The sequence below is a fragment of the Inquilinus ginsengisoli genome, assembly GCF_031453975.1.
Taxonomy (GTDB): domain Bacteria; phylum Pseudomonadota; class Alphaproteobacteria; order DSM-16000; family Inquilinaceae; genus Inquilinus; species Inquilinus ginsengisoli_A.
The window spans coordinates 1-50,379 of sequence record NZ_JAVDPW010000022.1 but is presented as its reverse complement, the minus strand read 5'-3'; the positions used below and the strand labels follow the sequence as shown (position 1 = coordinate 50,379).

Annotated in this window: 48 protein-coding genes, 1 tRNA gene and 1 pseudogene; 31 read left to right on the top strand and 19 right to left on the bottom strand. The window is 66.0% G+C overall.

Annotation, left to right across the window (positions count from 1 at the left end):
- Positions 1-489: 489 nt before the first annotated feature.
- The 5 genes from E9232_RS35590 (at position 490) to E9232_RS35570 (ending at position 7,949) form a co-directional block, all read left to right on the top strand.
- The gene (locus tag E9232_RS35590) at positions 490-4,062 is read left to right on the top strand and encodes a hypothetical protein (protein ID WP_309802222.1); all 3,573 of its coding nucleotides are present in this window, start codon (positions 490-492) and stop codon (positions 4,060-4,062) included.
- Positions 4,063-4,097: 35 nt separating this feature from the next.
- On the top strand, positions 4,098-5,294 hold the full coding sequence (locus E9232_RS35585; protein WP_309802221.1) for a hypothetical protein: 1,197 nt from the start codon (positions 4,098-4,100) through the stop codon (positions 5,292-5,294).
- Positions 5,295-5,613: 319 nt separating this feature from the next.
- On the top strand, positions 5,614-6,984 hold the full coding sequence (locus tag E9232_RS35580) for a glutamine synthetase family protein (protein WP_309802220.1): 1,371 nt from the start codon (positions 5,614-5,616) through the stop codon (positions 6,982-6,984).
- An 82-nt stretch (positions 6,985-7,066) separates the two neighbouring features.
- Positions 7,067-7,306 carry a DUF2630 family protein gene (locus E9232_RS35575; protein ID WP_309802218.1) on the top strand — a complete coding sequence of 80 codons (240 nt, stop codon included), beginning with the start codon at positions 7,067-7,069 and terminating at the stop codon, positions 7,304-7,306.
- Between the two features lie 106 nt (positions 7,307-7,412).
- Positions 7,413-7,949: a DUF3455 domain-containing protein gene (locus E9232_RS35570; protein ID WP_309802216.1), complete on the top strand. Its 537-nt coding sequence runs from the start codon at positions 7,413-7,415 to the stop codon at positions 7,947-7,949.
- 137 nt (positions 7,950-8,086) lie between these two features.
- Here E9232_RS35570 and E9232_RS35565 read toward each other — a convergent pair whose 3' ends face one another.
- Positions 8,087-8,737, bottom strand: a complete 651-nt coding sequence (locus tag E9232_RS35565) for a TerC family protein (protein WP_309802215.1) — start codon at positions 8,735-8,737, stop codon at positions 8,087-8,089.
- Between the two features lie 246 nt (positions 8,738-8,983).
- On the opposite strand from E9232_RS35565, the gene E9232_RS35560 reads away from it, so the two are divergent.
- Together E9232_RS35560 and E9232_RS35555 are read left to right on the top strand one after the other, a co-directional pair.
- Positions 8,984-9,439, top strand: coding sequence for a very short patch repair endonuclease (locus tag E9232_RS35560; protein WP_309802214.1), 456 nt, complete (start codon positions 8,984-8,986; stop codon positions 9,437-9,439).
- Complete coding sequence (locus tag E9232_RS35555) at positions 9,436-10,638, top strand: DNA cytosine methyltransferase (protein WP_309802213.1); 1,203 nt, start codon at positions 9,436-9,438, stop codon at positions 10,636-10,638. The genes E9232_RS35560 and E9232_RS35555 overlap by 4 nt, the downstream gene beginning before the upstream one ends.
- 3 nt (positions 10,639-10,641) lie before the next feature.
- Here E9232_RS35555 and E9232_RS35550 read toward each other — a convergent pair whose 3' ends face one another.
- Genes E9232_RS35550 through E9232_RS35540 form a run of 3 tightly spaced genes read right to left on the bottom strand, consistent with a single transcriptional unit; the run spans position 10,642 to position 13,507 of the window.
- Positions 10,642-11,853 carry a hypothetical protein gene (locus E9232_RS35550; protein WP_309802212.1) on the bottom strand — a complete coding sequence of 404 codons (1,212 nt, stop codon included), beginning with the start codon at positions 11,851-11,853 and terminating at the stop codon, positions 10,642-10,644.
- Positions 11,854-11,855: 2 nt separating this feature from the next.
- Positions 11,856-12,857, bottom strand: coding sequence for a DUF262 domain-containing protein (locus E9232_RS35545; protein ID WP_309802211.1), 1,002 nt, complete (start codon positions 12,855-12,857; stop codon positions 11,856-11,858).
- The gene (locus E9232_RS35540; protein ID WP_309802210.1) at positions 12,854-13,507 is read right to left on the bottom strand and encodes a hypothetical protein; all 654 of its coding nucleotides are present in this window, start codon (positions 13,505-13,507) and stop codon (positions 12,854-12,856) included. The genes E9232_RS35545 and E9232_RS35540 overlap by 4 nt, the downstream gene beginning before the upstream one ends.
- 268 nt (positions 13,508-13,775) lie before the next feature.
- Between E9232_RS35540 and E9232_RS35535 the strand changes: the two genes are divergently transcribed.
- Positions 13,776-14,435: a hypothetical protein gene (locus E9232_RS35535; RefSeq protein WP_309802209.1), complete on the top strand. Its 660-nt coding sequence runs from the start codon at positions 13,776-13,778 to the stop codon at positions 14,433-14,435.
- 204 nt (positions 14,436-14,639) lie between these two features.
- Here the strand turns inward: E9232_RS35535 and E9232_RS35530 are convergent, their stop codons facing one another.
- Entirely contained in the window at positions 14,640-15,203 is a 564-nt protein-coding gene (locus E9232_RS35530) for a cupin domain-containing protein (RefSeq protein ID WP_374710709.1), read from the bottom strand.
- A gap of 234 nt (positions 15,204-15,437) precedes the next feature.
- Between E9232_RS35530 and aptA the strand changes: the two genes are divergently transcribed.
- Positions 15,438-16,796, top strand: a complete 1,359-nt coding sequence (gene aptA, locus E9232_RS35525) for an omega-aminotransferase AptA (protein ID WP_309802208.1) — start codon at positions 15,438-15,440, stop codon at positions 16,794-16,796.
- A 26-nt stretch (positions 16,797-16,822) separates the two neighbouring features.
- Entirely contained in the window at positions 16,823-17,743 is a 921-nt protein-coding gene (gene gcvA, locus E9232_RS35520; protein WP_309802205.1) for a transcriptional regulator GcvA, read from the top strand.
- Here the strand turns inward: gcvA (E9232_RS35520) and E9232_RS35515 are convergent.
- Complete coding sequence (locus E9232_RS35515) at positions 17,740-17,922, bottom strand: hypothetical protein (RefSeq protein ID WP_309802203.1); 183 nt, start codon at positions 17,920-17,922, stop codon at positions 17,740-17,742. The genes gcvA (E9232_RS35520) and E9232_RS35515 overlap by 4 nt on opposite strands.
- 148 nt (positions 17,923-18,070) lie before the next feature.
- Here E9232_RS35515 and gcvA (E9232_RS35510) point away from each other — a divergent pair, with 148 nt between their 5' ends.
- Positions 18,071-19,000, top strand: coding sequence for a transcriptional regulator GcvA (gene gcvA, locus E9232_RS35510; protein WP_309802201.1), 930 nt, complete (start codon positions 18,071-18,073; stop codon positions 18,998-19,000).
- 145 nt (positions 19,001-19,145) lie between these two features.
- On the opposite strand, the gene aguB is transcribed toward gcvA (E9232_RS35510), so the two are convergent.
- From aguB to E9232_RS35495, 3 genes are read right to left on the bottom strand one after another with little or no spacing between them, the layout of a single operon-like run.
- A complete protein-coding gene (gene aguB / locus E9232_RS35505) occupies positions 19,146-20,024 on the bottom strand; it encodes an N-carbamoylputrescine amidase (protein WP_309802200.1) in 879 nt (292 codons plus the stop codon).
- A gap of 6 nt (positions 20,025-20,030) precedes the next feature.
- Positions 20,031-21,023 carry an aldo/keto reductase gene (locus E9232_RS35500; RefSeq protein ID WP_309802198.1) on the bottom strand — a complete coding sequence of 331 codons (993 nt, stop codon included), beginning with the start codon at positions 21,021-21,023 and terminating at the stop codon, positions 20,031-20,033.
- A gap of 12 nt (positions 21,024-21,035) precedes the next feature.
- Complete coding sequence (locus tag E9232_RS35495; RefSeq protein ID WP_309802196.1) at positions 21,036-21,272, bottom strand: DUF1289 domain-containing protein; 237 nt, start codon at positions 21,270-21,272, stop codon at positions 21,036-21,038.
- A 155-nt stretch (positions 21,273-21,427) separates the two neighbouring features.
- Between E9232_RS35495 and E9232_RS35490 the strand changes: the two genes are divergently transcribed.
- The gene (locus tag E9232_RS35490; RefSeq protein ID WP_309802195.1) at positions 21,428-23,023 is read left to right on the top strand and encodes a trimethylamine methyltransferase family protein; all 1,596 of its coding nucleotides are present in this window, start codon (positions 21,428-21,430) and stop codon (positions 23,021-23,023) included.
- A gap of 185 nt (positions 23,024-23,208) precedes the next feature.
- Positions 23,209-23,760: a single-stranded DNA-binding protein gene (gene ssb / locus E9232_RS35485; RefSeq protein WP_309802193.1), complete on the top strand. Its 552-nt coding sequence runs from the start codon at positions 23,209-23,211 to the stop codon at positions 23,758-23,760.
- Between the two features lie 97 nt (positions 23,761-23,857).
- On the opposite strand, the gene E9232_RS35480 is transcribed toward ssb, so the two are convergent.
- The 3 genes from E9232_RS35480 to E9232_RS35470 are packed head-to-tail and all read right to left on the bottom strand — an operon-like array spanning position 23,858 to position 26,987.
- Positions 23,858-24,595 carry a ThuA domain-containing protein gene (locus E9232_RS35480; RefSeq protein ID WP_309802191.1) on the bottom strand — a complete coding sequence of 246 codons (738 nt, stop codon included), beginning with the start codon at positions 24,593-24,595 and terminating at the stop codon, positions 23,858-23,860.
- 40 nt (positions 24,596-24,635) lie between these two features.
- Entirely contained in the window at positions 24,636-25,670 is a 1,035-nt protein-coding gene (locus tag E9232_RS35475) for a Gfo/Idh/MocA family protein (RefSeq protein ID WP_309802190.1), read from the bottom strand.
- A gap of 36 nt (positions 25,671-25,706) precedes the next feature.
- On the bottom strand, positions 25,707-26,987 hold the full coding sequence (locus E9232_RS35470) for an ABC transporter substrate-binding protein (protein ID WP_309802189.1): 1,281 nt from the start codon (positions 26,985-26,987) through the stop codon (positions 25,707-25,709).
- A gap of 675 nt (positions 26,988-27,662) precedes the next feature.
- On the opposite strand from E9232_RS35470, the gene cpaB reads away from it, so the two are divergent.
- The 13 genes from cpaB to curA all read left to right on the top strand — a co-directional run bounded on the left by cpaB (position 27,663) and on the right by curA (position 39,691).
- Positions 27,663-28,574, top strand: coding sequence for a Flp pilus assembly protein CpaB (cpaB, locus tag E9232_RS35465; RefSeq protein WP_309802188.1), 912 nt, complete (start codon positions 27,663-27,665; stop codon positions 28,572-28,574).
- Positions 28,571-29,935 carry a type II and III secretion system protein family protein gene (locus tag E9232_RS35460; protein WP_309802187.1) on the top strand — a complete coding sequence of 455 codons (1,365 nt, stop codon included), beginning with the start codon at positions 28,571-28,573 and terminating at the stop codon, positions 29,933-29,935. The genes cpaB and E9232_RS35460 overlap by 4 nt, the downstream gene beginning before the upstream one ends.
- A gap of 6 nt (positions 29,936-29,941) precedes the next feature.
- The gene (locus E9232_RS35455) at positions 29,942-31,123 is read left to right on the top strand and encodes a CpaE/TadZ family protein (protein ID WP_309802186.1); all 1,182 of its coding nucleotides are present in this window, start codon (positions 29,942-29,944) and stop codon (positions 31,121-31,123) included.
- 13 nt (positions 31,124-31,136) lie between these two features.
- Positions 31,137-32,468: a TadA family conjugal transfer-associated ATPase gene (locus E9232_RS35450; RefSeq protein WP_309802185.1), complete on the top strand. Its 1,332-nt coding sequence runs from the start codon at positions 31,137-31,139 to the stop codon at positions 32,466-32,468.
- Positions 32,465-33,394 carry a type II secretion system F family protein gene (locus E9232_RS35445; protein WP_309802184.1) on the top strand — a complete coding sequence of 310 codons (930 nt, stop codon included), beginning with the start codon at positions 32,465-32,467 and terminating at the stop codon, positions 33,392-33,394. The genes E9232_RS35450 and E9232_RS35445 overlap by 4 nt, the downstream gene beginning before the upstream one ends.
- Before the next feature lie 3 nt (positions 33,395-33,397).
- Positions 33,398-34,327 (top strand): type II secretion system F family protein, encoded by a 930-nt coding sequence (locus E9232_RS35440; RefSeq protein ID WP_309802183.1) that lies wholly within the window; start codon positions 33,398-33,400, stop codon positions 34,325-34,327.
- Positions 34,328-34,342: 15 nt separating this feature from the next.
- Positions 34,343-35,104: a tetratricopeptide repeat protein gene (locus tag E9232_RS35435; RefSeq protein ID WP_309802182.1), complete on the top strand. Its 762-nt coding sequence runs from the start codon at positions 34,343-34,345 to the stop codon at positions 35,102-35,104.
- Entirely contained in the window at positions 35,101-35,451 is a 351-nt protein-coding gene (locus tag E9232_RS35430; RefSeq protein WP_309802181.1) for a hypothetical protein, read from the top strand. The genes E9232_RS35435 and E9232_RS35430 overlap by 4 nt, the downstream gene beginning before the upstream one ends.
- Positions 35,448-37,301, top strand: coding sequence for a pilus assembly protein TadG-related protein (locus tag E9232_RS35425; RefSeq protein WP_309802180.1), 1,854 nt, complete (start codon positions 35,448-35,450; stop codon positions 37,299-37,301). Before E9232_RS35430 ends, E9232_RS35425 begins: the two co-directional genes overlap by 4 nt.
- A 70-nt stretch (positions 37,302-37,371) precedes the next feature.
- Complete coding sequence (locus tag E9232_RS35420; RefSeq protein WP_309802179.1) at positions 37,372-37,545, top strand: Flp family type IVb pilin; 174 nt, start codon at positions 37,372-37,374, stop codon at positions 37,543-37,545.
- Between the two features lie 26 nt (positions 37,546-37,571).
- Positions 37,572-38,078, top strand: coding sequence for a TadE family protein (locus E9232_RS35415; RefSeq protein WP_309802224.1), 507 nt, complete (start codon positions 37,572-37,574; stop codon positions 38,076-38,078).
- A complete protein-coding gene (locus tag E9232_RS35410; protein ID WP_309802178.1) occupies positions 38,078-38,560 on the top strand; it encodes a prepilin peptidase in 483 nt (160 codons plus the stop codon). The genes E9232_RS35415 and E9232_RS35410 overlap by 1 nt, the downstream gene beginning before the upstream one ends.
- 108 nt (positions 38,561-38,668) lie before the next feature.
- A complete protein-coding gene (gene curA / locus E9232_RS35405; protein ID WP_309802176.1) occupies positions 38,669-39,691 on the top strand; it encodes an NADPH-dependent curcumin/dihydrocurcumin reductase in 1,023 nt (340 codons plus the stop codon).
- A 7-nt stretch (positions 39,692-39,698) separates the two neighbouring features.
- Here the strand turns inward: curA and E9232_RS35400 are convergent, their stop codons facing one another.
- Complete coding sequence (locus E9232_RS35400; protein ID WP_309802175.1) at positions 39,699-39,887, bottom strand: hypothetical protein; 189 nt, start codon at positions 39,885-39,887, stop codon at positions 39,699-39,701.
- Positions 39,887-40,075, bottom strand: a complete 189-nt coding sequence (locus tag E9232_RS35395) for a hypothetical protein (RefSeq protein WP_309802174.1) — start codon at positions 40,073-40,075, stop codon at positions 39,887-39,889. Before E9232_RS35395 ends, E9232_RS35400 begins: the two co-directional genes overlap by 1 nt.
- Before the next feature lie 330 nt (positions 40,076-40,405).
- On the opposite strand from E9232_RS35395, the gene E9232_RS35390 reads away from it, so the two are divergent.
- The 4 genes from E9232_RS35390 to E9232_RS35375 all read left to right on the top strand — a co-directional run bounded on the left by E9232_RS35390 (position 40,406) and on the right by E9232_RS35375 (position 45,456).
- A complete protein-coding gene (locus tag E9232_RS35390) occupies positions 40,406-41,794 on the top strand; it encodes an MATE family efflux transporter (RefSeq protein ID WP_309802173.1) in 1,389 nt (462 codons plus the stop codon).
- A gap of 181 nt (positions 41,795-41,975) precedes the next feature.
- Positions 41,976-44,747 carry a DNA gyrase subunit A gene (gene gyrA, locus E9232_RS35385; RefSeq protein WP_309802172.1) on the top strand — a complete coding sequence of 924 codons (2,772 nt, stop codon included), beginning with the start codon at positions 41,976-41,978 and terminating at the stop codon, positions 44,745-44,747.
- 14 nt (positions 44,748-44,761) lie between these two features.
- Positions 44,762-45,277, top strand: a complete 516-nt coding sequence (coaD, locus tag E9232_RS35380) for a pantetheine-phosphate adenylyltransferase (protein ID WP_309802171.1) — start codon at positions 44,762-44,764, stop codon at positions 45,275-45,277.
- Positions 45,278-45,380: 103 nt separating this feature from the next.
- A tRNA-Lys gene (locus E9232_RS35375) sits at positions 45,381-45,456 on the top strand.
- 134 nt (positions 45,457-45,590) lie between these two features.
- On the opposite strand, the pseudogene E9232_RS35895 reads toward E9232_RS35375, so the two are convergent.
- The 5 genes and pseudogenes from E9232_RS35895 to E9232_RS35355 all read right to left on the bottom strand — a co-directional run.
- Positions 45,591-46,151, bottom strand: a pseudogene (locus tag E9232_RS35895) (tyrosine-type recombinase/integrase); the annotation flags it as partial.
- 419 nt (positions 46,152-46,570) lie between these two features.
- Entirely contained in the window at positions 46,571-46,822 is a 252-nt protein-coding gene (locus tag E9232_RS35370) for a hypothetical protein (protein WP_309802169.1), read from the bottom strand.
- Positions 46,823-47,014: 192 nt separating this feature from the next.
- Positions 47,015-47,221 (bottom strand): helix-turn-helix transcriptional regulator, encoded by a 207-nt coding sequence (locus E9232_RS35365; RefSeq protein WP_309802223.1) that lies wholly within the window; start codon positions 47,219-47,221, stop codon positions 47,015-47,017.
- Between the two features lie 408 nt (positions 47,222-47,629).
- The gene (locus E9232_RS35360) at positions 47,630-48,184 is read right to left on the bottom strand and encodes a carboxymuconolactone decarboxylase family protein (protein ID WP_309802167.1); all 555 of its coding nucleotides are present in this window, start codon (positions 48,182-48,184) and stop codon (positions 47,630-47,632) included.
- A gap of 211 nt (positions 48,185-48,395) precedes the next feature.
- Complete coding sequence (locus E9232_RS35355; RefSeq protein ID WP_309802165.1) at positions 48,396-49,298, bottom strand: LysR family transcriptional regulator; 903 nt, start codon at positions 49,296-49,298, stop codon at positions 48,396-48,398.
- 482 nt (positions 49,299-49,780) lie between these two features.
- On the opposite strand from E9232_RS35355, the gene E9232_RS35350 reads away from it, so the two are divergent.
- A complete protein-coding gene (locus E9232_RS35350) occupies positions 49,781-50,149 on the top strand; it encodes a response regulator (RefSeq protein WP_309802163.1) in 369 nt (122 codons plus the stop codon).
- Positions 50,150-50,379 lie beyond the last annotated feature (230 nt).

The following is a 50,379-nucleotide window of genomic DNA, read 5'->3' as shown; positions in this document are numbered from 1 at the left end:
AAGCGCTCGACCAGATCCTGCCAGTCCGCGTCATTCGTCAGATCGTGAGACATCCCAAGCTTGAATCACGATCCCGCCTTCTCCGGAATCCCCTACCTTAGCGCCTATGCGGTCAAGCCGGGCAATGACATTAAGAATTGAACTCAAGATCTATCGGCGGCGCCTCATCGAATACTCATGGGTCAAGCCCGAGAACGGCAAGGCTCAGCTTTGTCGAATTGTATGGTGTTTTAACTAAATCTACTGGTTTCGGGATGTAGGCGAAGTCCGGGTCTCGATGTCGAGCCAGATTCTGAATCTGGCACCATCGAAACCTGGAAACTGGACCTACCGGGTTATGCGAATCTGCGCATAATGGCGGCATTGCATCGTCGTTATTCCAATCAATTCGATCGATTTCGAGAACCGTAGAAATTTCCCGCCAGTGGCGCGCCGATGGTTTCTGCGGGCGAAGCGTCTTGGCCGAACCGGATGACAGAAAGGCCCATCATGAGCATGTTCAGCAGCGCGCTGCGTGGCAGCACGTCCCGCGTCGCATCCGCCCGCATGGCGTCCACCACGCCCGCCTCCGGGCCGGCGACCTTGAACCAGACCCAGGCGATGAACCAAGACTACCAGCAGGTGATGCAGCCGCCGGTGTCGAACCTGATGGGCAACGCCTTCTTCACCGTCCAGCGCCATCCACGGCGGGCCAAGGTGACCGAGCTGGTCACCGTCAGCACCGACAACGGCCTGATCTGGTTCCACCCCGACGCCGCATCCGGCTCGGGCTGGGCGCATGAGGTCAGCGAGGTCTTCCATGCGCCGCAGCAGAATGGCGGGCCGGCGGTGCCCAACGCGCTGCTGCCCTTCTACCAGCGCAACACGCTGTTCGTGTTCGCGGAATACGACAACGCCCCAGGAACGGGGGCCGCCACCTCGCAGCTGCTGGGCATGCAGCGGACGGAGAAGAACGGCTGGGAACAGGCATCGGTCGCCGTCCCGCTGCTCAACACCATCGACCAGATGGCCCAGGCCGACCTGTATTTCGGCCAGGACGGCCAGGGCTATCTCTACGGCGTCAGCTATGCCGACCAGCTGGACACCTATGGAGAATTCCTCATCGTCGGGTTCGCGCCTTTCCAGCGCGGCCAGCCGGGCAACGACCAGCTGACCGCGCTCTACCAGGAAACGCCGACGGCCCCGACCAGCTACAAGCTGCTGCCCGGCGCCAAGGCCGGCGAGTTCGTGATCCTGCGCCTGCAGGGGTCGGTCGCCACCTTCCAGGCGGGGACGCTGCAGGATGGCAACATCAACCTCACCGGCAGCCCCAGCAGCCAGGATCTCGGCGTCGGTGACCTGGCCGCCGACACGGTGGTGCCGATTCCGCTGGGCAGCGACGGCACGCCCAGCTTCCTGCTGCTGGCGGCGGACCAGGGGCTGTACCTCGTCAGCGGCAACGGCCTGAACGGCGGCGCCGCGGCCACGGCCACCCCGATCACCGGCGGCACCAACCAGCCGGGCGCGTTGCTCTCGGTCACCGGCGGCGCCCAGGCGGATGGCAGCGGCTTCACCGCCTTCGCGCTCGACGTCGCGGCGAATTCGCTGTGGACGCTGACCCAGCCGGCGGCCGGCGGCGACTATGCCTGGGTGCCGATGGGCAATACGGGCATCGCCATCGCCGCGCCGACCTTCATGGATGGCGGGCCCGAGCTGTTCCTGTGCGACCCCAAGACGGTCGTCTCGCACATCACCCAGCGCGCCGCCACCGGCTCCTGGTTCACCCTGCCGATCGCGACGCCGTCGCCGTCGACCCAGCCGATCAGCGAGACCTCCAGCTTCACCCAGCAATTCGCGCTGAAATCCGCGGCGGGTGTGCCGATGGGGGGCGAAATCCTGAGCGTCTATGCCGAGCCGGCCCAGGTGCTGGTGGTCGGCGGCATCGCCTACAACGCCTCACCGAACCAGCCGGCGATCGTCCGAACCGATGTCACGGGCAACCTGGTGATCGCCTCCGCTGCCACCAGCCTGGCCTCGCCGGTGCTGACGGTGACCGGCGCCGCGTTGGACAGCAGCGTGCCGCCGCCGCAATATCGCGGCGACACCCAGTTGCACCAGCGGATTGCCGCGCAGGGCGGCTTCTCCTACAGCGGCCAGGACCTGATCACCGGCGGCGTGCTGCCGCCCAGCGCGTCTTCGTCGGATGCCGACAGCCTGGCCACCAACCTGCAGCAGGTCAGCGGCGTCGCGGTCAACATGGCGGCCAGTGGCACCGGCGACAGCGCCCGGCCGCCGACCGCCTTCACCATGGCCATCGCGGGCAAGCGCCTGCACAGCCGCGCCATCACGGCCGACGAGTTCGCCGCCATCGCCGGGGCCAGGGCTGCCGACTCCGTGTTCGGCGACGCCTGGGGCGACTTCGCCCATTTCTGCAAGCAGGCCTGGGACGACATCGAGAGCATCGCCATCCAGATATACGAGACCACGGCCAACATCGCCGTCAAGATCTACGATGAAACCAAGAGCTTCGTCCTCACCACCATCGACGACATCCGCGATGCGCTCGAGGTGATGCTGCAATGGTGCGCGAAGATCTGGGATGACATCGTCAACGTCATCGAGAAGTTCATCGAATTCATCAAGCTGCTGTTCGATTGGGGCAACATCCTCAACACCAAGACCGTGCTGCGCTATACGATCGAGCAGCTGTTCGTGGACATGCAGGACAGCACGAGCGGCGCCCAGACCTGGATCGGCGGCCAGATCAATCTGCTCACCAACAACATCGACAAGGCCTTCGAGCAGCTGGAGAGCGTGTTCGAGCCCGGCATGACCTTCGCCAGCGCCGGGCAAAACCCGACCTCGGCGGCGATGCAGCAGCAGAGCCAGGCCAACGCCGTCCAGAACAACTACGTCATGTCGAAGTCCGTGGTGCCGATGCCGCAGTTGAACCCGCCCGTGACCACCGGCGGCTACGACCCAGAGACGGCATGGCAGCAGGGCGTCCTTGGAGCTTTCGAATCGGCGTTCGCCGGCTCCGAAGCCGATGTCGAGGCTGCCTGGGACCAGATCAGCCAGTTCATGGATGACATCAATTCGGTGTCGGGCTTCCTGGATTTCGTGATCGCGTCGTTCCTCACCGTCTGCCAGGCCACCATCGACATCATCCTGCAGTTCATCGACGCGGTGATCGACAGCATGCTCGACCTGATGGCCGGCGCGGCCACGTGCCTCAACGCCTATCTCGAGCGGAAGATCGACATCCCGGTGATCTCGGCCCTCTACAAGCTGATCTCCGGCGGCGACACGCTGACGATGCTGGACCTGATCTGCCTGATCGTCGCCGTTCCCACGACCATCGCCTACGAGATCCTGCACGACGCGCCGCCCTTCACCTCGGCCCAGGTCACCGCGATCACCAGCAGCCCGATCCCCTGGCCGTGGAGCGGGGATTTCCAGGGCCAGACCGCCGGCCCGTTCGCGGTCCTGGCCCTGGCGCCGGCAGCCTACCAGGGGCTGCTTGAGGTCCTCGCCGCGGTGTCCAACGGCGTCTACACCGCCTGCGACGTGATCTGCGACCTCGCCAACATCGGCGCACAGACCAATGATGGGGACACCGGCGACCTGGTGGAGGCCGCGAGCGCCCTGGGGATCGGCTTCAACCTGCTTGCGGCGATCGCCGGCGCGCCCTGGTACGCGCCGGCGCCTTCGGGGTCGCCGGCGGCCGGGTATGAGCTAGGGACCTTCGCCGCCGGCCTGCTGCCGATCATCGCCGACACGATCTTCTTCACCTACCGCAAGAAGCTGTCGCGCATGCAGTTCCGGGGCGGCCCCTGGATCTCGATGGGGCTCGGCGCCATCCAGACCGGGATGGGCATCGTCACGGCCGTCGAGATGGCCAAGAACGCCGGGGACTACCAGTACTCGCTGGCCGACGAGCTGGCCGGCCCTCTGTCCGGGCTGTCCAACCTGGGCAAGCCGTTCGTTTTCCTGGGCGACCTCGGCGGCGTCTGCGTGGTGGCCCTCGATCTGGCCGGCGACATCGGCACCATCATCACCGACGTCGCCGCAGGCACGAAGTGATCTCGACCCAGGATTTTCAGAAGGAGACATTGATCATGGCATCGCATTCGCGTCGCGCCGAGATCTGCGCCACCGCCCTGTTCGGCCTCCTGGCCGCCGCGCCCGGGGCCTGGGCCCAGGCCCAGAGCAGCACCACCAACAACGTCCCGGCCGGGATGGTCGCCTACTACACCGCGCCGGGGAACCCGACCACCCTGGACTGCCCGGCGGACTGGACGCAGTACCAGGACGGGCAGGGGCGGCTGATCCTCGGAACCACCGTGGCCGGCGAGGTCGGCACCAAGAGCAACGCGGCCCAGCCCACCGCAGACGGCCAAGTGCCGACGCACCAGCACCCCTTCACCGCCACCTGGAACCTGAACAAGCAGAAATCGGTCGGCGGGTCCGGCCAATACAAGCCCTTCGCCAGCTCGGGCGGCCAGTCCGGCGGCGGGACATCGGGTTGGGGGGACAGCGGCTACGGCTTCATCCAGTTCCTGGTCTGCTCCTCGACGACGTCCACCGGCGACGAGGTGCCGGTCAACACCATCGGCTACTTCACCACCCAGACCTGCCCCGCCAACTGGTCGCCGCAGACGACCCTGAACGGCTACTTCCCGCTGCCGGTCGCGCCCAACGGGCCGGTCAGCTCGACCTACAACGCGCCCGGCTGGCATGTCGGGTCGTTCCCGACCCACACCCACCCCAACGCCGCGGTCGCCAGCTTCGCCGTGCAGAAGCTCGGCGTCCAGTACAGCGGCATCGCCAGCGGTGCCAAGGCGTCGACCGATTCGGTGCCGGTCAGCGCGCAGCTGCAGGCCAACACCACCGACGTGCTGCCCGCGGTCGCCCTGCTGGTGTGCCAGAAGACGCAAGGATCGGGGACCGGCTCCGGCGTTCCCTCGGGGATCAGCCTGTTCTACTCCCAGGCCAACAGCTGCCCGGTAAGCACCTGGGGGCCGGCGGTCGGCGCGCCGGGCTACCTGATCCTAGGCATCTCCGGCAGCACCTCGACGGGCGCCGGCTCATTCAGCCAGGGCCTGCCCATCGGGTCGCCGCTAACGCCCGGCGGCACCAACCCCGGCCACACCCATCCGATCAGCATCACCGCCGACCTCGGCGAGAACACGACCGGCGGGACGTCGGGCACGGTCTATTACGGCATGGGCGGGAACTACACCGCGACCGGCACGACCTCGTCGGCGACCATCGCCGTGCCCTATGTCGCCCTGCTGCTGTGCCAGGCCGGCTGACCGGGTGACCTCGCGGGCGGGGCCGCTCTTTACAATCCGGTGACTCCCCCCGCACACTTCGGGGCATGACGGGCGCGGCCGGAACCGGTGCGCGCCGACGTCGGCAAGGGCCGGGCGCTGCGGGATCCCCGACGGGGCGGACGCGGCGCGACCGGCCGGAGGGGATAAGCCTTGGCCTGCATCCGCGCGATCGTCGTGACCCGCCGTCGGGAGCGGGTTGCCGAGCCATGGTGACCTCTCCGGCGGGCCTCTGCCCGCGGCGACCATGGCGGCGCGGGCGGGGCGGGGCCGCTCCCCCGATCTGCGCATTGGGGACGCCATGCATGATGGACAGCTGATCGACACCGACCTCGCGACCGAGGTCGAGCATTTCCTGCGGAACCACCCCGAGACCGAGGAGGTCGACGCCTTCATCGTCGACGTCAACGGCAACGCGCTGGGCAAGCGCCTGCCGGCCTCGCATCTCCGCAGCCTCGCCCGCGGCGGGGTGCAGTTCTCGGCCTGCTCGCCGATCCTCGACTGCCGCGGCCTGGGCCACGACCCGGAAGGGCTGGGCGGCGCCGATGGCGACCCCGACGGCACCGCCATGCCGGTGCCCGGCACCCTGGTCCCGGTGCCCTGGGCCCGCCGCCCGACCGCCCAGGTGCTGTGCGCCATGGGCGAGGCCGGCAGCGGCGCGCCCCTGTGGTTCGACCCCCGCGCCATCCTGGCCGAAGTGGTGGCCCGCTGCCGCGCCGACGGGCTGTTCCCGGTGGTGGCCTGCGAGCTGGAGTTCTACCTGCTGGACTCCGCCCGCACGCCCGAGGGCGGCATCGTCCCGGCGGCGCTGCCGCGCACCGGCCAGCCGCCGCGGGTGGCCGCCAACCTGCAGCTGGCGGCGGTGGAGGAGCATGCCGGGTTCCTGGGCCGAATCACCGCCGCGGCCGAGGCCCAGCGCCTGAAGCTGGCCGGCGCCGTGGCCGAATACGGGCTGGGCCAGTTCGAGGTCAACCTGTCGCACCTGGCCGACCCGGTGGCGGCGGCCGACCAGGCGGCGCTGCTGCGGCGGCTGGTCAAGGGCGTCGCCCGCGCCCAGGGGCAGGAGGCGACCTTCATGTCCAAGCCCTTCGCCGACCAGCCGGGCAACGGCTTCCACATCCATGTCAGCCTGGTCGACGCCCAGGGGCGCAACCGCTTCGGCCGCGACGGCGGCGAGGCGCTGCTGCGCAACGCGATCGCGGGCATGCAGGCGCTGATGCTGGATTCGGTCGGCATCCTGGCGCCGAACTTCAACGCCCATCGCCGCTATCTCGGCCTGTTCGTGCCGACCTCGCGCGCCTGGGGGGCCAACAACCGCAGCGTCGCCTTCCGCATCCCGGTGGGCGGCGGCGAGGCGCGGCGGGTGGAGCACCGCGTGGCCGGGGCCGAGGCCAGCCCGCATCTGGTGATGGCGGCGGTGCTGGCGGCGGTGCATCACGGCGTCACCCGCGGGCTGGAGCCGACGGCCCCCGCCACCGGCGACGCCGGCCGCCGGCGGGACCCCCACTTCCCCGACGGCATCCTGGCGGCGCTGGCCCGGCTGGAGCGCTCGCGCCTCTTGGCGGAGTACATGCCCAGGCGCTTCCTGGCCGCCTACGCCGCCTCGAAGCGCGGCGAATACGCCGACTTGATCGGCCAGGTCTTCGCCCGGGAGTACGACTTCTACTTGTAGGGCTGCGCCAAGACGCGGCTTCCCGGATGGGTGGGACGCGCTATCCTCTCTCGGGAACGCGACCCACCGGAAGGACACCCCGATGACGACGGATCAGACGGTTCTCAACCGTATCGAGAAGCTGGTGGCGGAGGAGGAGGCGCTGTACGCCCATGGCGACCCCTCCATCGCCGACCGCCAGCGGCTGGGCACGATCAATGTCGAGCTCGACCGCTGCTGGGACCTGCTGCGCCAGCGCCGCGCCCGCCGCGAATTCGGCGACGACCCGGCCGACGCCTCGATCCGGCCGGCCAGCGTGGTCGAGGGCTACAAGGACGAGTGAGCCCGGCGGACTGCGGCCGCCGGTCGCGGCAACCGGCGGCGGACAGCCTCCGAACCGATGGCACCACCGCGCCGCTGACAGGCGCGGCGGCACCAAGGAGACGACGATGATCGGACGGAGAGGCGCCGCGGCAGCGGCCGCCCTGGTGCTGCTGGCCTGGGGCGGGACGGCCGCGGCGGACACGATCCCCGCGGCGCTGCAGCCCCCGGGCGCGCGGCTGCTGTTCACCGCCGAGGCCAGCGGCGTGCAGATCTACCGGAGCGTGGCGGAGGCCGGCGGCCCGCCCCATTGGGTGCTGGAGGCGCCGCTGGCCCGGCTGACCGGCGACACCGTCTCGCTCTACCACTATGCCGGCCCGTCCTGGGAGGCGGCGGACGGCAGCAAGGTGGCGCGCGACCCGGCGGTGCCGGTGGTCTCGGTGCTGGCGCCGGACGCGGCCGATGACATCCCCTGGCTGCTGGTGACGGTGGCGGCGGACCCGGCGCCCGGGGCCAAGGTTCCAGGCACCCTGGGCGCGGTGGCCTATGTCCAGCGCCTCGCGACCCATGGCGGCGCGGCGCCGTCGGCCCCGCCGCTGCGCCCCGACACGAGGGTGGGCGTGCCCTACACCGCCACCTACGCCTTCCTCGCCAAGGCGCAGTAAGCGTCGGACCGGCCTCCTCCGTCATTGCGAGGAGGCGAGGCCGACGAAGCAATCCATGGCGCCGCACGAGCGGCCCGATGGATTGCTTCCCCCGGCGCAAGGCCGGGGTCGCAATGACGGAGAGGGAAGCGGCCGGGTCAGCCCGCCGGCGCGATCACCGGCTTGGCGTGGGTCCAAATTTCTTGGCCCCCATCCCACATCATCACCACGGCGACGTAGAGGATGATGGCGAGGCCGACATAGGCGATCCAGCGGTGGCGGTGCAGCAGCCGGGCGACGAAGTTGGCGGCCAGGCCCATCAGCGCCACCGACAGGGTCAGGCCGATGACCAGCACCATCAAATGCTCGCGCGCGGTGCCGGCCACGGCCAGCACGTTGTCGAGCGACATCGACACGTCGGCCAGCACGATCTGGGTGACGGCCTGGCGGAAGGTCTTCGGCGGGGTGGGGCCGGGCTCGGTGTCGCTGTCCCGGGCCAGGGCGGCGGCCTCGGCGGCGTGGTCGGCGCGCAGCTCGCGCCACAGCTTCCAGCACACCCACAGCAGCAGGATGCCGCCGGCGAACAGCAGGCCGACGATCTGCAGCAGCTGGGTGGTGAAGATGGCGAAGACGATGCGCAGGCCGGTGGCGGCCATGATGCCGTACAGGATGGCGCGGCGGCGCTGGGCGGCCTCCAGCCCGGCGGCGGCCATGCCGACCACGATGGCGTTGTCTCCGGCCAGGGCCACGTCGATGATGACGACCTGGACGAGGGCGGTCAGCTCCGCGAGCGAGACCCAGTCGGGCATGGCGCGATCCGGTGTGGCGAAGGGCAGGTCGTGATGTAGCGCAAGGGGAAGGGATAGGGAACCCGGAGAGGGGCAGGGACCGGCGTTTGGGGCCGCGACCCGCAGGGGCGCGGCCTGTAGGAGGGTTGAAACCGAGATTGGCTGATTGGGTAGCGGTCAGATTGCAGTTTCACTCACCCTCCAAGGAGTGCTATCGCGACCGTCCTCAGCTATACTGACTGAGTCCATTCGATTGTGGTGTCTGGAATGCTCCAGAAGAGAGGCGCAGCAAGCTTGGATGAGGCAGCCGGAGGCACTAAGAGCAACCTGATGGCCCGGGTTCGCTCGAAGGATACGGCTCCCGAATTGGCGGTCCGCCGTGAGCTTTATCGTCGAGGATTCAGGTATCGTCTACACCGACGGGACTTGCCGGGACGCCCAGATATGGTTCTCCCGAGGCACCGATTGGCGATGTTCATCCATGGTTGCTTCTGGCATGGATGCCCAGCCTGCGATCGCGGGATGCGTCGTCCAAAGTCGAACGTAGATTTCTGGGAAGCCAAACTGGCGGAAAACCGAGCGCGAGACGCGCGAAACATCGCGGCTCTTGAGGAACTTGGTTGGAGAGTGGCGGTTATCTGGGAATGCGTGATTCGTAGTGAGACCCGACTTGCTGAAGCCATCGATGGCCTCCCCCTTGATGCGAGAATTTATGCGCCATGACGCTTGAATCTGAATCAGTCGAGTCATGGACGGTCGCCGACTTCTTCAGTTGTGGCGGTGGAACTTCCGCTGGTTTTTCCCGTCGCCCAGATTTCCGTATTATCGGTGCCGTTGATCTTGAGCTGGCGAAGCCGTCCGGAGGGAAGGGCGCTTCCGATTGCAATGAAACTTACGCGGCTAATCATGGTATTTCTCCGCTTAATAGAGACATGATGACACTCGAGCCGGAGGAATTTGCTAAATCTTCGGGGACTAGACCTGGTGATCTGAACGTGATGATCTCTTGCGCACCTTGTACCCATTTATCTCGCGCAAACCCGAGCAATCATCTCATAGATAAAATCGAGAATACTCTCATTGATCGAAGCGGTGAGTTCGCGATTTGGCTTAAGCCTGAAATATTTTTTATGGAAAACGCACGCGAATTAATAATGGGAAACTATAAACATCATCATGCGAAGCTAGTTCAGTCGCTAGAAAATGTCGCTTATGATGTTAAGAGTGATATTCATTTCTTACATCGTTTTGGATTGCCTCAAGTGCGCGAGCGCGCGCTCGTAGTTGCCTCGCGAATTGGAAAGGCAAAGACTCTGGAGGACCTCTGGGAGGGTTGGACGATCCGCCCCGAGGCAGTCACGGTTCGCGTGGCGCTAGCCCGGCTTGCGGAATGGAAAGCTGAACATCCAAGTGATCCAGATGGCGACGTCTTCCCAGGGATGACGCCAGAAGTAGCTAAGCGTATTGCCGCAACTCCCAAGGATGGCGGTGGATGGATTGACGTTGCTCGCAATACGAAAACGCGGAAGTTACTGACCAAGGACTGCCTGCGCCGATGGAAGGAAGGGAATTTCGGATCCCATCCGGATGTTTATGGCCGGATGGCTTGGGACAAGCCAGCACCGACGATTAAACGAGAATGCGCGCATGTGGGAAACGGTCGCTATACGCATCCAACTGAAGATCGCCTGATGACTGTGCGAGAGATGGCAACGTTACAGGGATTTCCTTTTGATTATAAATTCCCTGCAAAGTCCGTGGCGAACAGATATAGACATATCGGTGACGCCGTCCCTCCGGTGATTGCTTACCAAATGTCGGCGCTCGCGAAGTGGATAAAGACGGGTGTTCGGCCAGAGCCGGTAGACTGGGTCATGCCAAATACTTGCTTACGCGTTGAGGATATCGTCCGCGTAAATTGAGTATTATAGGCCGCACCACTCTCTTAGCCTGCGCTTAAGCCAAGCCCAGTGCTCTGGATGGCGCTGGCGTCCGCCATCCCATCCCCAAGCGTGATGCAGATTGAAGACGTCGGCCATACGGCCCATCTCGCGCGACTGCATCGGGGCCCGCGTATTCCTCCTCCCACTCTTGCCGGCGCCTCCGGTCAATAGATCGTTAGTCAAAATTGCCATCATAAGGAAACGATCGGTCTGCCGTTCAGACCGATTCTCGCGAGTGCTGAGGGCCATCCTCTCATGCAGGTTGTGCACATCGGTGGCGGCTTTCACTTCTCCGACAGCGAATTCGACGATGCGTTGGGACCGTCGCGCAGCGTCGGATCGTACTTCCGAATAAGCACTCCAAGCCTCCTGTGCCGTTCGGAACGGTTCGGTGAGTGACTGAACGATTGCGACGTCTGGATCTGACGCAAAGATCACTGCTCGGTGATTCGATAACAGGATGCATTTAAGTGGGCGCTCATTGCTTTCCGGCGCGATACCATGTCGACGTAGGAACATATCGACCGAAACAGGATCGCGCTGTCCCGGTGGCGGTAGGCCACCAAGTTGGTCGAGCAGCATGCCATCAGACACTTCCAGAAGGGCATCCATAACGGCGATTGCACCGCCTACAGCGCCCACGTCACCGCCGGCGTTTTGCGAGGCGCCGTGGATCCTAAGATGCTTATGATAGTCACCAAACAGAATCGTATTTATGCCTTCCTCACGTGACCAGGCCAGCCATGCGTTTAGATGGGGGACCTCATTGCGTCGGCGAGCACTCGCTTCCGAATCTCTGAATTTGGCGGCTGAAAGAGCAGGGAATAGTGCCCGGCGCTGTTTGTCGGAAAGGCAGGTCTGCGCTAGAAAGTCAGCTACTATACCGCGCGACACCGGGTCCATCGCGATGTCAATGTGAAGCCAGTCTTTACCTGGGTTTGCGCTGCTCGCCACCTGTTCTCGTGCAAGACCAGACTGGGCCAGTTTTTCTACATCATCCCAGTCTGGTGCTATCGACATGTACATCGCTGCCTGCTCACCGAGCGAGGATGGCAGGACAACTGGCGAGGCTGTCATTGCTCGAGCAATGTAGCGCAATCTAACTTTTGAGAATCCCTCGATAAAGTTCCGAACTTCCTCGGGAGACTGGGCACATCGTTCGAGCTGCGCATTGAATTCGGCGAGCGTCGGCATCGTCAAGCCGCCAAGATCACTTTGCGAATGACCTTCCCGCGGTTCACGCGGCTACTCCGATCGTTTGTGGCCTGTACCGTAGTTTTGAAATAAGTCTGAAGGTCTTCATCGCCGGAAGGCTGAGCCATCTCTTTTTCCACCTGCTCATAAAAATTTTCAATCGCCGGGCCGACGCTTTTTGCGTCAAGCGGGTGCTTCTCCTTGTTCAGAAGTCGATCTATCTCCACAAAGAGTACAAGAAGGTCCGTTTTCTTCCATGCTCGTGAGCGCGGTGGGAATGTGCAGCTCTTGATGAAATCTCTTGCTGATAAGAATCGATTTCGGATCTCTTGGTCTTCGGGAAAATCATCATTATAGCGATCCAAAAAGGGTTCTAGTTCTTCATTTCTGTGAAAATAAGTAGAAAGCATACTTATAATTATGGTTAAGCTATATATAACGTCGTTCATGCGACGAATTTCCCGAGCGCTGAATATTTTATGCGTATCAAAAAAGCCGTCCTGAGAAATATCGTCAGCACATTGCTTTAGCGGCCCTCGGTAACGAGCGTTGTGGATTTCCATAGCGTTGAGAGAATAGGAAGTTGAATTAATCCGCCTGAATACTTCTCGAATCTCATCCGTACTAATGATGCCGAGGTTGCGAACAGCTACCTCGTAATTCATGAATTCCGTCTGCTCGGTGGGAGTCAGGTTCCGATAGGGACGGATCTCTGGAGGTAAGCGCAACGCGGCAGACGCTGTGAAATATTGATGCAAGGTCGTGATTCGCTGCTGGCCATCTACCAGAATCTCAGTCCCTGCGGCCGTTTCCAGATTTACTTCTCCAACAGCGATGTATATTTCGGGGAATGGATAGCCTTGCAGGACAGTGTCGAGGAATGCAATCTTGTCCTTGTTTGACCAGACGAGCTTGCGCTGGAAGTCAGGCTGCGGGATCAACTCTCCGCTCTGAAGGCTGCTGAGCAATGCGCGAACGCGCCTATTCTCTGCTGAGGTTTTCATGGCGTTAGATGCACTCTCGCCTTGCATTCGTTGATCGCGATGGTTTGGTAGGCTTCCAAAAAATATTCTTCTCGATAGAGGCCGGCCGTCACCTTATAGTCACCAGCTGCACGGTCGCTGGTTAGTTTTCGAAAAAAATCAAACCACTCAACTCTGTAGGTGAAGCGGCCTTGAGACGGCAGTTTGTCCGGTCGCATCCATCCCCGGAAGATATAATCACGGAAGTTTTTACCTTGTGGCCAGAAATCGGCTATGCCTCCGTAACCAGAGCCATGCCAAAACTCGAAACACCGTTTCCAGATATCATCGAACAACACATCTGAGACGATGGCGACGTCGACGTCGGAGTTTCCGGAAAATGGCGAGAAGGCTGGACGGTCTTCATCTTCGTCTTCATCCTCTTGGGAAACCGATTTTCGTTTGGCTGACTTATGCTTAAGAGTGAATCCCAGTTTAGCTGACCCCACGATAACAATGTTCTTTCGATCGATGCCAAAATTGGCTCCGATGCGCTCCCTCAAGCTTCGCTCGTCGATATCTGTGACACCCATGCAACGGTCGGGCAGGACGTACCGCTTGAACATATCGCTCGGCGATAGAGAGGCCAGATCGGACTTGAACCGGGCGAGGTAGGCAGAATCAACGGGCATGCGGCGATCCTGCCGTCAAATTGGGATAGCGTATAGGGCCGCCGATAGTGACAGAACACGCGGAGTGCGACCACATATAGCGATGGTCCTCTGACCATTCTTGCCAGGCCGCCTCCTGTCGCTGTTTACCGGTTGCCGTCCAACCAGAGCACCGCACAGCGCCTGCTTTTGGGCTCGACGGCGGAGCGACAGCATGCCGCCGCGGGCGGGCTGCGCCCGCACGAAATCGCTCTAGTGTTAACTTCCCATCCATGTTCTCTATATGTTCATGGACAAGGCGCCCTCCGCCCCCGAGCCGGCCCCGCCGAGCGATCCCGACCTGCACTGGACGGGATGGGCGCTGCAGATGCTGCGCGAGGCGGCCGAGATCGACCTGCGGGCCAAGCGGATGACCGCGCAGCAGCAATCGGTCACCCTGGCGGGGCCGCAGGCGCCGGATTTCGCGCTGATGCAGTCGCGGCTGTCGCGGTCGCTGCGGCTGTCGATCGCCATGACCGAGCGGATCCGCACCGAGTACCTGATGCGCAAGGGCGAGCGGGAGGGCTCGGGCGAGCAGGAGCGCCGCCGCCGGCGCCGGGAGCAGGCCGCCGAGGCCGCGACCCGGCTGGCCGCGGCGCCCGGGGAGGGCTGGAGCGTCGAGCACACCCGGTCGGCGGTGTGGGAGAAGCTGGTCGAGGACGAGATCCTGGACGTGCAACTCGACACCCTGTCGCCCGAGGAATTCGTGCGCGAGGTCTGCCGCAGGATCGGCCGCCCGCCGGCGCCGCCCTGGCCGCCGCAGGGGCGGGAGGAGGACGCCGGCGACGAGGCCGGCCTGGCCGGTGCGGATTCCGTCGCCGCCGATTCCGGAGAGGGCTGGGGAGAGGGCTGGGCCGAGCCGCCGGAGGAATCCGGGCCGTCCCGGCTGCCGTCGCCGGACAGCAGTTAAGCGATGGAGATGGGCTCCGTTCGTGACAATCCGGATCGTGTTGCCTCTCCCGTTTACGGGAGAGGTCGGAGGCGCTTGCGCCTCCGGGTGAGGGGCGGCACCGGCGGTGGGAAAGAGCCCTCACCCGGAAATCCAAGGGGATTTCCGACCTCTCCCGCAAGCGGGCGAGGTGACGCCTCGGCGCGCTCGCTGGAAACTCGCCCTCTAGAAACTCGGGGGCGTGCAGCTCGACACGATCTCGGCGGGCTCGTCGCCGACCACGCGGAAGCGGTGCGGCGCCCGGCTCTCGAAGTAATAGGCGTCGCCGGGGCCGAGGATGCGGCGGCGCGGGCCCACCGTCAGCTCCACCCGGCCGCAGATCACCACGCCGCCCTCCTCGCCGGCATGGCTCAGCGGCGTCGGGCCGGTGTCGGCGCCGGGGCCCAGCCGTTCATGCAGGATCTGCAGCGCCCGGCCCGACAGGTCGCGCCCGACCTGGCGGTAGGAGATGGCGCCCGGGCTCCCACCCTGGGCCGGGCCCCCGGCGCCTCCCGCCTTGGCGCCATGCGGCCCGGCGGTCTTGCCGGCGATCTCGGTCAGCTCCGCCGCCGCGAAGAACACCGGGTCGGACGGCGCCTCGGCCAAAGCGAAGAACTCCGCCAGGCTCAGCGGCAGCCCGTCCAGCACCTTCTTCAGGGAGCCGATCGAGGGGCTGGCGCGGTTCTGCTCGATCAGCGAGACCGTGGCGTTGGAGACCCCGGCGCGGCGCGCCAGCTCGCGCTGGCTCAAGCCCCGGGCCTCGCGCAGGCGGCGCAGCCGGCCGCCGATGTCGATACCGTTAGGGTCTGGGCTCTCCGGGGCTTCGGGATGGGATGTGGGCAGTGTTTTTCCGTTCGACATTCCGAACGCCAAAGGCAAGGGGCCGCGAAGGCAGGCTTTTGCCATCTTTCTCCGCCGGCGGGCGCTTGTCGAGCAATCCGAACACTCCTACGCTCCCGGGCAAATCTTCGACCGGAGGCTTCCATGAACGAGCTGAGCAAGACCGGTGCGGGCGCGCGCACCGACACCCGCGCCCCGAACAACCTTGAATCCTTCTGGATGCCGTACACGGCGAACCGGTCGTTCAAGCAGGCGCCGCGGCTCTATGTCGGGGCCAAGGGCATGTACTACACCACGGTCGACGGCCGCCAGGTGCTGGACGGCACCGCCGGGCTGTGGTGCGTCAATGCCGGCCACTGCAACCCGCGCATCGTCCAGGCGATCCAGGACCAGGCGGCGGAGATGGACTACGCCCCGTCCTTCCAGATGGGCCACCCCAAGGCGTTCGAGCTGGCCTCGCGCGTCGCCCAGATGCTGCCGGGCGACCTCGACCATGTGTTCTTCGCCTCCGGCGGCGGGTCCGAGGCGGTCGACACCGCGCTGAAGATCGCCCTGGCCTACCAGCGCCAGATCGGCCAGGGCACCCGCACCCGGCTGATCGGGCGCGAGCGCGGCTATCACGGCACCGGCTTCGGCGGCATCTCGGTGGGCGGCATCGTCGCCAACCGCAAGGCCTTCGGCACCCTGCTGACCGGGGTCGACCACCTGCGCCACACCCATGACCTCGGCCGCAACGCCTACAGCCGCGGCCTGCCGCAGCACGGCGCCGAGCTGGCCGACGACCTCGAGCGGCTGGTGACGCTGCACGACGCGTCGACCATCGCCGCTGTCATCGTCGAGCCGGTGGCCGGCTCCACCGGCGTGCTGATGCCGCCGCAGGGCTACCTGCAGCGGCTGCGCCAGATCTGCGACAAGCACGGCATCCTGCTGATCTTCGACGAGGTCATCACCGGCTTCGGCCGCCTCGGCACCAATTTCGGCGCGGACTATTTCGGCGTGCAGCCGGACATGGTGACGATGGCCAAGGGCCTGACCAACGCCGCGGTGCCGGCCGGGGCGGTCGGCGTGCGCAAGCATATCTACGACGCCTTCATGACCGGCCCGGAGCACATGATCGAGCTGTTCCACGGCTACACCTACTCGGCGCATCCGCTGGCCATGGCCGCCGGGCTGGCGACCCTCGACGTCTACCGCGAGGAGGGGCTGTTCCAGCGCGTCGCCGACCTGGCGCCGTACTGGGAGCAGGCGCTGCACAGCCTGAAGGGCGCGCGCCACGTCATCGACATCCGCAACCTCGGCCTGATCGGCGCGGTGGAGCTGGAGCCGATCGCAGGCAAGCCGACGGCGCGGGCCTACGACCTGTTCATCAAGTGCTTCGAGAAGGGGGTGGGCATCCGCACCACCGGCGACATCGTCGCCCTGTCGCCGCCCTTCATCATCGAGAAGGGCGAGATCGACCGGATCGTCGAGACCCTGCGGGAGTGCCTGCAGACGCTGGACTGAGGAGAGGGCAGGGGCCGCCGCACCCGATGAACACCCAGCCAGGCTTCCAGCTGCCGCCGCTCGCCGCGGTGCGGGTGTTCGAGGCCGCGGCCCGCCATCTCAGCTTCACCCGGGCGGCGGCGGAGCTGGGCATGACCCAGGCGGCGGTCAGCTACCAGATCCGACTGCTGGAGGACCGGGTCGGCGCGCCGCTGTTCCTCCGCCTCACCCGCAAGGTGGCGCTGACCGAGGCCGGGGCCCGGCTGGCGCCGGCGCTGACCGATGCGCTGTCGCGCATGGCCGGGGCCTTCGCCGCCCTGCGCGACGATGCCGCCGGGGGCATGCTCTCGGTCACCACCGTCATGACCCTGGCCTCGAACTGGCTGGTGCCGCGGCTCGGCCGGTTCCAGTCGGCCCATCCCCGCACCATGGTGCGGGTCGACACCGGCCAGGGCAATGTCGACTTCACCCGCGGCGACTACGACCTCGGCATCCGCTACGGCCGCGGCGTGTGGCCGGGGCTGGCGGCGCACTGGCTGCTGCCGGTCGAGTACACGCCGATGTGCAGCCCGGCGCTGCGCGACCGCGCCGGCGGCTTCGCCCAGCCGCGCGACCTGCTGGGCCAGCCGCTGCTGTGGGACGATGCCGATGCCTGGCAGCGCTGGTTCGCCGCGGCCGGCGTGGCGGTGCCGGCCTCGGTCGCCGATGACGGGCTCAGGCTCGACACCCAGCAGATGATGGGCCAGGTGGTCAAGGCGGGGCAGGGCGTGGCGCTGCTCAACCCGCTGTTCTTCGCCGAGGAGCTGGCCTCGGGCCAGCTGGTGCAGCCCTTCCCGACGCTGCTGCGCGAGGAGGGCGGCTTCTACATCGTCCATCTCGAGGCCCGCCGCGAGGTCCCGAAGATCGCGCTGTTCCGCGACTGGCTGCTGGCCGAGGCGGCGGCAGCGATGGCGATGCGGGCCGGCTAGCTGCGGTCGAACCCCATGTCCCGGCGCAGCTGGTCGGACAGGGCGTTCGGGTCGAGCACCCGGCCGGCGGCCGGGCGCAGCATCCGCTGCGCGGCGGCGCGGAGGAGGGAGAGCAGGCCGCGCCGAGGGCGAAGCCGGGGGATCGGGCGCACGGGCGCCCGCTGGACGATGCTGGTCATGTCGGTCTCCTGGCGGCTCCGAACGCATCAGCTCTGTTGATGGGTTCACCGGGCCGTGCGTTGCGATGGGCTCCGTACGAGAGGAATATCGGCGTTCGTCGGGCGTTCGACCAACGCGTTCTCGATAAGCAACGGATAAGCTGTCTTAATGGATGAAGCATCAGCCTCGCGCCTGCCGCCGCTGCCGGCCATCCGCGTGTTCGAAGCGGCGGCGCGGCATCTCAGCTTCACCAAGGCGGCGGCCGAGCTGGGCATGACCCAGGCGGCGGTGAGCTACCAGATCCGCATGCTGGAGGACCGGGTCGGCGCGCCGCTGTTCCTCCGCCTGACCCGCAGGGTCGAACTGACCGAGACCGGCGCGCGCCTGGCCCCGGCGGTGACCGAGGCGCTGGCCCGGCTGGCCGGGGCCTTCGCCGCGGCGCGCGACGACACCGGCGGGCTGCTCTCTATCACCACGATCCACACCTTCGCCACCAACTGGCTGGTGCCACGGCTCGGCCGGTTCCAGCTCGCCCATCCCGGCATCGCCGTGCGGCTCGACACCAAGGAGAAGCTGGTCGACTTCACCCGCGGCGACCACGACATCGGCATCCGCCACGGCATGGGCCTGTGGCCTGGCCTGGCCGCGCATCCGCTGATGCCGATCGAATACACCGCGCTGTGCAGCCCGGCGCTGCGCGACCGCGCCGGCGGGATCGAGGACCCGCGCGACCTGCTGCGGCTGCCGCTGTTCTGGGATAGCGGCGACGGCTACTGGCAGCGCTGGTTCGCCGCCGCCGGCGTGGTCGTGCCCTATGGCGTGTCCGACGGCGGCATGCGGCTGGAAAACCAGCAGATGCTGGGGCGCGCGGCGCAGGCCGGGCAGGGTGTGGCGCTGGTCAACCCGACCTTCTTCCTCGACGAGCTCGCTTCGGGGGAGCTGATCCGGCCCTTCCCGTTCACCATCCGCGAGGAAGGCTCGTACTACCTCGTCTATCTCGAGAGCCGCCGCGACGTGCCGAAGATCGCCGCCTTCCGCGACTGGCTGCTGGCCGAGATCGCCACCGACGGAAAGCAGAGCCCGGCCGCAGCCGAGTGAGCCAGGCGGCGCGGTTTCGATTGGCGTAATGTTCTCATTATGTTCTCATGGCCGCATGGCCATATCGCCGAACACCCGACAGCGTCCGCTGGACAAAGAGGCTGGGTTCGCCCGAAGCGAACCCAGCCCACTCGGTTCGGGCAGCCTACGAAGGCCGCGTCGACCCGTCATAGGTCAGCACCGCGCCGTACAGCTCCGGCCGGCGGTCGCGGAACAGGCCCCAGCTGGCGCGCTGGGCCCGGATGGCGTCGAGGTCGAAGCGCGCCACCAGCACCTCCTCGGCGTCGCGTCCGGCCTGGGCCACCAGCGCACCGGTCTGGTCGGCGATGAAGGACGAGCCGTAGAAGGTCTGGGCGAAGCGCTCGCCCTGCTCGGTGCCGATCCGGTTCGATGCCACCAGCGGGGTCAGGTTCGCACCGGCATGGCCCTGCATCACCCGGGTCCAATGCGGCTGGCTGTCCAGCGCGCCGTCCTGCGGCTCGCTGCCGATCGCGGTCGGGTACAGCAGCACGTCGGCGCCCATCAGCGCCATGCAGCGCGCCGCTTCCGGGTACCACTGGTCCCAGCAGATGCCGCAGCCGACATTGCCGTAGCGGGTCTTCCACACCCGGAAGCCGGTGTCGCCGGGGTTGAAGTAGAACTTCTCCTCGTATCCCGGCCCGTCCGGGATGTGCGACTTGCGGTAGACGCCCAGCACGCTGCCATCGGCGTCGACCATGGCGATCGAGTTGTAATAGGCGTTGTGGGCGCGCTCGAACACGCTGACCGGCATCGCCACCTGCAGCTCCGCCGCCAGCGCCCGGAAGCGCTCGACCACCGGGTGGCCGTCGATCGGCTTGGCCAGGGCGAAGTGCGACTGCAGCTCGTCGCGGCAGAAATAGGGGGCGGCGAACAGCTCCTGCGGCAGCACGATCTGGGCGCCGCGGCCGGCGGCCTGGCGCACCAGGGCCTCGACCCGGTCCAGGGTCTCGGCCTCGTTCCAGGTGCAGAAGGTCTGGGTGGCGGCGACGGTCAGGGTGGTCATGGGCGGCTACCAGCGGTGGTGGACATGCGGCGCGATCAGGCGGTCGTAGAGGTCGCGGATCGCCTCCATCTGCGCCGGGCTGAACGCCGGCAGGTCGGCGGCCGCGGCATTGCCGCGCGACTGCTCCGGGTTGCGGGCGCCGGGGATGGCGGCGGAGACGGGGTCGTGCATCAGGATCCAGCGCAGCGCCGCCTGGGCCATCGGCACACCCTGCGGCAGGATGCGGCGCAGCTCCTCCACCGCCTGCAGCCCGACCTCGAACGGCACGCCGGAGAAGGTCTCGCCGACATCGAAGGCCTCGCCATGCCGTTTGAACTGGCGGTGATCGTCGGCGGAGAAGCTGGTGTCGCGCGTGATCTTGCCGGTCAGCAGGCCGCTGGCCAGCGGCACCCGGGCCAGGATGGCGACATCCGCCGCCTTGGCCAGGCCGAAGAACAGCTCCGCCGGACGCTGGCGCAGGATGTTGAAGATGATCTGGACCGACGCGACGCCGGGATAGCCGATCGCCTTGATGCCTTCCTCGACCTTCTGCACCGAAACGCCGTAATGGCGGATCTTGCCGGCGCGGACCAGCCCGTCCAGCCCCTCGAACAGGGCAGGGATGTAGTAGACCTCGGGCGGCGGGCAGTGCAACTGCACCAGGTCCAGCGTCTCCATCTCCAGATTGGCGCGCGACCGGTCGATGAAGGCCTCCAGCGCCTCGATCGTGTACGCCTCGGCGACATGCGGGTTGAGGCGGCGTCCGGCCTTGGTCAGCACCTTGACCCGGTCCTTGATCTCCGGACGTTCGCGCCGCAGCCGGGCGATGATCTTCTCGCTGCGGCCATCGCCATAGACGTCGGCGGTGTCGATCAGGGTGACGCCGGCATCGATCGCGGCATTCAGCGCGGCCAAGGCGTCGGTCTCGCCGACATCGCCCCAGGAGCCGCCGATCTGCCAGGCGCCGAAGCCGATGGCGGAAACGGTCCAGCCGGTCTTGCCGAAACGGCGGGTCTGCATGGGGGTCTCTCCCTAGACGGATTGGGGCTGTCGGCGCCGTGGCCGGCTGTCGGCGGCGCTGGTGCGGCCGCGGGCGCGGCGGCGCTCCTTCAGGCGCTGCAGGATGGCCAGGCGCTGGGTGTTGTCGGTGTCACGCCACATCGCGATCTCCTCCGCCGTGCGCAGGCAGCCGGCGCACAAGCGGGTGTCGGCCTCGAGCGTGCAGACGCCGGTGCAGGGCGAGACGATGAGCGGCAGGTCGAAGGTCATGGCCCCTTCCAGGTAGCCCGGCCGGCGCCCGGGTTCAAGGCGATGCGTGCGGGCGACGCGACGGTGTCGTGACCGGGCGAGGCCGGGTCGCAGGCGCGATGGCCGGCACGGCCTCGCGGCGTAGCATCGGAAGCCTGGGAGAAGGATAACGCGCCATGACCGATTCTGCCGTAACCCCGCCGGATGATGCCGCAGCCGGAGACGCCCCGGAGGGTGGCCGGGCCGGGCGGCGTGGCCGCGGCGGGGCCGAGGCGCGCCGGGCCTTGCGGCGCGGCGGCGGGCTGCAGCAGCTGAAATACATCTCGCGCAAGATCCCGCTCTACGAGGTCCTGAAGACCGACGGGCTGGAGATCATCGAGCATAACGCCGACACGGTGCTGGAGGAGATCGGCCTCGAGTTCCGCGACGACGAGGAGACGCTGGAGCTGTGGAAGGCCGCCGGGGCTGACGTCAAGGGCACCCGCATCCGCTTCCCGCGGGGGCTGTGCCGCCAGCTGGTTCAGGCCACCGCGCCGCGCGAATTCACCCAATATGCGCGCAACCCGGACCGGACGGTCCAGATCGGCGGCAACAACACCGTCTTCGCCCCGGTCTATGGCCCGCCCTTCATCCGCACCCTCGACGAAGGCCGCCGCTACGCCCGGATCGAGGATTTCCGCAATTTCGTGAAGCTCGCCTACATGACGCCGGTGATGCACCATTCCGGCGGCACCGTGTGCGAGCCGGTCGACCTGCCGGTGAACAAGCGGCATCTCGACATGGTCTATTCTCACATCAAGTACTCCGACAAACCCTTCATGGGGTCGGTGACGGCGCCGGAGCGGGCGGAGGACACGGTCGCCATGGCGCGGCTGGTGTTCGGTGAGGAGTTCGTCGACAAGAACTGCGTGCTGATCAGCCTGATCAACGCCAATTCGCCGATGGTGTGGGACGGCACCATGCTCGGTGCCCTCAAGACCTATGCCCGCGCCAACCAGGCGGTGATCGTCACCCCGTTCATCCTGGCCGGCGCCATGGCGCCGGTGACCAGTGCCGGCGTGCTGACCCAGACCCTGGCCGAAAGCCTGGCCGGCATGGCCACGGCGCAGCTGTGCCGACCCGGTGCGCCGGTGGTGTTCGGCTCCTTCGCCAGCTCGATCTCGATGCAGTCGGGCGCGCCGACCTTCGGCACGCCGGAGCCGGCTTTGGTGCTGTATGGCGCCGCCGCCCTGGCACGCCGCCTCGGCGTGCCGTTCCGCTCCGGCGGGTCGCTGTGCGGCTCGAAGGTGCCGGACGCGCAGGCCGCGTTCGAAAGCGCCCAGACCCTGCTGCCGACCATGCTGGGCGGCGTCAACTTCGTGCTGCACGCCGCCGGCTGGCTCGAGGGCGGGCTGGTCAGCTCCTACGAGAAGTTCATCCTCGACACCGACCAGCTCGGCATGATGCAGGTGATGGCCGAGGGCATCGACCTCAGCGAGAACGGCCAGGCGATGGACGCGATCCGCCAGGTCGGCCCGGGCAGCCACTATCTCGGCTGCGACCACACCCAGCGCAATTTCGAGAACGCCTTCTACCGTTCGACCATTGCCGACAACAATTCCTACGAGCAGTGGGAAGCCGAGGGCCGGCAGGACGCCTCCCAGCGCGCCAACACCATCTGGAAGCGCATGCTGGAGGAGTACGAGGCGCCGGCGATCGACCCCGCGATCGACGAGGCGCTGCAGGATTTCATGCGCCGCAAGAAGGACAGCATGCCCGACGCCTTCACCTGAGACCGGTCTCTCGGGCCCGCCGGGTCCGAGATGGCGGTTGCAAACCGGGCCGCCCGGGTGGATGATCCTCTTTTGTTCTCGCGCGTGGGCGTGGCCTCGACCCGGAACGGAATCGCTTTGCAATTCCAATTCGGGTCATCCGGCTCTAGGGTCCGCCCCTGATTGAGTCTTACGAGGTCTGGGTCATGGCTGGCAGCGTCAACAAGGTCATTCTGGTCGGCAATCTCGGCCGCGATCCGGAGATCCGGTCCTTCCAGAACGGCGGGCGGGTCGCGAATCTCTCGGTTGCGACGTCGGAGAACTGGAAGGACCGCACCACCGGTGAGCGCAAGGAGCGCACCGAGTGGCACCGCGTCGTGGTGTTCAACGACGCGCTGGTCGGGGTGGTCGAGCGGTTCCTGAAGAAGGGATCGAAGATCTATATCGAGGGGCAGCTGGAGACCCGCAAATACGCCGACCAGAGCGGCGCCGAGCGCTACACCACCGAGGTGGTGCTGCGTCCGTTCCGGGGCGAGCTGACCATGCTCGACGGCCGCGGCGAAGGCGGCGGTGGGGGCGGCGGCTTCGAGGATGAAGGCGGCGCGAGCGGTGGCGGCGGGGGCTTCGGCGGCGGCGCTTCCGGCGGCGGCCGATCCTCGGGCGGCGGCTTCGGCGGCCCGTCCGGCGGCGGTTCGTCGGGTGGCGGCGGTGGCCGTGCCCCGATGGCGGACGATCTCGACGACGAGATCCCGTTCTGATCCTGGTTTCAGCTGAAAATGCCAGCGGGCGGGCCGATCGGTCCGCCCGCTTCATTTCAGGGTTTGGGCTCCGGGCCGAGGAGGAAGAGTGGCGGACCTACCCCATCTTCTCCAGCGGCTCCCGCCGAGCATTGTCCGGCGGGGTGCGGCGGACGCCGGGCTGGGCGGCCCAGGCGGCGGCGTTGGCGATGACCTTCTGGACCTCGGCGTGGTGGTAGCTGGGGAAGGTCTCGTGGCCCGGCCGGAAGTAGAACACCCGACCGTAGCCGCGGCGGTAGGTCAGGCCGCTGCGGAACACCTCGCCGCCCTTGAACCAGCTGACGAAGATCAGCTCGTCCGGCTCCGGCACGTCGAAGAACTCCCCATACATCTCCTCCTGCGGGATCTCGATGCAGCGGTCGAGGCCGGCGGCGATCGGATGCGCCGGGGCGGTGACCCAGATCCGCTCGTTCTCGCCCTGGGTGCCGTGGACCCGCCAGTTGACGCTGCAGCTGGTGCCCATCAGCCGGCGGAAGATCTTCGAGTAGTGGGCGGAATGCAGCACGATCAGGCCGAGGCCGCCCATGACGTGGCGGCGCACCCGCTCGACCACCGCGTCCGACACATCCTCATGCGCCTTGTGGCCCCACCACAGCAGCACGTCGGCGCCGTTCAGCACCTCGTCGGTCAGCCCGTGCTCGGGCTGGTCCAAGGTCGCGGTCGACACCGGGAAGCCGCGCTGGCGCAGGGGGGCGGCGATCGCCTCATGGATGCCGTCGGGATAGACGGCGGAGACGTCGGGGTTCTGCAACTCGTGCCGGTATTCGTTCCAGACCAGCAGGCGGGGAAGGGCCATGTCAGATGTCTCCGGAGTTGGGCGGTCAGCGGCCGGCCTCTCAGGGCAGGATGTCGGACAGCTGCACCCACGTGCCGTCCTGAGCGCCCGACCGCATGCTGGCGAAGCTGGTGGCGAGGGACTGGATGTTGTCCTCGCCCGAGGTGAAGTAGCGCGGCGGCTTGCCGCGCACAGCCTGGGCGAAGGCGTTCAGCGTGCCGGCCCGGTCGATCAGCTCGACGGGGGTCATCGGCAGGTCCTCGGTGGTGCCGTCGGGCCGGCGCAGCACCACCTTGTCGGCGATCGCGCCGCCGACGCCGCGCGCCTGCCACAGCAGTTCGGCCTCCTCGCATTCGATCGCCCATTCGCCGGTCCAGGTGGTCGGCGTGCCGCGGGAGACCCAGGAGCCGTTGTAGGACACCATCATGCCGCTCTCGAGCGCCAGCAGCGCATGGGCGGCGGCATGGTCCTTGAACGGGCTGTCCGGCGTGTTCCAGCTGCGGCAGGCGACGCGCTGCACATTCTCGCCGAAGATCATCCGCATCAGGTCGAAATGGTGGATCGCCATGTCCAGCAGCAGCGGGCCGGGGATGTCGTGGTAGCGGTGGCCGGTCACCTTCCAGTTCTGGCGGAAGTCGATCAGCGCCGAGAGTGCCCTGCCATAGGTGCGCTTCCGCACCAGGTCGGCCACCGTCCGCACCGCCGCCTGGTAGCGGTAGTTCTGGCTGACCATCAGCACCCGGTCGGCCTGCTTCGCCAGCGCGATCAGCGCCTGGGCCTCTTCCAGCGTCGAGGTGAAGGGCTTCTCGACCAGCACGTGCTTGCCGGCCTTCAGCGCCATCTCGCTGACGCTCTTGTGGCCGGCGGTCGGCAGCACTGCCAGCACGCCCTCGGCCTCGACCGCGGCGATCGCCGTGTCGAGGCTGGGGAAGCACTTGGCCTCCGAGAGGCCGAGCGTCTCCTGCGCCCGCTTCAGCACCTCCGGACTGGCGTCGACGAAGCCGACGACGTCGACCGCCTTCACCTGCGGCAGGATGGTGTGGGCCCAGTTGGTGCCCCAGCCGCCGAGGCCGACCTGGATGACCTTGACCGACATTCCGTCTTCCTTTGCCCGTCTGCTATTGCGTGATGCTCACCAGCGGCCGCCGCGGCTCAGCCGGTTCAGGTCCTTCTCCAGCTGCGCCAGGTTGGTCGCAGCGTCGCCGTTCTTGGACAGGGTGGCGTGCACCGCATTCCAGAACAGGGTCGAGACCTCGCTGTAGCGTTCCCCGGTCACCGCCGAGGGGCGGGCGGCGGTGCCGTCGAGGATTTGGCGCGTGATCTTGAAGAAAGGCCGCTTCGCCAGGAGTTCCTGGTCTTCGTAGAGTGCCGGGATGGTCGGCTGATAGCCGCCCTCCATGGCGCGGCGCTTCTGTTCCTCTCGGCTGGTCAGATACATCGCGAATTCCGCCGCTTCCTTGGGGTGGGCGGAATATTTCGACACCGCGATCTGCCAGCCGCCCAGCGTCGCCGCATGCCGGGCGCCGTCGCCATCGCCCTTGGGCAGCGGGGCATATCCCACCTTGCCCTTGACCGGGCTGTCGGTCGCCTCAGCGAGACTGGCGGCATAGGGCCAGTTGCGCATGAAGGCGGCGTTGCCGGACTGGAACACGCCGCGCGCATCCTCCTCCGTGTAGTTCAGCACGCCGTCGGGCGCGATGGTGCCGATCCAGGAGGCGGCGAGGTCCAGCGCCTTGGCCGCCTGCGGGTTGTTGACGGTGATCTTGCCGTCGGCCTCCACGATGTCGCCGCCGCCGAAGCTGACGATCCATTCCAGCGCGTCGCAGGTCAGCCCCTCATAGGCCCGGCCCTGGAACACGAAGCCGAAGAAGCGGTCGTTGCCCGCCTTGCGCTCGCCCTCCTGGATGGTCTTGGCGGCCGCAGTCATCTCCTCCCAGGTGGCGGGCACCTTGAGCTGGTATTTGTCGAACAGGTCCTGGCGGTAATAGAGCAACCCGGCATCGGTGTACCACGGCAGGGCCAGGAGGTGGCCGTCGCGGGTCAGCCCCTGGACGATGCCGGGAAAGTACTGGTCGATGGTGGCCTGGTCGACATACTGCTTCAGGTCGACGAAATGGCTGCCCAGGATGCCGGGCCACACCACGTCGACCTGGAACACGTCGATGTCGCCGGACTTCCCGGTCAGGAACTGCTGGTAGAGCGCCAGCTGTTCCGAGGTCGATTGCGGAGCCGCGACGATCTTGACGGTGTTGCCGGTCTTCGCCGACCAGGCCTTAGCCGCCTCGTCGCACAATCTGGACTGGATGCCGGTCGATCCGCAGGCGAAGGTGACGTCGACGCCCGCTGTGGCCGGCGTGGCCGCCAGCCCGAGGACGAACAGGGCGGCGAGCGAGGTCAGGTGTCTCCCGGACATGGTTCCCTCCTGTGGTCGTGTGCCCGGGTTCTGGTGCCCGATGCAACCGTTTTCAGGTTAGTGGCGCGGGGTGATTTGGCAACGACAATCGAACCCTGCGGCCGCCGGCTGGAGACCTTCCAGGAGTGGGCCGGACAACAGGATCGTCAGGGCGCCGATGATCGGAATGTTGGCAGACCCAAGGAGGCGCAGGGAAGGCCGCATCGCGAACCCAAGGATTCGTCAATGCTCCATGTGTGTCAGCTTTACAACCTTTGGTCGTGCCTACGGCGCCCTGGCCCAAACTTTCGTGTTGACGCGGTCATCAGAAAAATGGACATAAATAAATATTAGGTATATTTCGATGTAATCTGCAACCCCAGGTCAGTGTCTAGGAATTAACTCCACAAAGGTCAAAATCTTCTAACTGTGCATATCATTTTATGCAGGTTTCTTTGCTTGGGACGTCTAGTAAGAACACGATCGGGTTCTTGTGTTACATAATAAACACTTGTGGAATTGGCATGCTTGTGCTACATAAAGGGGTATTAATGTTAGTTTATCTGACCTTTTAAGGAGTACGGCCCATGCATGAATATTCGAGCGAAGCGAAACGCTAGCCGTCCGGTTCAAAAATTGCTCGCCTCGCCCGTCGAGGCTGATTGGTTTCGACATGCCCATTGAAGCCCCCGACCGATGAATGCGAATGTCCTGACGCGAGCCTATCTGGTCCTTGGGGGTCTGGGGGCGATCTCGCTGATCGCTTATGGCGTCTACAAGAACTACGCGCCGGTGGAGTCGACCCAGGCGTCGACGCCGGCGCCGGTCGTTCAGCCCGCTCCGGCCGACATCAAAGTGTTCGGGGTGATGACCGCGGCGCGCTTCATCGCCCGGGGGCAGGTGATCGCCCGCGAGGATGTGAGCTCCATCTCGATCGCAGGGGGGGTGCCGGCGGGTGCCAGGACGGCGATCGGCGACGTGGTCGGCAAGATCGCGACGGTGGACATTCCGGCCCAGCAGCTGCTGCTCGATTCCGTGGTTTCCGCCGATCCGGCCAGGGCCGGGCTTGCCGCGCTGGTCCCGCCGGGGCTTCGCGCGATCAGCATTCTGACCAATGACGAGATCGCGGTCAGCGAATTCGTCCGGCCGGGCGACAAGGTCGACATCCAGCTGGTGCTGCCCGACACCGCCCTGAACAAGCAGGGCGGGCTGCAGCGCCAGGGCGGCGGGGATCTGAGCGAAGCGCGCACCGTGCTGCAGGATGTGCTGGTCCTCACCGTCGGCACCACCCTCGGCGATCCGGCGATGGCCCCGGCCGACCAGAATGGCGGCGGCCGTCGGCCCGACCCGTCGCGGACAATCAGCCTGGCGATGACGCCCGACCAGATCGCCCAGTTCGCCCTGGCCCGCAGCCTCGGCTCCTTCTATCTGGCTCTGCGCCGGCCGGACGATCTGCAGCTGATCACCGACAACACCGCGAAGCTGTCGGACATCCGTGGCCCGGCCCCGCCGCCAGCCGCGGTCGAGCCGCCGCAGCGGAAGGCGATCGAGCTGATCGTCGGCGACCGCAGCCAGATGATCTACCCCCGGTCCGGAGAGCCGCGATGAGATTTGTGGTCCGCATGCTCTGCATCGCGGTGTTCGTCCTCGTCTCCGGCGCGGCGGGGGCGGAGGAACTGCGGCTCGGCGTCGGCGCCCAGCGGGTGATCGACCTTCCCGCGCCGATCACCCGCATCGTCGTCGGCCAGGGCGGCATCATCGATGCGACCGCGCTGAACCAGGACCAGTTGCAGATCACAGGCCTGCAGTCGGGCCAGACCACGCTCGCCATCTTCACCAGCCGGTCGGACCAGGGCATTTCCTACGACGTCACCGTCGGCGGCGCTCCGGCGGTCGCGCTGCCGACCATCCCCAACCGCGGCGACCCGGCGCGGCAGATCCGCGGACAGCCCGGGCTGCAGGGCGTGCGGGTGAATCGCGACGGCGACACCGTGGTGCTGTCCGGTTCGGTGCCGGACCTCGATGCCCATGCGCGGGCGACGAGCATCGCCAACGCCTATGGCGACGGCAAGGTGGTCGACCTGATGAAGGTCACCGGCAACCAGATGGTCGCGGTCGACATCCAGTTCGCGGCGGTGTCGGCGACCACATTGCGGGCCCTCGGCTTCAGCTTCTCGGCACTCGGCGGCACCGATTTCCAAGGCGCGCTGGTCGGGCCGAACACCCTGCAGAGCTACGAGTTCAGCAACACCGTTTCCAAAGTCACCTCGACGGTTCCGCTGGCGAACGCCTTCAATCTGTTCCTTGGCGATCGCCGCAATGGTATTCTCGGCATCCTCAGCGCGCTGTCCCAGGCCGGGCTAACCCAGTTGCTGGCCCAGCCGACGCTGCTGGTCCGCTCCGGCGAGCACGCCGAGTTCCTGGCGGGTGGCGAGGTGCCGATCCCGGTGCCGCAGGGCGGCAACGACAACGGCACCATCACCATCGAGTACCACCAGTACGGCGTCAAACTGGACATCGCGCCGGTGGTGCTGTCGGACAAGCGCATCGTACTCAAGGTCTCGCCCGAGGTCAGCGAGCTCGACTACGCCAATGCACTTCAGATCCAGGGGTTCAACGTGCCGGCCTTCCGCCGCCGCTCGACCTCGACCACGGTCGAACTCGGCAGCGGTCAGAGCTTCGTCCTCGCCGGCCTCATTTACAGCAACAGCGCGGTCAACGAGAGCAAGTTCCCCTGGCTGGGCGACATCCCGATCATCGGCGCGCTGTTCAAGTCAACCAACAACCAGCAGGAGCGGCAGGAACTGATCATCGTCGCCACGCCGCGGCTGGTCACCCCGCTGGCGCCGAACCAGGTCCCGCCGCTGCCGGGGGTGGATACGCGCAAGCTCAACCCGACCATCGGCGACATGATCCTGAATGTCGACCAGGTGCAGGACCATCTCGCACCCTATGGGCTCATGCGGTAGGCAGCAATGTTCCGGATCACCGTCGCCACCTCGGACACCAATCTCGCCGCCGGACTGATCGCCGCGCTGGAAGGCGTCGCAGCGGTGATCCGCTCGACCCCGGACACGGGACCGCTGCTCGAACTGTGCGGCAAGGTGAAGCTGGATCTGGTCCTGCTCGACGCCGACCCGGTCGATGGGTTCGGCACCGGGCTGGCCGAGGCGATGCGGGCGCTGACCGCCGCCGATCCGGATGCGCCGATCATCGTCCTCGGCGACGAGGGCGATGCCCGGTCGGTGCTGCGGGCGATCCGCGCCGGGGCGGCCGACGTGATCGACCGCAGGGCCCAGGGCGAAGCGCTCAGCGAGCAGCTCGGCCGGCATCTCACCGGCGCGCCGCGCGGCGACGCGATCGGCAGCGGCGCCCTCACTCTGGTGATGAGCGGCCAGCCCGGCGGCGAAGGCCTGTTCGCGGTCAACCTCGCGGTGCTGCGCGCGAAGGCGGCAGGGGGCGGGCTGCTGATCGATGGGGCGTTGCCGTCGAGCGAGGCCGGCGCCGCGCTCAACGTGCCGCTCAACTACACCATCCGTGATGCGGTCCAGGACCTGCCGCGGCTGGACCGCACGCTCCTGTCCTCGGCACTCGGCCGGCATGCGCCGTCGGGACTGCACATCCTGCCTTTGGCGGTGGCCGGCGAGGAGGTGCACGACATCGCCCCCGACGCGATCGCCTCGATGCTGCTGGTGCTGCGGGCGTTGTTCGGCGAGGTGATCCTGAATGTCGGCGGCATCCGCCATCCCGGCCTGCTGACCGAATTCGTCCGCGCCGCCGGCCGGATCTACCTGGTGGCGCCGCAGCGGTTCACCGCGGTCAAGGCCTGCCGCGACCTGCTGGTGCAGATCGGCCCGAGCGCCCAGGTGCTCGACCGCATCACCCTGGTGGTCGAGGACCACGCGCCGGGGATCACGCTGACCGAGGAGCAGATGCGAGAGGCGCTCGGGCTACGCCGCTCGGTGCGCCTGCCGGCTGCACGGGTCGAGCTGATCAACGCGCTCAACGCCGGGCGCCCGCTGGTGTTGGAGCAACCGCGCGCCGCCTACTCCCGAGCGCTGGAGAAGCTGGCGGCCGAGGGGGCCCCGACACTAGCCCCGGTGGCCCGGCCGACGCCACGCGGCAGCGGCCTGTTCGGCCGGCTGCGGACGTCGTGAGGGAGGCGCGACGATGGCAGGGCTGATCAACGGCGTCGGTGTGAGGGGCGGGGCGGACCCCGAACAGGCGGCGGCGGAGCTGCGCACCACCGACGGCTATCAGCGCACCAAATTCGCCATCTTCAACCTGGTGCTGGAGCAGCTCGAGGCGCTCGGCATCACCTCCGAGGCGGCCAGCCGGCCGATGATCCGCGACGGCATCGAGCAGGCGATCACCCGCTTCGCCGCCAAGGAGGGGCTGGCGCTGAACGCCGCCGAGCGCGCGCTGCTTGCCGCCGAGGTGCAGAACGAGGTCATCGGGCTCGGCCCGCTCGAGCCGCTGCTCAAGGACCCGACGATCGATGACGTGATCGTCAACGGGCCGTTCAGGATCTATGTCGAGCGTGCCGGCCAGATGTCGCCGGTGCCGGCCCGGTTCCGCGACACCGCGCATCTGATGAACATCATCCAGCGCATCGTCAGTCCGATCGGTCGCCGAGTCGACGAGGCGACGCCCTATGTCGACGCCCGGCTGCCGGACGGATCGCGCGTCAACATCGTCATCCCACCGATCGCGCTGGATGGGCCGATGGTGTCGATCCGGAAGTTCCGGATCCAGGGCCTGACGGCGCAGGACTATGTCCGGCTCGGTTCGATGAGCCCGGAGATGATGAGCTTCCTTGCCGCCGCGGTGCGCTCGCGCCTCAACATCCTGATCTGCGGCGGCACGGGCTCGGGCAAGACCACGCTGTTGAACATGCTGAGCGCCAATATCGATGAGAGGGAACGGCTGATCACCATCGAGGATGCGGCGGAACTGCAGCTGCGGCAGAGCCATGTGGTGCGGCTTGAGACGCGGCCGCCCAATCTCGACGGCAGCCGCGAGGTGACCGCCCGCGACCTGGTGCGCAACGCGCTGCGGATGCGGCCCGACCGCATCATCCTGGGCGAGGTGCGCGGCGCCGAGGCGGTCGAGATGCTGCAGGCGATGAGCACCGGCCATGACGGGTCGATGGCGACGATGCATGCCAATTCCAGCCGCGACGCCTTCGGACGGCTGGAAATGCTGCTCGGCTTCGGCGGGCTGACCGGCGATCCGAAGACGATCCGGCGCTACATCGCCAACAGCATTCACATCATGGTCCAGGTCAATCGCATGGCCAGCGGCAAGCGGCGGGTTACGACGGTGTCGGAGCTGACCGGCCTCGAAGGCGAACAATATAGTCTGAACCAGCTTTTTTCCTTTGAAGAGCAGCCGCCGATGAGCGGCCTGGGTGAATTCAGAACCCTGTCCGCACGCCCCCATTTCGCGCACCGGCTGGTTGGCATGTCGGAGTTGCGGACTGCGTCGAGGCCAGCGCCATGAACGGGTCGGGATTTCTTCTTCTCGGGGTTGCTTCGCTGTTCTTTCTGGCCGGCATCGGATTTCTGGCGAGCGGCGGGCAACGGCGTCGAAATCAGCAGATGCAGGATCGGCTGGAAGAATTGCAGGGGCTGAGCACCCCCTCGCCCGTCAGTCTTTCACGTAACCGCTTCGTGGCGAGCGAGCGGGGTGGCCCCCAGTTCCTTGAGCTTTGGCTGGCCAGGGCCGACATTGCGTTGCGCCCGCAGATAGTGCTTGCTGCCGGCTGCGCGCTTCTGGCTGTCGCCTCCATATTGACCCTGCTGGCTGGCCCGATCGTAGGCTGCGTGATCGCGGCGATCGTGCTGGGTGGCGGGATCTTCGGTTTGCGGTTGCTGGCGGCGCGGCGCCTCGCCGCCTTTATCAACGGGCTGCCGTTCTTTCTGGATGCGTTGCGCCAACTGCTGACCATCGGCAACTCCATGCAGCAGGCTTTGCTGACAACCGCAGAGAATTCCGGGCCGGAAATGCAGCGCTATTTGAATCCGCTCATTCGGCGCATCAACAATGGCGCGCCGATCCCGGAAAGTATTCGTTGGTTGGCCGATCGCCTGAAGGTGCCGGAACTCTATATGCTGGCCGCGGCTGTCGAGACCAATTTCCGGTTTGGCGGCCGGATGTCAACGGTCCTTGCCAACCTTGTTCAGATCCTGCGCGATGGCGCCAGGGTCGGGCGTGAACTCAGGTCGGCGACGGCCGAGATTCGGTTCAGCGCAATTGTGCTTGGGCTCATGCCCTTTGCCGCGGCCGTCATGATCGGCATCACCAAGCCCAGCTATATCATGTTCTTCATCGAGACCGCGCAAGGGCATCGGCTGGCGCTTATTGCACTCGGTCTGCAGGCGGCCGGCCTCCTGGTGATGAGCCGTATCATGCGGTTGGAGTTCTAGGTCATGCCGCTGCCGCCCTTCGAATTCGTGGTCTTCGTTTTTATCGCGGCGTCCAGCGTCATCTTCATTGGCCTGGGGTTGCGCGGCATTCGGCACGAGACACGGCTCAACCGGCGCCTGACCGGCCTGGGCGAACGTGCGCGCGACAACGGTACAGGAGGCGTGAGTACAGGAGGTGTATCGCTCGGCTGGCTTCGCCCGTTCGAACGCATCTTTGTCGCTGGCAGCAAGGATCGTGAAGAGATCGCGCGGTATCTGCGGGCGGCCGGCTACTATGATCCCCAGGCGGTCCTGATCTTCGCTGCTCTCCGCTTGGCGGCGGTGATCGCTGTCGCGGCCGGAACTGGCCTCGTGCTGTGGTTGACCGGCCGATGGGCAGGGCTGGCGCGGTTCTATCCGCTGGTGGGGGGGGCCGTCGTCTATCTGCTGGCCAAGTTCGTTTTGCAATGGCGCGCTTCGGTACGCCAGCGACGGGTGGGCGCGGAACTGCCTTTTCTACTCGATCTCCTGCTCTTGATGCTCGAAAGCGGCATCAGCCTCGACCAGTGTTTTCGGTCCATGGCTCAATCCTTGGACGAGGCGGCACCGATATCGAGACAGGCTGTTGCGGTGATGGTCGAAGATATCCAACGCGGCATGCCCTACGATCAGGCGCTGGATCGGTGGGCGGAGCGGCTGGGTGTCGCCGGGATCCGTGAACTCGCTGCTATGTTCAAGCAGACGCTGACGCACGGAACGGAATTGGGCGCCGCTCTACGAGAGTTTGTGAAGGAATTTTCTGAAAAGCGGGTTTCGAGGGCACGCGAAAGCATTGGCCGGAAAACAGCCAAGATGACTGTCGTGATGATTGTTTTTTTGATGCCCGCTTTGTTCATCGTGCTTTGCGGGCCAGCCGTGGTGTCGCTGATGGCCAATCTGACAAGGACGGGATGAGCCATGCCAATCCGCATGCGTTTTTTCGCCCTGATCCTTTTGCCCTGGCTGTCTGCCTGCTCCGGCCTGTTCGGCGGCGACGGGGCGCCGCGGCACGATCCGTCCCCGGCCGATCAGATGCCGCAGGCGGCAGCGCTTGATGCCGACAATTCCCGCGATCTCTATCTCGGCATCGTCGACAAACTGCGCCAGGGCGGCAAGTCGCGGGCTGCACTCGCCTACCTCGACGACTACGACAACCGACATCCAGGCGACGTCCGGTCCCAGACCCTGCGCGCCGATTCTTTCCTCGACATCCAGGACTATGCCCGGGCCGAGGCGATCTACCGGCAACTGGTGGACGGCGACCAAGCGGCGGCGGCCTATGACGGTCTCGGCCGCGTCGCTGCGGGGCGTGGCGATTGGGCCAAGGCCCGGGCGCAGTTCCACGAGGCGGTCCGGCGCGAGCCGATCAACGTCAAGTACCTGAACGATCTCGGCTTCGCCGAAATGCGCATCGCCTCTTATGACGAGGCGCTGTTCACCTTGCGCCAGGCCACCGAACTGGCGCCCGACAACGCCATGGTCCGCAACAACCTGATCCTGTGCCTCGATGTCGCCGGCCAGGGCGATGCGGCAAAGGCCATGCTCGGCCGGATCGCCACCGTCCAGGAGCGCCGGGCGGTGGAGCAGATGGTGAAGACCGCCCGCAGCCAGATGCGGGGGCCGGCCACCGCCGGCACCGCTGCCACGACCCCACCCCGGCGTTTGGCCCAAGCTTCGGAGACCCAGCCATGATGCGCATCTGCCTGCCGCTGCTGTGTACCGCTCTTCTGGCTCTGTCGCCCGCTGCTGCCGCGGCGCAGCAGGTGCTGGTGCCGGCGCGCCCGCTTCTGACGCCCCAGACATCAGCGGCCGAGTGGCCGGGCAACAGCCGGGCGGCAGAGGTTATCCGGCAGCAGGAGCAACGGCGCCCGCGGACGGCCGGGCAGGGCGGTCTCGACGGCCTCGAGGCGGGCGCCATCTACCAGAATTACATTCGGCAGATCGGCAAGTCACCGGCCAACGGCCCCAACGGCTCGGGCTTTGGCGAGCCCAGCCAGTTCGGCAGCGGCAATTCTTCGGGTTACGGGCAATCACGATGAAACCTCGCCGCAACCGGGCGGGTCTGTCCCACGAAAGGGGCGCTCTCTCGGTTTATACCGCGCTGATCATGACGCTTCTGTTGGGCACGGCGGCGATGGCGACCGATGTCGGCCTCTGGTACTCCAAGAGACGGGACCTGCAATCGGCCACGGATGCGGCGGCTCTCGCTGCCGCCTATAAGCCATCGCAGGCTCAGGTGATTGCTGCGGATCTTCTGTCGCGCAATGGGTTCGGCGCAGACACGCCGCCGACCGTCTCGACAGGCACCTATTGCGACAACGCCAGTCTGGCACCGGATGCGCGCTATTTCACGGGTGTCGTCACGTGCCCCAACGCCGGCTATGTCGCGACGGCCCCGAATGCCGTCCGGATCTCGACCCAGACAGAAGCACCGCTTGGCCTTTCCCGCGCCCTTCTGCCCGATGGCGGGCCGTACCGGACGAGCGTTTCTGCCACGGCCGCACGGATCGACGAGGCCGCTTTCCAGGCGGGGACGGGCCTCGTCAACCTCAATGGTGGTATTGCCAATGCGCTGCTCGGCAGTCTGCTCGGCACCACTATCAACCTTTCGGCCGTGCAATATGACGGGCTGGTCAACACGGACATCGATGCACTGAGCTTCCTCGATGCCCTGGCGACCCATGTCAATCTCTCGGCGCTCACCTACGACCAGGTGTTGCAGAGCCGGGCGCAGATCGGCGACGTTCTGGACGCGACGATCGACGTGCTGGATCGACAGCCCAACCTCACGGCCATTGCGGCACAGGCGCTCGGCGGGCTGCTCTCGCTGAAAGCGGCGATCGTCGGAAATCCGGATATCCATCTGGGCAACCTGCTCGATCTCGGCGTCTGGAAGAACCAGCCGGTCGGCGGCACGACATCGCCGACGGCTTTGCAGGCGGACTTGAATCTATTCCAGCTCGTCAGCTTTGCGGCCCAACTCGCCAACGGACGCAACGCGGTCGCCATACCGCAGCTGGGTCTGAATCTGGGGCCGGTGGCCAGCATCTCCCTCGTCGCGACAGCGATCGAACCGCCGCAGAAACCCTTCTTCAGCTTCGGGCCGGTCGGCGTCCAGGTGCACACGGCGCAGATACGGATCCAATTGCTGCTCAAGCTGCTCGACACGGGACTTCTGGGCAATGGCGTCCGGCTTCCGCTCTATATCGAGGTCGCCCCCGGCGAGGCGACATTGGCCCGGATCGATTGTGGCTTGGAGCCTGCGAAGGACGCGACCGTGACGGTGAATGCCATCCCCGGGGTGGCTGCCATTTATATCGGCGAGGTCAACAGCAATGCGATGACGAACTTCTCGCAGGCACCGACCGTCTCCGACGCCAATATCATCGATCTGAGCGTGCTGGGGCTCCTGCAACTCGTTTCGCTGACCGGAAAGGCCAAGATTCAAATCCCTTCCCAAGGGCAGCCCGCCGCTCAGCCGCTGACCTTCTATCAGCCGCTCTCCGGAGAGGTCACCAAGCATGAGCCCCCGACGAACGAGGGCATCATCGGTCCGACCTCGGGTGAAGGGCAACGGGCTCGCGCGGTCAGCACAGGGTTGCTCGGCGGCCTCGGGCAGAGCCTCTACAACGGGCTCGATCTGCATGCCAAACTCTTGCTGAACCTCATCGTGATCGACCTCAAGCAGGGGAATTGCGGCGGGCTTCTCGGTCTCGTCTGCTGGGGCAACGGACAGCAGCGGACCAGTCTTCTCGGCATTCTCGCGAGCGTGCTCGGCGCGCTGGACCCATTGGTTGACGGGGTACTCAAGGCTCTCGGCCTCCAATTGGGGACGATGGATGTCTGGGTCACCGGTGTTCGCTGCGGGGTGCCAGTGCTCGTGCAGTAACAGGATACCGCCGGCGGTTCCGGGACGTCGGCGGGGATATTTCAACCCCGGCATGGTCTAGGAGGAATAAATGTTGCGGACGTTGGTTACGAAGACTCTGAAGCGTATCGGTCGCGACGATGCGGGCATCACGGCGGTGGAATATGCGGTTCTCGGCGGTCTCATTGCCGCGGCACTCGTTGTCGTGTTCGCCGCCTTTGAACCGGCACTGAAGACGGCGTTCACCAATATCCTGGCTCCCTGATCGAGGTGCAGGAGATGGCAGTGGCGATGCGTCCGGAATGCGATGCTTTGGCTGAGGTCGTGGCCGGACGCGACACGCCACGCGTCCCGGAATCGAATGCACCGGCGGGCGGCCGATCGCCCGCCGGTGCATCCGGCGACGGCGGGATGGTGGCGGTGGAATTCGCGCTGTTGGCGCCGCTTTTTCTCATCGTCTCGCTCGGCGTCATCGTCTATGGGCTTTATTTCGGCGCCTGGCTAGCGATCAACCAAGCGGCGGCGGAGGCGGCTCGGGCCTCTATCGCCGGCATGTCCTTCACCGAAAGAAGCACGCTGGCCCGGACAACGGCACAGACGATCATCGACGGCTACGCGACCTTGCTGGACATCAGCAAGGTCACGATCACCCCGGCGCAGGGGCCGGCGGCAAATCTGTTCCAGGTGAGCGTGACCTATGATCTGTCGAGCCACGACTTCTCGGTCATCGGCGGCCTGATTCCCGTGCCGACCCAAACTCCGACGGTAACCGCTATCGTCTCCAACGGTGGCTATTGATGGCAGGACTTGACTTCATCGCGCTGGGCCTTCTGGTCCTGCTCTTGCTGCCGGTCGTCGTGATCGACCTGCGAGAGAGCAGGATTCCGAATCTCTGCAACCTGGCGCTGGGTGTTGTCGGCTTGGCACAGGCGTTGGTTCGGAGTCCGACGCTCCAGACACTGGGTTTCACAGTGGGAGCCGGCGTGGTCACCTTCCTGCTCCTGGCCGGCACCGCCTGGCTGATGCAGAAGATCGACCGCCACGCCCGGATCGGCTGGGGCGACCTCAAATTCCTGACCGCTGCCAGCCTGTGGGTCGGGGTCCAGGGCAGCCTGATCGTGCTGGTCCTGGCCAGCGTGGCGGCGCTGGCCGCGACCCTGGCGCTGGCGCCGTGGCGCGGCGTGAAGTGGCGCGAGATGCGGCCGTTCGGCCCGGCCCTGGCGTTCGGCCTCCTGGTCGTCACCGTCACCGTCTTCATCCGCGGCGCGCCTGGGGTGTAGACCGTAGCTGGTGTTCAACGGGTTCAGCTGGTTGTTTCCGTGGAAAGCCCTTCAGTCGGCGCGTGAATGGTGCTTAGCTCCGCGCAACCGTTGTTGAGGGATGCTGAGATGAGCACCGATGTGAATCGCCGGATCCTGTTGGCCGCGCGGCCGGTGGGAGAGCCGCAGGAGGCCGATTTCCGGCTGGTGGAGGAGGCGGTGCCGACGGCCGGCCCCGGCCATCTGCTGCTGCGCACGCTGTGGCTGTCGCTCGACCCCTATATGCGCGGCCGGATGAGCGACGCGAAATCCTACGCCACCCCGGTGGAGATCGGCCAGGTCATGGTCGGCGGCGCGGTCAGCCGCGTGCTGGCCTCGAACCATCCCGGCTTCGCCGTGGGCGACATCGTCGAGGGCCGCACCGGCTGGCAGGATTATGCGGTGTCGGATGGCACCGGCCTGCGCAAGGTCGACCCGTCGCTGGCCCCGATCTCGACCGCGGTCGGCGTGCTCGGCATGCCCGGGATGACCGCCTATACGGGCCTGCTCACCATCGGCCAGCCCAAGCCGGGCGAGACCGTGGTGGTCTCGGCTGCCTCCGGCGCGGTCGGATCCGTAGTCGGCCAGATCGCCCGGATCAAGGGCGCCCGGGTGGTCGGCATCGCCGGCGGCGACCGCAAATGCGCCTATCTGACCGGGGAGCTGGGCTTCGACGCCGCCGTCGACCACCAGGCGTCGGACTTCGCCGCACGCCTGGCCGCGGCCGTGCCCGACGGCATCGACGTCTATTTCGAGAATGTCGGCGGCGCCGTGTTCGAGGCGGTGCGGCCGCTGTTCAACCCCTTCGCCCGCATCCCGGTCTGCGGGCTGATCGCCCAGTACAACGCCACCGGCCTGCCGCCGGGGCCCAACCTGGTGCCGTCGCTGATGCGCGAGGTGCTTTCGAAGCGCCTGACCCTGCGCGGCTTCATCGTCAGCGACTTCGCCGACCAGCAGGCCGCCTTCCTGCGCGACGTCTCCGGCTGGATCCGCGATGGGCAACTGCGCTACCGCGAGGATGTCGCCGAGGGGCTGGAGACCGCGCCGAAGACCTTCCTGCGCCTGTTCCGCGGCGAGAATTTCGGCAAGCTCCTGGTCAGGGTGGCGGAGTAGGGCGGGCTCAACGCAGGGGCGGCAGGCCGAGGTCGCGAAGGGCGTCGTCGCTCAGCGCCTCCAGCCGCAGCCGCGCGGGCCGTCCGGTCGCCCGCCGCTTGGGAAGGCCCGGGCCGCCCGCCAGCCGGCGCCACAGCCGTTCCAGAAGTCCGGCGGGGCGGGGGCGCAGCGGTGCGCGCAGAGTAACCGTGGTCATCACGCTCTCCTTGAAGCTGTCAGTGTCGGGCATGAGGCCGCCGGAACCATCTTCCGCACCGACACGATATCGATGTCGGCATCCCGTCCGGCGATGGCCGAAACCGGGCCATCGGTCAGCGCCGTCACCGTCTCGACGGCACGGCCGAGCTTGGCCCGGAAAATCACCACTTCGGTGAGGAATGCCATCGGCTTGTCTCCGGTGCGAACCCTCGGGGGCGGGGCTTCGATGCTGGTAGATTACGCGCCCTCTCCTGACAGCCTGGTGTCAGGAGACTTGCCGCGGCGTCCCGCTTTTTCCTGGCCTCGCAGCTATGGCCCGATCCCTCTCGCTGTGGTCTCGACAGGGAAGATGGGGCCGAACGCTGACGTACGTCATTCGATAAATCTGGAGAGTATCTGTACGTTTTTGTTCAGTCCGGCCGGTGCCGCCGCATGGCAGGCACGGCATTCGCAATGGCTGAATTCCGCCCGCCGCTGCTGCTAGGGTGCCGGCCCTGGGGAGGAAGGGGTCCGGCGATGTACCAAGTTCCGATTCGACCGGGCGAGAGCTGGCTGCGCGCCCGGGTCCGGCGTCATGTCCTCGAACTGCTGCGCCTGGCGTTGCCGGTGATCGTCGCCCGCGCCGGGCTGCTGTTCATGGCCCTGGTCGACACCATCTTCGTCGGCCGCTACGGCAGCGACGACCTGGCCCATCTCTCCATCGCCAACGCCGCGATCGGCCTGATGATGGCCACCGGCACCGGGCTGGTGTTGGGCACTCTGGTGATGACCGCCAACGCGCTCGGCCGCAACCGGCCGGAGGAGTGCGGCGCCGTCTGGCACCGCTCCCTGATCTATGGCGGCGCCTTCAGCCTGGTGATGGCGGTGGCATGCCATTTCATGGAGCCGGTGCTGATCCTGACCGGGCAGACGCCGGAGCTGTCGAAGGCGGGCGCCGAGATCGCCGTCATCCTCGGCTGGGGCGTACCGGCGGCGGCGGTCTACACCGTCACCGCCTTCTTCCTCGAGGGGCTGAAGCGGCCGCTGCCCGGCATGGTGGCGATGATCGCCGCCAATGTGCTGAACGCCCTGGTCAATTGGCTGCTGGTGTTCGGCAATCTCGGCTTTCCCGCGCTGGGCGCGGACGGCGCCGCCTGGGCCAGCACGGCGTCGCGCATCTTCCTGGCCCTCTGCCTGGTGGGCTACGTCTGGATCATGCCCGGTCATGCGGGCTTCGGCGTGCGGCACTGGCAGGGCTGGCGTTGGCGCGAATGGGCGCAGCAGCGCCGGCTCGGCTATGGCGGCGGCGCCAGCATCTTCCTCGAGGCGGGGGCCTTCACCGCGCTGACCTTCTTCGCCGGGCTGCTCGGCACCCTGCCGCTGGCCGCCTATTCGATCGGCCTCAACCTGATCTCGCTGATCTTCATGGTGGCGCTCGGCCTCGGCGCCGCCACCGCGGTGCGGGTCGGCGTCGCCCATGGACGGCGCGACCTCAAGGACATGGTGCTGGCCGGCTGGGTCGGGCTCGGTGTCAACTCGGTCGCCATGGCGCTGTTCGGGGCGGTGCTGTGGTTCGGGGCGAGGCCGATCGCCGAAGCCTACACCAACGACCCGGCGCTGATCCCGCTGCTGGTGCCGGTGATCCTGGTCGCGACCTTTATCCTGGTGGTCGATGGCGGCCAGGTGGTGGTGGCCAACGCCCTGCGCGGCCGCGGCGACGTGCTGACGCCGACGCTGCTGCACACCGTCTCCTACATCGTGGTGATGACGCCGCTGGGCTGGCTGCTCGGCGTCCATCTCGGCCGCGGCGCCCATGGGCTGTTCGAGGCGATCCTGATCGCCAGCGTGGTCTCGGTCTCGCTGCTGGCCTCGCGCTTCCACCTCCTGGCCCGGCGGGACGCGCGGGCGGTGGCCGCGGCGGGGTAGGGGCCTCGCTTCTGCTTGGGAATCCTGAGGATTCCCAAGCCGCTGGGGAGCCCTCCCGCGACCCCGGTCCGCCGCCTCGTTCCGGGTGGCGATCTGATTGTTCGCATCTGCGGAAACGTGCTAGCTTCGCCGCGCCCGGCAGGCTGCCCGGGCGCGTCCTTTCGCCAGTCCGGACAGTGCTTTGACCGATCGTCCTGTTACGCCGCCCCACTTCGACATCACCCCGGTGACGATCGAGGAGGAGATGAAACGCTCCTACCTCGACTACGCGATGAGCGTGATCGTCTCCCGTGCCTTGCCGGATGTCCGCGACGGCTTGAAGCCCGTCCATCGCCGCATCCTGTTCGCGATGAAGGAGGGCGGCTACGATTCGACCAAGCCGTTCAAGAAGTCGGCCCGCGTGGTCGGCGACGTCATGGGTAAGTATCACCCGCATGGCGACTCGTCGATCTACGAAGCCATGGTCCGCATGGCGCAGGATTTCTCGATGCGGCTGCCCCTGATCCAGGGGCAGGGCAATTTCGGGTCGATGGACGGCGATCCGGCGGCGGCGATGCGCTACACCGAGGCGCGCCTGGCCAAGGCCGCCGAGGCGATGCTGGACGACATCGACAAGGAAACCGTCGATTTCCAGCCGAACTACGACGAGACCCAGTCCGAACCGACGGTGCTGCCGTCGCGCTTCCCGAACCTGCTGGTCAACGGCGCCGGCGGCATCGCCGTCGGCATGGCCACCAACATCCCGCCGCACAATCTGGGCGAGGTGATCGACGCCTGCCTGGCGGTGATCGCCGATGCCGGCCTGAGTTCCGAGGACCTGAACCTGATCGTCCAGGGCCCGGACTTCCCGACCGGCGCCAGCATCCTGGGCCGGTCCGGCATCCGCTCGGCCTTCACCACCGGCCGCGGCAGCGTGGTGATGCGGGCGAAGTCCTCGATCGAGGAGATCCGCAAGGACCGTGAAGGGATCATCTTCACCGAGATCCCGTTCCAGGTGAACAAGTCGCGGCTGATGGAGCGCATCGCCGAGGTCGTCAACGACAAGATCGTCGAGGGCATCTCCGAACTGCGCGACGAAAGCGATCGCGATGGCGTGCGCATCGTGGTCGAGCTGAAGCGCGACGCCAATGCCGATGTCGTGCTGAACCAGCTGTACCGCTACACGCCGCTGCAGACCTCGTTCGGCGTCAACATGCTGGCGCTGAACGGCGGCCGGCCGGAACTGCTGAACCTCAGGCAGATCATCGATGCCTTCATCGCCTTCCGTGAGGAGGTGATCACCCGGCGCACCCGCTTCCTGCTGACCCGCGCCCGCGACCGCGCCCATGTCCTGGTCGGTCTTGCCACCGCCGTGGTCAACATCGACCGGGTGATCGAGCTGATCCGCCGCGCCGCCGACCCGCAGGCCGCGCGCGAGGAGCTGATGGCCACGGCGTGGCCGGCCGGCGAGATCGCGCCGCTGATCGCGCTGGTCGACGAACCCGGCCGCCCGCTGGCCGAGGACGGCACCTACCGGCTGTCCGAGCTGCAGGCCCGTGCCATCCTCGACCTGCGCCTGCACCGCCTGACCGGGCTGGAGCGCGACAAGATCGGCGACGACCTGCGCGCCATCGTCGCCGAGATCCAGGAATACCTCGCCATCCTGGCCAGCCGCGAGAAGCTGCTGCAGATCCTGCGCGACGAGCTGGCCGAGATCAAAGAGCAGTTCGCCACGCCGCGGAAGACCGAGATCCTCGATCTCGAATTCGAGGCCGACATCGAGGACCTGATCCAGCGCGAGGACATGGTCGTCACCGTCTCGAACGGCGGCTACATCAAGCGCGTGCCGCTGTCGACCTACCGGGCGCAGCGCCGCGGCGGCAAGGGCCGTTCCGGCATGGCGACGAAGGAGGAGGATTTCGTCTCCGACCTGTTCGTCGCCAACACCCACACGCCGATGCTGTTCTTCTCCAGCCGCGGCATCGTCTACAAGATGAAGGTCTACCGCCTGCCGATCGGCACGCCGCAGGCGCGCGGCAAGGCGCTGGTCAACATGCTGCCGCTGGAGCAGGGCGAGACCATCTCGACGGTCATGCCGTTGCCGGAGGACGAGAGCACCTGGGACCAGTTGTACGTCATGTTCGCGACCGCCAGCGGCGGCGTGCGCCGCAACAGCCTGGCCGACTTCACCAGCATCAATCGCAACGGCAAGATCGCGATGAAGCTGGACGAGGGCGACAGCCTGATCGGCGTCAAGGTCTGCAGCGACGACCAGGATGTGCTGCTGGCCACCCATGTCGGCATGTGCATCCGCTTCCCGGTCACCGACGTCCGCGTCTTCAAGGGCCGCGATTCGACCGGGGTGCGCGGCATCCGCCTGGGCGATGACGACCGCGTCATCTCGATCTCGATCCTGCACCATCTCAACGCCACGCCGGACGAGCGCGCGAACTACCTGCGCATGGCCAATGCCGCGCGCCGCGCCGAAGGCGAAGAGACCGACGGCGAGGACAGCCAGGCGGTGGAGGAGCACGACCTCGATCCCGCACGCTTCGCCGCTCTGGAAGGGGTGGAGGAGTTCATCCTGACCGTCAGCGAGCAAGGCTTCGGCAAGCTCAGCTCGGCCTATGGCTACCGCATCACCGGCCGCGGCGGCAAAGGCATCTGGACCATGGCGATGGGCGAGAAGAACACCGCCGTGACCGCCTGCTTCCCGATCTCGCAGAACCAGGAGATCATCCTGGTGACCGATGGCGGCCAGCTGATCCGCTGCCCGGTCGCCGATGTCCGGATCGCGGCGCGCAAGACCATGGGCGTGCGGCTGTTCAACGTGGCCGACGGCGAACATGTCGTCTCGGTCGCTGCGGTGCCGGAAGAGAACGACGAGGACGGAGTCGAAACCGACGCGACCGGGGAAGACGGCGCCGCGGGGGATGAACAGGGTGACGCCGCGTCGGGCGGCGACGGCGCATAAGGAAAGACGGACCTATGGCCAAGTCTCGCACCGGGGTCTATCCCGGCACGTTCGACCCGATCACCAAGGGCCATATGGACATCATCCAGCGGGCGACCAGGATCGTCGATCACCTGGTCGTAGCCGTCGCCCGCAACGACGGCAAAGGCCCGTTGTTCTCGACCGACGAGCGGGTCGAGCTGGTGCGGGCCGACGTGGCGCCGCTGGTGGCGCAGGGCATCTCGATCGAGGTCCGCTCCTTCGACGTCCTGCTGATGCACTTCGCCGCCTCGGTCGGGGCCACCACGGTGGTCCGCGGCCTGCGCGCCGTGTCGGATTTCGAGTACGAATTCCAGATGGCCGGGATGAACGCCAAGATCAATCCGGTGATCGAGACGGTGTTCCTGATGGCGTCGGACCGCTACCAGTTCATCTCCTCGCGCTTCGTCAAGGAGATCGGGCGGCTGGGCGGTGACATCGCCCCCTTCGTCAGCCCGCTGGTGGCCAAGCGCCTGAACGAGCAGTTCTCGCGCGGGCTGCCGAAGGAGTAGGGCGGAATTCATGCCGACCAAGGCCTTGCCGGGTGTTGACCGTCGGGCGGGGCCTCCCTAATGTGCGCCGCGCCTGCCCGGGACCAGCCCGGGCGGGCCGTGTGAGCCGGTAGCTCAGTCGGTAGAGCAGAGGCCTTTTAAGCCCCTGGTCGTGGGTTCGAGTCCCACCCGGCTCACCATTCCCCATGCTAAGCAGTTGACTTAAAGGAGGGTTTGTAGATTTGGCTGGTAAGGTTTGTAACTCCTTGCCCGCCAGATGCTCGGTCATCTTGCTCACGGCGGCCTTCGCGAGGAGCTTCTGCCGGGCTGCGGCCACGTAGCGCTCGACCTCCTTGATCGACTTATGTCCGGTGATCGACATGATCTCCATCGTGCTGCATCCGGCTTCGGCGAGCCGGCGCGCGGCCGCCTTCCGGAGGCCGTGTAGGACGCAGCGATCCGGCACGCCGGAGGCGCCGATCTTGTCGGCCATCCAGTTGCCGAACCCGTTCGACGTGAACGGCTGTCCGTACTGCGTCGTGAGAATCACTGTGTGGCAGCGCGGTGTGGACCGAAGCGCTTCGCGGAGATGGGGATGGACCGGGATGACGATGCTCTCGTCCTTGGCCTCCTGGTCCGTCTTCTTCTGTGCAAGGGTTATCGTGCCGGCCGTTTCGTTGTAGTCGCTCCAGCGCATCTTCACGATGTCGCTCTTGCGTTGGCCAGTGTAGAGCGCGAGGGCGAAGGCGGTCCGCTCCATCGTCCCGACCGGCCACCGCCGTTCGTAGGCCGCCAGCTCCTCCTCGGTCCAGGTGTGGAAGGTGCCGGACGGGAAGAACGCGATCTCCCGCGTCGGATCGTCCGTCCGCCACTTCAATCGGATCGCTAACTTCATCAGAGCGCGGAGACGCTTCAGCAGATTGTTCGCGGCGGCCGGCGTTTCGGATTTCCCCGAGATGATCTTCTCGGCGTCTTCGTAGCGCATTTGCGCCACGAGCCGGTGGCCGTGCTCTTTGACGAAAGCGTCGATGATCCCGCGAACGGCGCGCCGGGTGTCGGGCTTCTGCATCTTGAACGCGGTCGTGTTGTAGTATTCGAATGCCAGCCGGTCGAACGTGCCCGGCTTACCCCGCATATTTTTGCCTGGCTCCTTGGGGGCTAAGTGCTTGGCCGCCTCGTAGTAGGCGGCGATGTACTCCGGCGAGCCGGGCCTCCCCGGCAGCGGAACTGCGACGCCGCCGGGCGGCCGGAAGTAGTGCCGCTCTTTGCCGTGCCGGTCCTTAAACCGGTTGATGTAGCGCAACCGCACAGTGGTCATCGGAAGTCGGCCCAGGTGTCCTCTTCATCGCCGCCGCCTTCATGCGGCAGGGCTTTGAACGCGTCGCGCAGTTCGTCGACATCCCAGACGAGCCTGCCGTCAATCCTGCGCGGGCGCGGCATGCGCTTGTCGACGACCATCTCCTTGAACTTCGATGCGCTGATGCCGACCGCGGCCGCCGCCTCCGGACCCGGCAACCCGAATACCAGGGGCAACCTTGCTGCTATCTCAACGCGACGTTCACTCATGCGGTCCTCGCGACGGTCCGCGGCGGTCAGCGACCGTCACAACATCATCTCGACAGCGATTCATCACCTCCGGCATCGCTCTACCCGTGCCAATGAGTCCTCGGCAACAGAGCTGCGCCCGGGAGGCGGGCGAATCAATCCACCGAGACCGTCCGGGGCGGGAAGGGCGGGCCCTCGGCGGCAGAAGCGCCTCTAGGCGCTGGAGCTCGACTTCTTCAACCGCACCCCGGATCCGCCGCCATTCTCCGGGATGAACTCGATCCCAGCTGCCTCCAGTGCAGCTCGGATAGCGGCCTTGTTATTGGGAAACGGCGTACGTGCACCCCGCTCGAAGTCCACGATCGTCTGGCGAGCAACGCGTGCTTCTTCAGCGAGTTTGGTCTGGCTCCATCCAAGCATGGCGCGAGCGCCCCGGCATTGCTCAACAGATATCTCGTTGCTGGGCACCATAACACGTCTTTTTGATTGATGTTAGGCATTATGATCAGTTAAGATCGTCGATACTGTAGCATCACTGACCGCAGAGCGGCCGGACGAGGTGGTGGCACACCTCGTCCGGCCTGACCCCGCCGCCAAGGCGAGCTCCCGAAAAGCGGACCCGAGGGCAGGAGGCGGGTCGATCCCCTCTTCATACGTTTAGGGACCTCGCGAACTTCTTCGATCCGGAGGCGCCGCCCGGCGAAATGGGTACCCTGATATAGTCCGGCCAGGATCATCAATTGCGCAATGTCCATTGCCCGGCTAGGAACGAATAGGTGTCGAGGAGGTGGGCCGGACGGGCCACTTTGCATCCGGCCCATCTGCCATTCAGGCCACCGCCTTCTTGGTCTGGAGCGGTGGGAAGACAGAGTCGATGTCGGTCTTGAAGGTGTTGTTGAAAATGTTGGTGATGAAGCTGAACGCGGTCTCGGCGACGATATCGACGATCTGCGCGTCGGTGAAACCGGCGGCGCGCACAGCCTGCACATCGGCGTCCTCGATGTGACCGCGGTTTTTGGCGACCTTGTAGGCGAACTGCAGCGCGGCGTCCGCTTGCGGGTCCGTCGAGTGGCCCTCGCGGTTGAGCTCCATGTCTTCTGCGGTTAAGCCCTGCAGCTTGCCACCGAGGAAGGTGTGGGCCGACAGGCAGTAATTGCAACCGTTGACTTCGGCCGTCATCACGTGGATGCGTTCGCGGGTCTTGTGGCCGAGGCTCTTGCCCAGGGCGGCGTGCATGTCGGCGATCGCCTTCAAGGCGTCCGGCGACTGCGAGATCATCGCGAAGAAGTTGGGGACCAGGCCGAGGACCTTCACATAGTTCTGGAGGATCGGCTGGGACTTGGCGGGAGCTTCTTCGATGGTAGGGACGGCGATGCGGGTCATGGTCTTTCTCCTTAGAACCGGGCCACAACGGCTTCGGTGAGGAGGAAGATGCGGGGTTTTGCGAGGAATAATAATGCGCTGTTATTGAGAGTGTTACTTCCGTGGTGTGGAAGAAGCGAGCTCGTTGGTGGTGGAAGCACCGAGGTGCCGGAGCAAACTGCCTAACGGTTGAGAAGCCGTCCCAGGGCGAGGCGTCGCGAAATAGTCCGGTTCAGATCGCCGGACCGTCGCCCAGCGTCGACAGGGCGGCCCGCAATTGGCTGGCGGCGAAATCCAGAAAGACCCGCATTTTTTGGGGCAGCAAACCGCGTGCGGCATGCACGAGATGAACGGGGATCGGCTCAACGTCGAAATCCTGCAGGACATGGACAAGCGTTCCCGCGCGGAGAGCATCGGCGCAGTGATAGCGATAGACTCTAGTCAGACCCGTGCGGCGGAGCGCTGCTTGAACTGCGGCTTCTGCCGTCGTCACCGACAGCCGGGGGATGATGTTGACGCCGAACTCGCGCTCGCTGGCCGGATCTCGGAAAGACCAGCTCGTGGTGGCCGGCCCGGCGAAAATCACGCAGGGGAACTTCTCCAGCTCCCTCGGGTGCTTCGGCACGCCATGAACTGCAAGCAGCTCTGGCGAGGCACATACCAGGGTGTCCATGGAGCCAACGCGGGTCGCGATCATAGTGCTGTCCGGCAGCGCGCCAAGGCGAACCGCCATGTCGACGTGCTCGTCGTACAGATGAAGATTTTGATCCGACAGAAGAAGCCGGACATTGATTTCGGGGTAGGCGGCGAGAAAGTCAGTGACTATCGGGAGAATATACATCTGGCCGAACAGCACGGGCGCTGTCAGCACAAGCTCACCCCGCGGCGTAGTGTACTCACCGGATGCCGTCCTTTCAACTTCCTCAATTTCCTCCATGATCCGTTTGACGCCCTCGACGTAGTTCTGGCCTGCGTCGGTTAGCGTGAGCTTTCGGGTCGAACGCTGCAGCAGCTTCGTCCCGAGATGGGCTTCGAGCTGACTCACCTTTCGGCTGATTGTCGGCAGCGGCATGTTCAGTGCTTTCGCAGCGGCCGTCAGGCTCCCCTTTTCGACCGTAAGCAGCACGATCGACATCGCTTCTAATCGGTCCACCGCTTCTTCCGCTCTATGGAAGCTATCCCACTAACGGCCCCACATTATTCGTCTGCACGGAACATCACAACCTCCGCAACACGGCTTCGTCGGACCCGGGCACGGGCTGTCTGACGCTTCTTCATGTCTTGACAGTTAGATTGCTGAAATCAGCACATTATTTCGTAGAAAAAATTGAGGACACCGTTTCGCACAAGCCAATTAGGCTCAATTTGAAAGCGATAGATCAATCGCGCAGATCTGACCGGCATGGGGCCAGTGCGATCAGCTCCGCTTCCTGAGGGGCGAACATGACGGCGGGTTTCGGGCCGCCCGCCGTTCGGTTAGCCGACCGGAACCGGCGGAAAGCGGAAGTGCGACATTTGGATCACAGGCGCGTGCTCTCGCTGCTCGACCGCACGCTCTGGCGGCACGATGGCTTGCCCAGCGCGTTGTTACTCGGGCCACTCAGGAGGGGCTCCCGGATGACAACGACATTGATTGCAGAGGATGAACCTACAATCCTGGTGTTAGCGGAAGGTTTTGTCGCCGCGCTCGGACACTCAACCTTGACCGCACACAATGGCGTCGAGGCTCTTGCGCTTATCGAGAGCGAAGCGTCGATCGATCTTCTTTTCACTGATATCAATTTCGGAATGGAGCCGGACGGATTTGTTCTCGCCAAAACGGCTCGCGAACGGCGACCGGAGTTGAAGGTCCTGTACACCTCCGGGCAGGCAATGACAGATGGAATGCAGGCGTTGATGGTTGAGGGCGCCGTGTTCCTTCCCAAACCATACACTCCGGAGGACCTTATGGCCTCCGTCACCTCCTTGTTGCCGCAGCCGAACTAGGGCCATTGGTTCGATTGGTCGTCGTATCGCACCGTTTCTCCCGGCAATCACTGTGATCGCCGGCCGCCTTGTGGCGGCTCAGGGTCCAGGCCGTGTGAAAAGACTGCGGTCTGATACACTGCCCAAGGGCTGAGCGGGGGGTAGGCGTGAAGCGTTTCGTCGAGGGTCAGGACCGTCGTCAGATCACGCTACTGCCGGACTGCGTGGACGACTACGTCGGCGAGGACAAT

What these genes read in the sequence shown, in the direction of transcription:
- E9232_RS35590 (WP_309802222.1), top strand. Translation starts at nt 490, where the DNA reads ATGAGCATGTTCAGCAGCGCGCTGCGTGGCAGCACGTCCCGCGTCGCA.
- E9232_RS35585 (WP_309802221.1), top strand. Translation starts at nt 4,098, where the DNA reads ATGGCATCGCATTCGCGTCGCGCCGAGATCTGCGCCACCGCCCTGTTC.
- E9232_RS35580 (WP_309802220.1), top strand. Translation starts at nt 5,614, where the DNA reads ATGCATGATGGACAGCTGATCGACACCGACCTCGCGACCGAGGTCGAG.
- E9232_RS35575 (WP_309802218.1), top strand. Translation starts at nt 7,067, where the DNA reads ATGACGACGGATCAGACGGTTCTCAACCGTATCGAGAAGCTGGTGGCG.
- E9232_RS35570 (WP_309802216.1), top strand. Translation starts at nt 7,413, where the DNA reads ATGATCGGACGGAGAGGCGCCGCGGCAGCGGCCGCCCTGGTGCTGCTG.
- E9232_RS35565 (WP_309802215.1), bottom strand. Translation starts at nt 8,737, where the DNA reads ATGCCCGACTGGGTCTCGCTCGCGGAGCTGACCGCCCTCGTCCAGGTC.
- E9232_RS35560 (WP_309802214.1), top strand. Translation starts at nt 8,984, where the DNA reads ATGCTCCAGAAGAGAGGCGCAGCAAGCTTGGATGAGGCAGCCGGAGGC.
- E9232_RS35555 (WP_309802213.1), top strand. Translation starts at nt 9,436, where the DNA reads ATGACGCTTGAATCTGAATCAGTCGAGTCATGGACGGTCGCCGACTTC.
- E9232_RS35550 (WP_309802212.1), bottom strand. Translation starts at nt 11,853, where the DNA reads ATGCCGACGCTCGCCGAATTCAATGCGCAGCTCGAACGATGTGCCCAG.
- E9232_RS35545 (WP_309802211.1), bottom strand. Translation starts at nt 12,857, where the DNA reads ATGAAAACCTCAGCAGAGAATAGGCGCGTTCGCGCATTGCTCAGCAGC.
- E9232_RS35540 (WP_309802210.1), bottom strand. Translation starts at nt 13,507, where the DNA reads ATGCCCGTTGATTCTGCCTACCTCGCCCGGTTCAAGTCCGATCTGGCC.
- E9232_RS35535 (WP_309802209.1), top strand. Translation starts at nt 13,776, where the DNA reads ATGGACAAGGCGCCCTCCGCCCCCGAGCCGGCCCCGCCGAGCGATCCC.
- aptA (WP_309802208.1), top strand. Translation starts at nt 15,438, where the DNA reads ATGAACGAGCTGAGCAAGACCGGTGCGGGCGCGCGCACCGACACCCGC.
- gcvA (WP_309802205.1), top strand. Translation starts at nt 16,823, where the DNA reads ATGAACACCCAGCCAGGCTTCCAGCTGCCGCCGCTCGCCGCGGTGCGG.
- E9232_RS35515 (WP_309802203.1), bottom strand. Translation starts at nt 17,922, where the DNA reads ATGACCAGCATCGTCCAGCGGGCGCCCGTGCGCCCGATCCCCCGGCTT.
- gcvA (WP_309802201.1), top strand. Translation starts at nt 18,071, where the DNA reads ATGGATGAAGCATCAGCCTCGCGCCTGCCGCCGCTGCCGGCCATCCGC.
- aguB (WP_309802200.1), bottom strand. Translation starts at nt 20,024, where the DNA reads ATGACCACCCTGACCGTCGCCGCCACCCAGACCTTCTGCACCTGGAAC.
- E9232_RS35500 (WP_309802198.1), bottom strand. Translation starts at nt 21,023, where the DNA reads ATGCAGACCCGCCGTTTCGGCAAGACCGGCTGGACCGTTTCCGCCATC.
- E9232_RS35495 (WP_309802196.1), bottom strand. Translation starts at nt 21,272, where the DNA reads ATGACCTTCGACCTGCCGCTCATCGTCTCGCCCTGCACCGGCGTCTGC.
- E9232_RS35490 (WP_309802195.1), top strand. Translation starts at nt 21,428, where the DNA reads ATGACCGATTCTGCCGTAACCCCGCCGGATGATGCCGCAGCCGGAGAC.
- ssb (WP_309802193.1), top strand. Translation starts at nt 23,209, where the DNA reads ATGGCTGGCAGCGTCAACAAGGTCATTCTGGTCGGCAATCTCGGCCGC.
- E9232_RS35480 (WP_309802191.1), bottom strand. Translation starts at nt 24,595, where the DNA reads ATGGCCCTTCCCCGCCTGCTGGTCTGGAACGAATACCGGCACGAGTTG.
- E9232_RS35475 (WP_309802190.1), bottom strand. Translation starts at nt 25,670, where the DNA reads ATGTCGGTCAAGGTCATCCAGGTCGGCCTCGGCGGCTGGGGCACCAAC.
- E9232_RS35470 (WP_309802189.1), bottom strand. Translation starts at nt 26,987, where the DNA reads ATGTCCGGGAGACACCTGACCTCGCTCGCCGCCCTGTTCGTCCTCGGG.
- cpaB (WP_309802188.1), top strand. Translation starts at nt 27,663, where the DNA reads ATGAATGCGAATGTCCTGACGCGAGCCTATCTGGTCCTTGGGGGTCTG.
- E9232_RS35460 (WP_309802187.1), top strand. Translation starts at nt 28,571, where the DNA reads ATGAGATTTGTGGTCCGCATGCTCTGCATCGCGGTGTTCGTCCTCGTC.
- E9232_RS35455 (WP_309802186.1), top strand. Translation starts at nt 29,942, where the DNA reads ATGTTCCGGATCACCGTCGCCACCTCGGACACCAATCTCGCCGCCGGA.
- E9232_RS35450 (WP_309802185.1), top strand. Translation starts at nt 31,137, where the DNA reads ATGGCAGGGCTGATCAACGGCGTCGGTGTGAGGGGCGGGGCGGACCCC.
- E9232_RS35445 (WP_309802184.1), top strand. Translation starts at nt 32,465, where the DNA reads ATGAACGGGTCGGGATTTCTTCTTCTCGGGGTTGCTTCGCTGTTCTTT.
- E9232_RS35440 (WP_309802183.1), top strand. Translation starts at nt 33,398, where the DNA reads ATGCCGCTGCCGCCCTTCGAATTCGTGGTCTTCGTTTTTATCGCGGCG.
- E9232_RS35435 (WP_309802182.1), top strand. Translation starts at nt 34,343, where the DNA reads ATGCGTTTTTTCGCCCTGATCCTTTTGCCCTGGCTGTCTGCCTGCTCC.
- E9232_RS35430 (WP_309802181.1), top strand. Translation starts at nt 35,101, where the DNA reads ATGATGCGCATCTGCCTGCCGCTGCTGTGTACCGCTCTTCTGGCTCTG.
- E9232_RS35425 (WP_309802180.1), top strand. Translation starts at nt 35,448, where the DNA reads ATGAAACCTCGCCGCAACCGGGCGGGTCTGTCCCACGAAAGGGGCGCT.
- E9232_RS35420 (WP_309802179.1), top strand. Translation starts at nt 37,372, where the DNA reads ATGTTGCGGACGTTGGTTACGAAGACTCTGAAGCGTATCGGTCGCGAC.
- E9232_RS35415 (WP_309802224.1), top strand. Translation starts at nt 37,572, where the DNA reads ATGCGTCCGGAATGCGATGCTTTGGCTGAGGTCGTGGCCGGACGCGAC.
- E9232_RS35410 (WP_309802178.1), top strand. Translation starts at nt 38,078, where the DNA reads ATGGCAGGACTTGACTTCATCGCGCTGGGCCTTCTGGTCCTGCTCTTG.
- curA (WP_309802176.1), top strand. Translation starts at nt 38,669, where the DNA reads ATGAGCACCGATGTGAATCGCCGGATCCTGTTGGCCGCGCGGCCGGTG.
- E9232_RS35400 (WP_309802175.1), bottom strand. Translation starts at nt 39,887, where the DNA reads ATGACCACGGTTACTCTGCGCGCACCGCTGCGCCCCCGCCCCGCCGGA.
- E9232_RS35395 (WP_309802174.1), bottom strand. Translation starts at nt 40,075, where the DNA reads ATGGCATTCCTCACCGAAGTGGTGATTTTCCGGGCCAAGCTCGGCCGT.
- E9232_RS35390 (WP_309802173.1), top strand. Translation starts at nt 40,406, where the DNA reads ATGTACCAAGTTCCGATTCGACCGGGCGAGAGCTGGCTGCGCGCCCGG.
- coaD (WP_309802171.1), top strand. Translation starts at nt 44,762, where the DNA reads ATGGCCAAGTCTCGCACCGGGGTCTATCCCGGCACGTTCGACCCGATC.
- E9232_RS35370 (WP_309802169.1), bottom strand. Translation starts at nt 46,822, where the DNA reads ATGAGTGAACGTCGCGTTGAGATAGCAGCAAGGTTGCCCCTGGTATTC.
- E9232_RS35365 (WP_309802223.1), bottom strand. Translation starts at nt 47,221, where the DNA reads ATGCTTGGATGGAGCCAGACCAAACTCGCTGAAGAAGCACGCGTTGCT.
- E9232_RS35360 (WP_309802167.1), bottom strand. Translation starts at nt 48,184, where the DNA reads ATGACCCGCATCGCCGTCCCTACCATCGAAGAAGCTCCCGCCAAGTCC.
- E9232_RS35355 (WP_309802165.1), bottom strand. Translation starts at nt 49,298, where the DNA reads ATGTCGATCGTGCTGCTTACGGTCGAAAAGGGGAGCCTGACGGCCGCT.
- E9232_RS35350 (WP_309802163.1), top strand. Translation starts at nt 49,781, where the DNA reads ATGACAACGACATTGATTGCAGAGGATGAACCTACAATCCTGGTGTTA.